The organism is Microcoleus sp. MON2_D5 (assembly GCF_036701905.1).
Taxonomy (GTDB): Bacteria; Cyanobacteriota; Cyanobacteriia; order Cyanobacteriales; family Microcoleaceae; genus Microcoleus.
Map to the genome: position 1 here is coordinate 57,672 of NZ_JAUBRM010000005.1, position 57,671 is coordinate 115,342.

The 57,671-nt window shown below is 45.6% G+C and carries 55 protein-coding genes, 1 tRNA gene and 2 riboswitches (2 of these 58 cut by a window edge); of the genes, 32 read left to right on the forward strand and 24 right to left on the reverse strand.

Going from position 1 to position 57,671, the window contains the following annotated elements:
• Together QUA47_RS03070 and QUA47_RS03075 are read left to right on the forward strand one after the other, a co-directional pair.
• On the forward strand, window positions 1-1,484 hold the 3' portion of the coding sequence (locus tag QUA47_RS03070) for a pentapeptide repeat-containing protein (RefSeq protein ID WP_333429671.1). It extends 649 nt beyond the left edge of the window; only the last 1,484 of its 2,133 coding nucleotides appear in the window; its start codon lies beyond the left edge, outside the window; it ends in the stop codon at window positions 1,482-1,484.
• 56 nt (window positions 1,485-1,540) lie between these two features.
• The gene (locus tag QUA47_RS03075) at window positions 1,541-1,873 is read left to right on the forward strand and encodes a DUF2834 domain-containing protein (RefSeq protein ID WP_333403543.1); all 333 of its coding nucleotides are present in this window, start codon (window positions 1,541-1,543) and stop codon (window positions 1,871-1,873) included.
• 428 nt (window positions 1,874-2,301) lie between these two features.
• Here QUA47_RS03075 and QUA47_RS03080 read toward each other — a convergent pair whose 3' ends face one another.
• Together QUA47_RS03080 and QUA47_RS03085 are read right to left on the reverse strand one after the other, a co-directional pair.
• Window positions 2,302-3,876: an FAD-dependent oxidoreductase gene (locus QUA47_RS03080; RefSeq protein ID WP_333429672.1), complete on the reverse strand. Its 1,575-nt coding sequence runs from the start codon at window positions 3,874-3,876 to the stop codon at window positions 2,302-2,304.
• Window positions 3,877-4,127: 251 nt separating this feature from the next.
• On the reverse strand, window positions 4,128-4,931 hold the full coding sequence (locus QUA47_RS03085) for a Uma2 family endonuclease (protein ID WP_333429673.1): 804 nt from the start codon (window positions 4,929-4,931) through the stop codon (window positions 4,128-4,130).
• Between the two features lie 174 nt (window positions 4,932-5,105).
• A riboswitch (cobalamin riboswitch) is annotated at window positions 5,106-5,252 on the forward strand.
• A 61-nt stretch (window positions 5,253-5,313) separates the two neighbouring features.
• Between QUA47_RS03085 and QUA47_RS03090 the strand changes: the two genes are divergently transcribed.
• The 16 genes from QUA47_RS03090 to QUA47_RS03165 all read left to right on the forward strand — a co-directional run bounded on the left by QUA47_RS03090 (window position 5,314) and on the right by QUA47_RS03165 (window position 21,479).
• Window positions 5,314-6,033, forward strand: a complete 720-nt coding sequence (locus QUA47_RS03090; RefSeq protein ID WP_333429725.1) for an energy-coupling factor ABC transporter permease — start codon at window positions 5,314-5,316, stop codon at window positions 6,031-6,033.
• 3 nt (window positions 6,034-6,036) lie between these two features.
• A complete protein-coding gene (locus tag QUA47_RS03095) occupies window positions 6,037-6,369 on the forward strand; it encodes an energy-coupling factor ABC transporter substrate-binding protein (protein WP_333429674.1) in 333 nt (110 codons plus the stop codon).
• The gene (gene cbiQ, locus QUA47_RS03100; protein ID WP_333429675.1) at window positions 6,366-7,166 is read left to right on the forward strand and encodes a cobalt ECF transporter T component CbiQ; all 801 of its coding nucleotides are present in this window, start codon (window positions 6,366-6,368) and stop codon (window positions 7,164-7,166) included. Before QUA47_RS03095 ends, cbiQ begins: the two co-directional genes overlap by 4 nt.
• 452 nt (window positions 7,167-7,618) lie before the next feature.
• A complete protein-coding gene (locus QUA47_RS03105; protein WP_333429676.1) occupies window positions 7,619-8,548 on the forward strand; it encodes a DUF2207 domain-containing protein in 930 nt (309 codons plus the stop codon).
• Window positions 8,549-9,102: 554 nt separating this feature from the next.
• A complete protein-coding gene (locus QUA47_RS03110; protein WP_333429677.1) occupies window positions 9,103-10,497 on the forward strand; it encodes an ABC transporter substrate-binding protein in 1,395 nt (464 codons plus the stop codon).
• A gap of 149 nt (window positions 10,498-10,646) precedes the next feature.
• Window positions 10,647-10,799, forward strand: a complete 153-nt coding sequence (locus tag QUA47_RS03115) for a hypothetical protein (protein WP_333429678.1) — start codon at window positions 10,647-10,649, stop codon at window positions 10,797-10,799.
• 307 nt (window positions 10,800-11,106) lie between these two features.
• Window positions 11,107-13,203, forward strand: coding sequence for an SPFH domain-containing protein (locus QUA47_RS03120; protein WP_333429679.1), 2,097 nt, complete (start codon window positions 11,107-11,109; stop codon window positions 13,201-13,203).
• Between the two features lie 102 nt (window positions 13,204-13,305).
• Window positions 13,306-14,175, forward strand: coding sequence for a leucine-rich repeat domain-containing protein (locus QUA47_RS03125; RefSeq protein ID WP_333429680.1), 870 nt, complete (start codon window positions 13,306-13,308; stop codon window positions 14,173-14,175).
• Window positions 14,151-14,402: a hypothetical protein gene (locus QUA47_RS03130; protein WP_333429681.1), complete on the forward strand. Its 252-nt coding sequence runs from the start codon at window positions 14,151-14,153 to the stop codon at window positions 14,400-14,402. The genes QUA47_RS03125 and QUA47_RS03130 overlap by 25 nt, the downstream gene beginning before the upstream one ends.
• Before the next feature lie 144 nt (window positions 14,403-14,546).
• Window positions 14,547-15,353 (forward strand): PspA/IM30 family protein, encoded by an 807-nt coding sequence (locus QUA47_RS03135; RefSeq protein ID WP_333429682.1) that lies wholly within the window; start codon window positions 14,547-14,549, stop codon window positions 15,351-15,353.
• A gap of 103 nt (window positions 15,354-15,456) precedes the next feature.
• On the forward strand, window positions 15,457-16,854 hold the full coding sequence (locus QUA47_RS03140) for an ABC transporter substrate-binding protein (RefSeq protein WP_333429683.1): 1,398 nt from the start codon (window positions 15,457-15,459) through the stop codon (window positions 16,852-16,854).
• A 107-nt stretch (window positions 16,855-16,961) separates the two neighbouring features.
• Complete coding sequence (locus tag QUA47_RS03145; protein WP_333429684.1) at window positions 16,962-18,377, forward strand: ABC transporter substrate-binding protein; 1,416 nt, start codon at window positions 16,962-16,964, stop codon at window positions 18,375-18,377.
• A 271-nt stretch (window positions 18,378-18,648) separates the two neighbouring features.
• On the forward strand, window positions 18,649-18,780 hold the full coding sequence (locus QUA47_RS03150) for a hypothetical protein (RefSeq protein ID WP_333429685.1): 132 nt from the start codon (window positions 18,649-18,651) through the stop codon (window positions 18,778-18,780).
• Between the two features lie 6 nt (window positions 18,781-18,786).
• A riboswitch (cobalamin riboswitch) is annotated at window positions 18,787-18,931 on the forward strand.
• Between the two features lie 156 nt (window positions 18,932-19,087).
• Window positions 19,088-19,528, forward strand: coding sequence for a hypothetical protein (locus QUA47_RS03155; RefSeq protein WP_333429686.1), 441 nt, complete (start codon window positions 19,088-19,090; stop codon window positions 19,526-19,528).
• Between the two features lie 19 nt (window positions 19,529-19,547).
• The gene (locus QUA47_RS03160) at window positions 19,548-20,414 is read left to right on the forward strand and encodes a methyltransferase domain-containing protein (RefSeq protein WP_333429687.1); all 867 of its coding nucleotides are present in this window, start codon (window positions 19,548-19,550) and stop codon (window positions 20,412-20,414) included.
• 216 nt (window positions 20,415-20,630) lie between these two features.
• Window positions 20,631-21,479 (forward strand): ABC transporter ATP-binding protein, encoded by an 849-nt coding sequence (locus QUA47_RS03165; RefSeq protein ID WP_333429688.1) that lies wholly within the window; start codon window positions 20,631-20,633, stop codon window positions 21,477-21,479.
• A 207-nt stretch (window positions 21,480-21,686) separates the two neighbouring features.
• Here the strand turns inward: QUA47_RS03165 and QUA47_RS03170 are convergent, their stop codons facing one another.
• Window positions 21,687-22,388 carry a diacylglycerol/polyprenol kinase family protein gene (locus QUA47_RS03170; RefSeq protein ID WP_445302478.1) on the reverse strand — a complete coding sequence of 234 codons (702 nt, stop codon included), beginning with the start codon at window positions 22,386-22,388 and terminating at the stop codon, window positions 21,687-21,689.
• 206 nt (window positions 22,389-22,594) lie between these two features.
• On the opposite strand from QUA47_RS03170, the gene QUA47_RS03175 reads away from it, so the two are divergent.
• Together QUA47_RS03175 and QUA47_RS03180 are read left to right on the forward strand one after the other, a co-directional pair.
• Window positions 22,595-22,876, forward strand: coding sequence for an antibiotic biosynthesis monooxygenase (locus QUA47_RS03175; RefSeq protein WP_190733824.1), 282 nt, complete (start codon window positions 22,595-22,597; stop codon window positions 22,874-22,876).
• Between the two features lie 53 nt (window positions 22,877-22,929).
• Entirely contained in the window at window positions 22,930-23,436 is a 507-nt protein-coding gene (locus QUA47_RS03180) for a DinB family protein (RefSeq protein WP_333429689.1), read from the forward strand.
• Window positions 23,437-23,668: 232 nt separating this feature from the next.
• Here QUA47_RS03180 and QUA47_RS03185 read toward each other — a convergent pair whose 3' ends face one another.
• Together QUA47_RS03185 and QUA47_RS03190 are read right to left on the reverse strand one after the other, a co-directional pair.
• Window positions 23,669-24,625, reverse strand: coding sequence for a glycosyltransferase family 2 protein (locus QUA47_RS03185; RefSeq protein WP_333429727.1), 957 nt, complete (start codon window positions 24,623-24,625; stop codon window positions 23,669-23,671).
• A 128-nt stretch (window positions 24,626-24,753) separates the two neighbouring features.
• Window positions 24,754-25,224, reverse strand: a complete 471-nt coding sequence (locus QUA47_RS03190; RefSeq protein ID WP_190656060.1) for a tetratricopeptide repeat protein — start codon at window positions 25,222-25,224, stop codon at window positions 24,754-24,756.
• A 76-nt stretch (window positions 25,225-25,300) separates the two neighbouring features.
• On the opposite strand from QUA47_RS03190, the gene QUA47_RS03195 reads away from it, so the two are divergent.
• Window positions 25,301-26,644: a glycosyltransferase family 4 protein gene (locus tag QUA47_RS03195; protein WP_333429690.1), complete on the forward strand. Its 1,344-nt coding sequence runs from the start codon at window positions 25,301-25,303 to the stop codon at window positions 26,642-26,644.
• A 34-nt stretch (window positions 26,645-26,678) separates the two neighbouring features.
• Complete coding sequence (locus tag QUA47_RS03200; protein WP_333218225.1) at window positions 26,679-28,601, forward strand: hypothetical protein; 1,923 nt, start codon at window positions 26,679-26,681, stop codon at window positions 28,599-28,601.
• Between the two features lie 304 nt (window positions 28,602-28,905).
• Here the strand turns inward: QUA47_RS03200 and QUA47_RS03205 are convergent, their stop codons facing one another.
• Both QUA47_RS03205 and upp read right to left on the reverse strand, forming a co-directional pair.
• Window positions 28,906-29,052, reverse strand: coding sequence for a hypothetical protein (locus tag QUA47_RS03205; RefSeq protein ID WP_006635359.1), 147 nt, complete (start codon window positions 29,050-29,052; stop codon window positions 28,906-28,908).
• 320 nt (window positions 29,053-29,372) lie between these two features.
• On the reverse strand, window positions 29,373-30,008 hold the full coding sequence (gene upp, locus QUA47_RS03210; RefSeq protein WP_333283289.1) for a uracil phosphoribosyltransferase: 636 nt from the start codon (window positions 30,006-30,008) through the stop codon (window positions 29,373-29,375).
• A gap of 600 nt (window positions 30,009-30,608) precedes the next feature.
• Here upp and QUA47_RS03215 point away from each other — a divergent pair.
• Window positions 30,609-31,181 (forward strand): DUF4360 domain-containing protein, encoded by a 573-nt coding sequence (locus tag QUA47_RS03215; protein WP_333283287.1) that lies wholly within the window; start codon window positions 30,609-30,611, stop codon window positions 31,179-31,181.
• Between the two features lie 241 nt (window positions 31,182-31,422).
• Here QUA47_RS03215 and QUA47_RS03220 read toward each other — a convergent pair whose 3' ends face one another.
• From QUA47_RS03220 to QUA47_RS03240, 5 genes are all read right to left on the reverse strand, one after another.
• The gene (locus tag QUA47_RS03220) at window positions 31,423-32,670 is read right to left on the reverse strand and encodes a URC4/urg3 family protein (RefSeq protein ID WP_333429691.1); all 1,248 of its coding nucleotides are present in this window, start codon (window positions 32,668-32,670) and stop codon (window positions 31,423-31,425) included.
• Complete coding sequence (locus QUA47_RS03225) at window positions 32,667-33,749, reverse strand: adenylate/guanylate cyclase domain-containing protein (protein WP_333048585.1); 1,083 nt, start codon at window positions 33,747-33,749, stop codon at window positions 32,667-32,669. The genes QUA47_RS03220 and QUA47_RS03225 overlap by 4 nt, the downstream gene beginning before the upstream one ends.
• Before the next feature lie 89 nt (window positions 33,750-33,838).
• Window positions 33,839-35,086: a GTP cyclohydrolase II gene (locus QUA47_RS03230; RefSeq protein WP_333218217.1), complete on the reverse strand. Its 1,248-nt coding sequence runs from the start codon at window positions 35,084-35,086 to the stop codon at window positions 33,839-33,841.
• A 361-nt stretch (window positions 35,087-35,447) separates the two neighbouring features.
• The gene (locus tag QUA47_RS03235) at window positions 35,448-36,356 is read right to left on the reverse strand and encodes a class I SAM-dependent methyltransferase (protein ID WP_333429692.1); all 909 of its coding nucleotides are present in this window, start codon (window positions 36,354-36,356) and stop codon (window positions 35,448-35,450) included.
• A gap of 256 nt (window positions 36,357-36,612) precedes the next feature.
• Window positions 36,613-37,536: a class I SAM-dependent methyltransferase gene (locus QUA47_RS03240; protein ID WP_333429693.1), complete on the reverse strand. Its 924-nt coding sequence runs from the start codon at window positions 37,534-37,536 to the stop codon at window positions 36,613-36,615.
• A gap of 318 nt (window positions 37,537-37,854) precedes the next feature.
• Here QUA47_RS03240 and QUA47_RS03245 point away from each other — a divergent pair, with 318 nt between their 5' ends.
• On the forward strand, window positions 37,855-39,189 hold the full coding sequence (locus QUA47_RS03245) for a cytosine deaminase (RefSeq protein WP_333429694.1): 1,335 nt from the start codon (window positions 37,855-37,857) through the stop codon (window positions 39,187-39,189).
• A gap of 366 nt (window positions 39,190-39,555) precedes the next feature.
• Complete coding sequence (gene queC, locus QUA47_RS03250; protein WP_333429695.1) at window positions 39,556-40,230, forward strand: 7-cyano-7-deazaguanine synthase QueC; 675 nt, start codon at window positions 39,556-39,558, stop codon at window positions 40,228-40,230.
• 140 nt (window positions 40,231-40,370) lie between these two features.
• Here the strand turns inward: queC and QUA47_RS03255 are convergent, their stop codons facing one another.
• Both QUA47_RS03255 and QUA47_RS03260 read right to left on the reverse strand, forming a co-directional pair.
• Window positions 40,371-41,849, reverse strand: coding sequence for a hemolysin family protein (locus QUA47_RS03255; protein ID WP_333429696.1), 1,479 nt, complete (start codon window positions 41,847-41,849; stop codon window positions 40,371-40,373).
• Between the two features lie 68 nt (window positions 41,850-41,917).
• A complete protein-coding gene (locus QUA47_RS03260; protein WP_333283272.1) occupies window positions 41,918-42,610 on the reverse strand; it encodes a hypothetical protein in 693 nt (230 codons plus the stop codon).
• 185 nt (window positions 42,611-42,795) lie between these two features.
• Here QUA47_RS03260 and QUA47_RS03265 point away from each other — a divergent pair.
• Window positions 42,796-42,868, forward strand: a tRNA-Ile gene (locus QUA47_RS03265).
• 384 nt (window positions 42,869-43,252) lie between these two features.
• Here the strand turns inward: QUA47_RS03265 and pyrR are convergent.
• The 4 genes from pyrR to QUA47_RS03285 form a co-directional block, all read right to left on the reverse strand.
• Window positions 43,253-43,786: a bifunctional pyr operon transcriptional regulator/uracil phosphoribosyltransferase PyrR gene (gene pyrR / locus QUA47_RS03270; RefSeq protein ID WP_190738316.1), complete on the reverse strand. Its 534-nt coding sequence runs from the start codon at window positions 43,784-43,786 to the stop codon at window positions 43,253-43,255.
• Window positions 43,787-44,053: 267 nt separating this feature from the next.
• Window positions 44,054-45,133: an adenosylcobinamide-phosphate synthase CbiB gene (cbiB, locus tag QUA47_RS03275; RefSeq protein WP_333429728.1), complete on the reverse strand. Its 1,080-nt coding sequence runs from the start codon at window positions 45,131-45,133 to the stop codon at window positions 44,054-44,056.
• A 108-nt stretch (window positions 45,134-45,241) separates the two neighbouring features.
• Window positions 45,242-45,643 carry a GFA family protein gene (locus tag QUA47_RS03280; protein ID WP_333429697.1) on the reverse strand — a complete coding sequence of 134 codons (402 nt, stop codon included), beginning with the start codon at window positions 45,641-45,643 and terminating at the stop codon, window positions 45,242-45,244.
• A 37-nt stretch (window positions 45,644-45,680) separates the two neighbouring features.
• Window positions 45,681-46,124, reverse strand: a complete 444-nt coding sequence (locus QUA47_RS03285; protein WP_190656033.1) for an Rrf2 family transcriptional regulator — start codon at window positions 46,122-46,124, stop codon at window positions 45,681-45,683.
• 265 nt (window positions 46,125-46,389) lie between these two features.
• Between QUA47_RS03285 and QUA47_RS03290 the strand changes: the two genes are divergently transcribed.
• The 5 genes from QUA47_RS03290 (at window position 46,390) to QUA47_RS03305 (ending at window position 48,902) form a co-directional block, all read left to right on the forward strand.
• Complete coding sequence (locus tag QUA47_RS03290; protein ID WP_333283270.1) at window positions 46,390-46,782, forward strand: AbrB family transcriptional regulator; 393 nt, start codon at window positions 46,390-46,392, stop codon at window positions 46,780-46,782.
• A gap of 1,164 nt (window positions 46,783-47,946) precedes the next feature.
• Window positions 47,947-48,129 carry a PDC sensor domain-containing protein gene (locus QUA47_RS03295; RefSeq protein ID WP_333429698.1) on the forward strand — a complete coding sequence of 61 codons (183 nt, stop codon included), beginning with the start codon at window positions 47,947-47,949 and terminating at the stop codon, window positions 48,127-48,129.
• Window positions 48,130-48,234: 105 nt separating this feature from the next.
• Window positions 48,235-48,666, forward strand: coding sequence for a hypothetical protein (locus tag QUA47_RS03300; protein ID WP_333429699.1), 432 nt, complete (start codon window positions 48,235-48,237; stop codon window positions 48,664-48,666).
• Window positions 48,621-48,734 carry a HAMP domain-containing protein gene (locus QUA47_RS30915; protein WP_190656026.1) on the forward strand — a complete coding sequence of 38 codons (114 nt, stop codon included), beginning with the start codon at window positions 48,621-48,623 and terminating at the stop codon, window positions 48,732-48,734. The genes QUA47_RS03300 and QUA47_RS30915 overlap by 46 nt, the downstream gene beginning before the upstream one ends.
• Before the next feature lie 24 nt (window positions 48,735-48,758).
• On the forward strand, window positions 48,759-48,902 hold the full coding sequence (locus QUA47_RS03305) for a hypothetical protein (protein WP_333429700.1): 144 nt from the start codon (window positions 48,759-48,761) through the stop codon (window positions 48,900-48,902).
• Between the two features lie 88 nt (window positions 48,903-48,990).
• Here QUA47_RS03305 and QUA47_RS03310 read toward each other — a convergent pair whose 3' ends face one another.
• Both QUA47_RS03310 and QUA47_RS03315 read right to left on the reverse strand, forming a co-directional pair.
• Window positions 48,991-50,382 (reverse strand): hypothetical protein, encoded by a 1,392-nt coding sequence (locus tag QUA47_RS03310; protein WP_333429701.1) that lies wholly within the window; start codon window positions 50,380-50,382, stop codon window positions 48,991-48,993.
• 172 nt (window positions 50,383-50,554) lie between these two features.
• Entirely contained in the window at window positions 50,555-51,658 is a 1,104-nt protein-coding gene (locus QUA47_RS03315) for a site-2 protease family protein (RefSeq protein ID WP_333429702.1), read from the reverse strand.
• 515 nt (window positions 51,659-52,173) lie between these two features.
• On the opposite strand from QUA47_RS03315, the gene QUA47_RS03320 reads away from it, so the two are divergent.
• Window positions 52,174-53,253 carry a DUF3616 domain-containing protein gene (locus QUA47_RS03320; protein WP_333429703.1) on the forward strand — a complete coding sequence of 360 codons (1,080 nt, stop codon included), beginning with the start codon at window positions 52,174-52,176 and terminating at the stop codon, window positions 53,251-53,253.
• Window positions 53,254-53,457: 204 nt separating this feature from the next.
• Here the strand turns inward: QUA47_RS03320 and QUA47_RS03325 are convergent, their stop codons facing one another.
• The 4 genes from QUA47_RS03325 to QUA47_RS03340 all read right to left on the reverse strand — a co-directional run.
• Window positions 53,458-55,095: an AAA family ATPase gene (locus QUA47_RS03325; protein WP_333429704.1), complete on the reverse strand. Its 1,638-nt coding sequence runs from the start codon at window positions 55,093-55,095 to the stop codon at window positions 53,458-53,460.
• Window positions 55,096-55,284: 189 nt separating this feature from the next.
• On the reverse strand, window positions 55,285-55,644 hold the full coding sequence (locus QUA47_RS03330) for a DUF2470 domain-containing protein (RefSeq protein WP_333429705.1): 360 nt from the start codon (window positions 55,642-55,644) through the stop codon (window positions 55,285-55,287).
• Between the two features lie 130 nt (window positions 55,645-55,774).
• Window positions 55,775-57,127 carry a WD40 repeat domain-containing protein gene (locus QUA47_RS03335; protein WP_333429706.1) on the reverse strand — a complete coding sequence of 451 codons (1,353 nt, stop codon included), beginning with the start codon at window positions 57,125-57,127 and terminating at the stop codon, window positions 55,775-55,777.
• A gap of 86 nt (window positions 57,128-57,213) precedes the next feature.
• Window positions 57,214-57,671: the 3' portion of a ferric reductase-like transmembrane domain-containing protein gene (locus QUA47_RS03340; RefSeq protein ID WP_333429707.1), read on the reverse strand. Its footprint extends 121 nt past the window's final position; 458 of the gene's 579 nt are visible here — the last part of the coding sequence; its start codon lies off the right edge, out of view; its stop codon occupies window positions 57,214-57,216.

A 57,671-nucleotide genomic window follows, 5' to 3' on the forward strand; every position in this document is an offset into this window, starting at 1 on the left:
TGTCTGCCGATCCTGTCAAGACTCAAGATTGGACTGAGGAAGACGCGCAGATTGCGGCTTTGGTTGTGACTCCACAAAGCGGCCTGAAAGCAAATGCCAGTTTGTGGAATTGGATGCGCCAACACCCAGGCACAACTTTAGTGATAGTTACCGTCGGCAGCGCGGGATTGATTTTAACTTTGTTTGTCGGCACTCTCATCTACACTCAAAGTCAAGCAAATATGCGGGATTCCCGGCAGCGGAACGACGAATTATTTGTAGCTTTAGTTAGCAAATTGTCTCCCACATCGGCTAGCGGGGCATCGGGCAGGCGATCGGCTATTTTGGCTTTGGGGGCGGTGGAAGACTCCCGCGCCGTACCCCTGCTAGCGGATTTGCTAGCTCAAGAAGACAACCGCGCCATGTTGGACGCGATCCAGCAAGCTTTAGTCAGTAGCGGGCCGAAAGCTTTGCCTGAGTTGCAGCGGTTGAATCAAGCCCTCAGCAACGACCTCGATTCCCTGCGCTTTGGCGGCAAGGCCCCGGAACGCGAGTTAGCGGCCGCCCGCCAGCGAACAGTACAAAGGGCGATCGGCAAAATTCTCACAGTGTATAGCAGCCAACTCAACGGCGCGGATCTGAGCCGCACGGATTTAGCTCAAAGTCCTGCCGGCCCATCTCAGTTTACTTTAGTTTTAAACAAAGTTGACTTGTCGGGAATTAAGTTGAGAAATGCCAATTTAACCAATGCCAGCTTGCAGGGAGCTCGCTTTTACGGCACCGGCGAAGACAGGCGTCCGGGTACATTTGACGATTGGATTTCTGACTTGAGCGGCGCTAATTTGGAAGGAGTAAATTTGACCGGGGCGTCTTTGAACAGTGCTGTAATGAACCGCACTACTTTTGTGCGCGCTGTCATGAACAAAGCTAATTTGTCAAACGGCAATTTGAATTCAGCTAATTTCAGCAGTGCTATTTTAATAGGAGCAAATTTACAGGAAGCGCAGTTAAAAAATGCCAGTTTTACCGGGGCAGATATAGGAAGCGCGAATTTGTCGGGAGCAGATTTGTCTGGTTCGCGTTTGGCCAAAGTGAAGGCTCAAGGCGCTCAGTTGTCCTTGACAAATTTGTCTAAATCGGAATGGCAAGGTGCTGATTTGTCCGGTGCTGATTTGGGCGGCGCAAACTTACAAAATGCCGATTTGACTTCGACTAAACTCGCCAACGTGAATTTAAAAGATGCTCGGTTGCAAGATGCGAATTTCCGGAATGCGGAGGTGAGTTCGGTTGATTTTAGGGGCGCGAATTTAGCTGGAGCGAATTTTAAAGGCGCTGTGTTTCTGGGGAAAACAGCGTCGGATCAATTTATTCAAAATCCGACTGGTAGTAAATCCGGTCGATTCCTAGGAGTTGATTTTGCGGAGGCTAAGAATTTAGATAAAAGTCAAATTGCTTACATTTGTTTGCAGGGGGGCATTCATCCGAACTGCCCCAAGAAGAAGTAAGGATTGGTTGTTAACGAGTAGGCTAATACAGTTGATGACGAACAGGTAGGGTAATTATGAGCGTTAAACGAATCATTTATCTCATCCTAGCCATTCTGGGGCTTGTGCTGCCTTGGTACTATAACTTGCAGTTTTTTAGCAATGCTGGCTTGCTCGACTTTGTAAACGAGAGTTCGGCTAATCTTGCTGCGAAATCGGTAAGTTTAGATTTGTTTATCGCAACTGTAGCAGGAAGCACTTGGATGTACGCTGAGTCGAAACGATTGGATATAAGTTTTGTAGGGCTGTACATAATTCTGGGTGTGCTTGTTTCGTTTTCATGTGCTTTCCCGCTTTTCTTGTTTGTGCGGGAAACCAACCTGGAAAAATCAAGCGAAGTCTCAAGTTGAAAAATTGTTTCCCCGGTTAGTGCCACGCAGCACAATAATTCGGTGCAGGCGATCGAGGTATTATATAATTTCCGGTAAAATCACCGTTATAGGTTTGTAGTGACGACGGAAGTGCTCAGAATTATATGAGGATTAAATTCCTCACTACAAACCAACGTGGTTGTTGCCGTTCGAGGGGACATAATGTTATATCGTTTCCGGTTGCAGGAGCGAGATAATATAGAGGACACGGCGCCGTGCCGTTTCCCTACCGGGATTAATTGTAGGGAAACGGCACGGCGCCGTCTCGAAAGCTGTGGATAATATTAATTACGATGCTACCGGATTTGATACTAATACCAATTTCCTTCATTTCTGGCTAAAAACTTTTGTGTAAGGTTTCGTTCCACTGGCCAAACCTACTATTGCATTGTTTATTGAAATGGATATTACGCAATAGCATCCGAACTGGCAAGAGTCTCGAATTGCGCCAATAGCATTGCCTCACCATTATTTGGAGTTCCAAAAATTTTAGGTAACTGACCTGTTTGGGCGAGAACTTGTCTCACTTCTCGGTTAGATACATCGGCTAGATTTTTGTTATTTAGAATGGCATTAACCGCAGCGATACCCACACCTTGACCAACTGCAGCGTTGAATTCCACAATTCTGCCGACAGAACAAGCAAACCCTTCAAATCCAGAACAGGGACTGACCACTGCCAGGTTAGGAACGTTTTTAATCAATGCGTGGCGGATGCCAATATTAAAGATAGGGTGTTTAAAACTCAGACTTTTAAACCATCCTAGACGGTTTGCTTTATCGCGAATACCCTGGATGCCTCCCCGTACATCAAAATGATAGCTAAATGTTGCCAGGGCTTCATTAGCAGGTACGCCACCTGACAGCATTTGTGCGCCAGTTAAAGGTTCTACAACTCCCGTCACATTGCCGGCGTGTCTGATATAAAGTTCTGAGGCATAAGTAACAGAAGTAGCGCCCAAACTCCTCAGCCAAGTTGTAACAAATAACATCTCTCTTTGCATATTAGCCGTGGGTTTGCTCCCGCTTCTAGCTAAGGCTTCCGCTTCGCTGGCGGTGACGGCAAATAAAAGTGCATTCCACGAAAGTCTATCATTTGGAAGTATGGCTATATTTCCCTCATCTAAAATTGTGCCGCTTTCAGAAAAAGATAGTTTTATTCCTCTAAAGGAGTGGTAAGCTACAGACAGAGCCGGCGAGCGTACATCGATGTAATCGTTACCCGCCCACAGAGTTTTGAGATTGCCTTGAGTGTCTTTCATTTCCCGCCGGAGTTCTTCTGCTAGTTTGGCATCCTTGTCGGCAGCGTACAGCAAAAATTTTTGACTCTCTGAATCGGCCAGGTTGGTGAAGCGTTTTAGATAAATATAATCGAATTCTTTCAGGGATCTTGCACTGAGTCCTTGGGTTTCAAAAACGAGGGTGACTGGAAGTTCTGAATTAGGCAGACCAAATGTTTCAAATCCCTTCAGCTTTCTCACACCGGCAGCTTGAGCTAATTCGGCATTGACAGTGGCATCAATAAATTGCTTGCCGGCATAAACTACGCCTTGAGAGGTGGTTATACTGGCAATTTTTTGACCTTCTTTACTGACTGATTTAATTTCTACTTTGCTGAGGAGATCTGCCCCAGCTTGTACCAGCATTTCTTTGAGGGCTGCACTGGCTTTGCGGGGGTCAAGTGCAATTGCCTTAACACCGGATTTTTGCAGGAACTCTTTATAGATTGTCGTCGGTGAACCAAAGGTATCTAACTTTAAAGATTGTTGAAGTTGTTCACTAATCTGACTTCTATCTAAATAAGCAAGGCCACCTCTTACCAAATGCCCGCCAATTCCTTCTTGCAAGCTTCCTTTAGACATCAGCAGAATTCGCGGATAACGCTTTGTGCGGCGAAGATATTCTCTGGAGGCAGAGACAACAGCTAGAACTCCTGGAACTTCATCACCAAAACAGATGACATCGTAAGAACGCAGATCCATGACCATTATTTAATAACCTCTCCTGATTTTCATGTTTTCGACCTAAATCTCAATGTTTGCCGTCAAACTCTCTGTTTTTCCCAAATATAACCCCATTTTTCCTGATTTTTGGGATAAATAATATTCACACATTCCTGGATGCAGAAACCGGGTTTTTTCCTGAAAATCTTTCGTTGAGGACGATCGATCTCGGTTGAAAAACCCGGTTTCTGAGCGTCCAGAGTCCGTCAGTCTGGTACTCTTGATTGTCATCAGCTCAAATTATCAGGATCTATCCCCAACTCCCGCAATCGCTGAGCTAGTCGATCGGCGCGCTGCGATTCCTGTTGGGCGCGCTGGGCTTCTTGTTGGGCGCGCTGGGCTTCTTGTTGGGCGCGCTGCGATTCCTGTTGGGCGCGCTGCGATTCCTGTTGGGCGCGCTGCGATTCCTGTTGGGCGCGCTGGGCTGATTCTTTCACCAGTTCTTCAGGAGTCAGATAACGTTTTCCATCGGCATCGTACCAATACAACCACTCCCTTGTCACCCCAGAATAACTTCCCCTTTCACAACCAATCCCCAAACTAATCTCTGGCATCCAAACTGGATTTCCTGACTGTAACTCGTACTTCCCATTGACTAACTTGTGTACTTCCAAATGAGGTTTACGACGGCGGCGGGAAGAATAAATGACGTAATAAAGTACGCCTAAAGCTTGATAAGTGTCTAATTTTGTGCTGTATTCCTTGCGATAAGTTGGGGAAACAACTTCTAGCACGAAAAGTGGCATGACATTTTCATCCCACAGCACGTAACTGGGGCGCAATTCTTCGTCGTAAAATCGTTCTACTCCTAAACTTAAGAAAGCATCGGGGACAATGGGTGGTTCGTCAGGGTGATGATAAATACCCATATCTATGCCAAAAAACCAGTCCATGCGTTCTGCCCAAAGTATGAGCAATATTGCTTTTAACAACCCTGGTATTAGCTCTTGCAGTTCGTTATCCACAGGCGTTTCATCCGAGTCGGGTAGTTCATCGGCGGAGGGCAAGTTCCTCGGCAAGTTGTACTGTAACATTGCGGCTTTCCTCAAAACTCACTAATATTATACCGTTGATTTGTTTAGCGATAGTATTTATTGAACGAACCGCGAAGACGCGAAGGAAGAGAAGAGAAGATGATAGGTAATTTTGACTTAGTTAATCTGAAGTAATTTTTGTAAAAGATTTGCTGAGACTTACACGATCGACTAAACTATGTCTAACGAGTCGGTTCTAATGGGGAGCAGCCGTTAGAGGAAACGGGGAAAGTTCGGTGCAAGTCCGGCGCTGTCCCGCAACTGTAATGAGAGTCTTGTCGCTTTCTGAGTCAGGATGCCCGCCGATGTGTTAGTTTACATAGTCTCATCTGCGAGGTTCAGCGTGAAGGCCAGAAATCGGAAATTGGTCAGCTTGGGATTGATGGCTGGCTTGAGTTGTTATATTGTCCTGGGTTCGGCAACGCCCGCCGCAGCTATGCACATTTCGGAAGGTTTTTTGCCGGTGCAATGGGCTGCATTTTGGTGGATGGTGGCGTTGCCTTTTTTTGCAGTAGGTTTGCGTTCAATTACTCGCATTACAAAAGAACATCCGGAACTTAAACTATTGCTTGCTTTGGCGGGTGCGTTTACTTTTGTGCTTTCTGCTTTAAAAATTCCCTCGGTAACGGGGAGTTGTTCTCACCCAACGGGTACAGGTTTGGGCGCAATTTTGTTCGGCCCTTCGGTGATGGCGGTACTGGGGGCTTTAGTTCTGCTTTTTCAAACGTTACTGTTAGCGCATGGTGGCTTGACAACGCTGGGAGCGAATATGTTTTCGATGGCAATTGTCGGCCCTTTCGCTGCGTATTTTATCTATCAATTGCTGTTGCGAACTGGCAGCCAGCGGGCGGCAATTTTTTGTGCGGGGGCTTTGGCAGATTTGCTGACTTATGTGACGACTTCGATTCAATTAGCGTTAGCTTTTCCGGCAGCGACTGGCGGTTTTATAGCTTCGTTTATCAAATTTGCGGGCATCTTTGCTATCACTCAAGTACCTCTGGCTATCAGTGAGGGATTACTGACTCTATTGGTCTGGAATTGGCTGCATTCTTACGGGAAGCCGGAGTTGGAAACTTTGAAATTATTGAGACAGGAGTCATAAGCCGTGAATCAAAAACCTACAAAAAATTACCAATCTACTTCGCGGCAAAATTGGCTTTTGGCTGGCGCTGTGATTGTTCTGGCAGCGTTTCCTCTCGTTTTTGTGCGGGGTGAATATGGGGGTTCCGATGACCAAGCTAAGAAAGCAATTACCGAAATTAAACCGGGTTATAAACCTTGGTTCAATCACTTGTTTGAGCCGGCTAGCGGAGAAATTTCAAGTCTATTGTTTGCGTCTCAAGCGGCGATGGGGGCTGGCGTAGTTGGATACGTCATTGGGTTGTATAAAGGCCGATCGCAATCTCGGCAGCAGTCTGATAATAAATCGTCGGAATGAACCATCAGATTGATAGTCTGGCTTATACAAATCGCTTGCGGGGGTTGCCGCCATCTCACAAGTTATCCTTTGCGATCGCCCTTTTAATTCTGTCTCTCGTTTCTGGGGCGATCGTCCAATTGTCGATCGCCCTTTGGTTGGCTGTCTGGATCGTCGTCTATGCGGGTATTCGGGGGAAACTGTATTTGCGGTTGCTGTCGCTACCGTTGATGTTTTTGCTGACAAGTTTGCCTGCTTTGGCGCTGGGTGCGGTTGCGGGCGATCGTATCCCTGCAATTCAGTGGGATATTTGGCAAGGTTGGGGCATTAGCATCGGCACTTTTTATCTGTATGTGAGCCGCACTGGAATATACCAAGTGAGCTTGCTATTTGCCCGCGCCTTCGCATCGACAAGTTGTATGTATTTCATCCTCTTGACGGTGCCATTTACCGAAATCTTGCAAATTCTCAGACAATTACGCTGTCCAGAGTTAGTCACAGAACTGCTATTACTAATGTATCGGTTTATTTTTAGCTTATTGGCGATCGCCGATGAACTTTGGATTGCTCAAAACTCGCGCTGTGGCTATCGCACTTGGAAGCGGGGAATGCACAGTTTAAGCATTTTAATCGGGCAATTGCTTCAGCGAACTTTGGAAAACTACCGTCAAGTTTCGTTGAGTTTAGCATCGCGCGGCTTTAATGGAGAACTGCGGGTTTGGCATTCTTCTCCTTACAAACCTTCGCGAAGATATACATTTGAGGCCGTGTTTGGTTGCACGGTTTTAACTTTGTTAAGCGCGGTATTTCAACATTAAATTACTCGTTCCCCGGCTCTGCCTATTAGTCCGCCAGGGGTTTCAACCCCTGGCTCAAAGCTAAAGTCCTCTGAAGAGGACTAATGAGTTCTGTCCAGAACTTACGGGGAGCGAAAAACCAGGTTTCTGCGTCAATACTTATCGAAAAAGTGACGATTTTTGGAAGAAACCGGTTTTTTTTGCGTAAGTCCTACTTTCTTCAGTCCTCTTCAGAGGACTTTAGCTTTGAGACAGGGAATTCATTCCCTGTCGGACTATGGAACTACTCGATTGTCCGAATACTGGACTAAACCTATGACTTTTATGAACTTAATTAATGAATTTAATGAATTGACCTTAAAAGAAACCTGTTGAATAATTGTAATCAACAGTTGTCCCGTACAAATTATATGATAAATCAACGACTACTCACGAAAATACTTTATTTCTTAATGATCTCCTTGACCGTATTTATGGTCACAGTTACTCATGCAGCGGCCCAACAATTACCGTTTTACTGGGATAACATCAACGTCATCATCGACGTTCAAACGAACGGAGATATGTTAGTTACCGAAACGCAAAAATATGTATTCACCGCAGACTACACCAATGAACGATATCGCTATATTCCTTTAGATAAGGTAGATGAAATTAAAGATGTCATCGTTCAAGAAAATAATCAAATAATTCCGAGTAGCACGGGGATTGAAAACAATGAACTTTGGATTCGTTGGCAACATCAATTAAAAGCGCCAGAATCACATACTTTTGTCATCAAATATCGCGTGGTAGGCGGATTGCAGGTAGATGGTGAGAATACTCTAGTTTATTGGAAAGCCATTGCAGCGGGTCGCAAAGCTCCGATTAATACGGGAAAAGTTACGGTGCAATTACCAGAAGCTTTGTCAGGGAAAGTTCTCTCGTTTACGAATTTTGGTGCAGCAGCAGTTGCGCGTCAAGTAGATCCTAAAACCTTTGAATTTGTGGCAAGTCAGGCTATTCCACCGGAACAGGAATTAGAAGTGCAGATTGCATTTCCCCAGGCCATTTTGAATATACCTCAACCTGGTTGGCAACAAACTGGCAATCAATCTCAATCTTCTTCTATAATTTGGCAACTGTTTTTCTCCGGCACAGCAATTAGCATATTCATTGCACGACGACGTTGCCCTGAGTGCAAAACGCTCAAGCTCAAACGGACTCATCAAGTTTTGATTCCTGCAACTACTGGCACTTCAGGAAAGCAGCAAGTTACCCATCACTGTCGAAACTGCTCTTACCATAAAGAGTACGAAGAAACAATTGCAGTCATTAGCACTAGCAGCGATGGTGGTGGTGGCGGTGGCGGCGGAGGTGGTGGCGGTGGCGGCGGCGGTGGTGGTGGCGGTGGTGGTGGTTGATATCAACGGGACTTACGCATCACAAGCAAAGAAACCGGGTTTTTACCGAATCTGTGGGCTGTAAAGAAGTATTGTCGCAAAAAACCCGGTTTCTGAGCACCCGTTGATATATTGATCTTACCCAAATTCAGGACACGGCAGTGCCGTTTCCCTACCAATAATCGGGCGGTGGTTACATTTTTCATGAAGTGCTCATGATTATTTTAGGGTAGGGAAACGGCATTGCCGTGTCCTCTTTTCAACATTTGGTAAAACTTTGAGTCCCTCATTTTGGGGGACAACCGATCGCACTTCCTGCAAAATCATATCATCAATATGACTTTTATGAACATAATGAATGACTTTTATGAATTGACTTTAACAGAAATCTGTTGAATACTTGTTGTAGTAAACGAATTCTCTGTATATTGCAAGAGTAGATTGAAATATACAGCATATTCTAAGTTTATTAAATACAGTAGTAAGTATTGCTAATTCAGCTATATATATCACGCGACCGTGTGTGTTCCAAACACATGAAATATGCTGTTATTCCACACTAGGAGAAACAACTCATGACATCTGATTCCACCAACGGAAAATTTTCCCCGCCCCCGATCTTCTACATAATTGCAGCACTACTCTTAATTGGAGGAGTTAGCTTGGGCGGTAAAATCCTTAATTCATTGCCTAGCAACTCGATCAAAATCAATACTGATACTGTTAAAGATTCCATGAGCCAAGGGGAGACTCTATTCTTTCCAAAAGACGGCACTCCTACTAAACTCCAAGCGGTCGAAGCGTTTACAAGTGGCAACTATGCAAGTGCACAAGCATTATTCGATCTATCGTTGCAACAAAAGCCTAACGATCCCGAAGCTTTGATTTACAGCAACAATGCCAAAGCATTCTCGCGCAACCCACTTAAAATTGCGGTTTCTATTCCAGGGAGTACCGATATCAATGGCTCCCGTGAAATTCTGAGAGGCGTGGCTCAAGCTCAACAGGAAATTAATGCGGCTGGCGGTATCAAGGGTCGGTTACTCATGGTTGAAATTGCCAATGACAACAACGATAGTAAAACCGCACAAAAAATAGCTGAATCATTAGTCAATGAGTCAAGTATTCTTGGTGTTGTTGGACACTATGCCAGTAGTGTGACGCTAGCCACTGCCGATATCTATAACCAGGGCAAGCTGGTCGCAATTTCTCCAATTAGTACAGCGGTTCAACTGTCAAATAAAAGCCCCTATGTGTTGCGGACAGTACCAAGCGACTATGTTTCAGCTAGGGCGCTGACTGACTATATGCTGCAAACATTGAAGCTGAAAAAAGCGGTTGTTTATTTCAATTCCCAAAGTGAATACAGTAAATCTCTTAAGGGGGAATTTAGCACTGCGATCGCCCTCCAAGGCGGCCAAGTTGTCGGCGAATACGATCTGTCCGATTCGAGCCTCAGCCTCAAAAAAAGTTTAGAAGAAGCTAAACAGCTTGGAGCAGAAGTGATTATGCTAGCCAGCAATACGGATTCGCTCGATCGCGCTTTCCAGGTTGTCCAGGCCAATAATAATCGCTTACCTGTGCTCGGTGGGGATGATGTTTACAGCCCCAAAACCCTAGATGTGACCCGCGAGCAAGGACGCGGCATGGTCATAGCAGTGCCTTGGCACATTCTGGCTGCGGGGTCGGAGAACTTCGCAAAACGATCGCGCAAACTCTGGGGCGGCGATGTTAACTGGCGCACCGCAACTGCCTATGATGCGACTCAAGCTCTCGGCACAGCTTTGCAACCAAATCCCACTCGTGAAGGTGTTTCGGCAACCTTGCACAGTCCATTGTTTACTGCATCGGGAGCTTCTGGCACGATCTCATTTCTGCCATCGGGCGATCGTAATGCTCCTGTGCAGTTGGTGAAAGTGGTCGAAGGTAGTCGTTCCACCTACGGCTATGATTTCACCCCCATTCCCTAGTTTCTCACTGATATTTATTCGACATTTGGTGAATTACCATCTGACAATGTTTGAGTTAATCTGTGCAATTTATAGAGAGGACGATCGTTCTCTCTTAAAGCTTTTCGTTAATGCTAAAACTTGACATTCTAGACAATGGGATGTACCAGATGATGACACTTAGAGTTGGACAAAAATACATGAATTTACCCAAGTTTATCGCAATTATTTGTAGTGCAGTCATCGCTGTAGCATTATCTGGAAATGGACTTTCAGTTTTAGCAGCAGAAACCCAACCCACCAACAAAACATTTGGTGATTGATGTCGCGAGTATGCTTCTTTGAATCCAGAAGCTAGACATACTGTGGAAGCCCTTTTGGAAAAAGCAGGGACTACTGAATGCGATGTGGCTAATCAGAAAATATCAACGAGAGTTACGCATCACAACCTTCATAAACCGGGTTTTTACTGACTCTGTGGAGCGCACTCCCTACAAAATTATATTCCAAATATGACTTTTATGAACTTAATTAATGAATTTAATGAATTGACCTTCAATGAAATTTCTTGAATACTGATTCTAGTTAACAACTTTTCAGTACATTTGAGCTTAAAGCAGGTTGAAAACTATGAGTAAATTACGTTGGCTTCGCAAACTTCTACCCCTAGCAGTATCTGTAGCAACTACGATCGCAGCAGCAGGAGCGATCGCGCCACCAACTTCTGCTCAAACCAATCCGCCGCCACCCCAATCCCAAGAAGTTCAACCAGCCCAAGAAGAAGGAATTAGCATCCCGACGTGGATCTATCCCGTAGGAGGAATTGTACTAATTTTCATCTTCCTACCTAAGATTGGCTGGATTTTGGGACTGATCGCGATCGGCGAACGAGAAGTGGGAATTGTTACCAAGAAATTTTCTCGCAAAAATTTGCCATCCAGTAGATTAATTGCTCTCGATGGCGAAGGAGGTTTGCAAGCAGATACCCTTCCTCCCGGCTGGCATTTTGGTTATTTTCCCTGGCAATATAGCATTCGCAAAGAACCAGTTGTTGTCGTTCCTCAAGATGAAATCGGTTTAATTATTGCCAATGACGGAGCCAGGATTCCTCCCGATCGCATTTTAGGCAAAGTCGTCGATTGCGACAATTTTCAAAATGCTCGAAAGTTTCTCACCGACGGTGGAGAAAAAGGACGGCAACTAGCCATCATCACCACTGGTACTTATCGGATTAATACGGCCGTATTTGAGGTGATTACTTCTGCCAATGCCACTGCAAAGGGTATGCAGCCGTCGCAACTTCAACTATACAAACTTGCTCCCGATCGCGTGGGAATTGCGAACGTGCTAGACGGGATTCCGATTGATGAAGGTGAAATTGCCGGACCGATAATTCCCGGTCACGACAATTTCCAAAAAGCGCAATCTTTCATCAAAGGTAAGGGGCGCAGGGGCTTGCAAGAACAGGTGATTTTATCCGGTTCTTGGAACCTCAATCCCTGGTTTGTGCAAGTTGAACAGGTAAAAATGACGGAAGTGCCGATCGGCTATGTAGGCGTCGTAATTTCCTATGTGGGAAAATCGCACCAAGATGTAAGCGGCGTGGCTTTTACCCACGGCAATCTCGTCAACAAAGGCGATAAAGGTGTGTGGGTCGAACCGCTTTACCCCGGCAAACATCCCATCAATACAAAAGTGATGAAAGTCGAACTTGTCCCCACTACGGATGTAGTTTTAAACTTCACATCGCGGTTCAGCGGAGAACACGGCTACGACTCCAAGTTAAGTGCTTTGAAATTGCTTTCTTTTGACGGATTCACCTTTGAGTTAGAAGTTTTTCAGATCATTCATGTCGGTACTTTGGATGCACCGAGAGTCATTTCGCGCCAAGGTTCGATGCAAAATCTCATCGACCAAGTGCTGCGTCCAATTGTGGGCAATTATTTTCGCAATTCTTCTCAAGAATATACAATACTCGATTTTCTGATCGCGCGCAGCGAACGCCAAGCAGAGGCGGCAGAACACGTTCGTCAAGCGCTGCGGGCCTATGATGTGCAAGCTGTGGACACCCTGATCGGTTTGATTTCGCCGCCAGGAGAGTTAATGCAAACATTGACCGATCGCAAAATTGCTCAGGAACAAGAAAAAACTTACCAAGTGCAGCGGATTTCCGAGTCGCAGCGTCAAGAATTGGTGCGCGCAACTGCGATCGCCAACATTCAAAATCAGGTGGTGGCGGCAGAACAAGGGGTGAAAATTGCTCAACTGAGCGCAACTGCTGCGATCGAACACGCAAGCGGTGAAGCAGAAGGGATTCGGCTGATGGGACAAGCAAAAGCGGATGCTTATCAAGTTGGTGTGAACGCTCTCGGTACCCAGAGTTACACGCTGTTGCAACTGATGCAGGCGGTTTCGGATGGTAGCGTTCGCGTCGTTCCCGATGTCACAGTCAATGGTAATGGCGGTAGTGGGGGTTTGCTGGACGGTTTGATGGCAATGTTGCTGCGGAATGAAACCAGTAAGAATGGAGAAAATGGAGCACAATCACCTGTAATTAATGTCAAAAAATCTAAGTCTGTTGTTGTGGAACCTGTGGCAAAATCACCAGTAGTAAATGTGCATTCGGTGGAGCCGCCGGAGTCTCCTAATCATTCACCAGTTGCTCAGTCTGTGGCTGTTGCGGAGATTGATATTGATTCGGCTTTTGGTGAATTGTTAGATATTTGAGTTAATTTGTGCACTTTGTAGAGAGGACGGTTGTCCTCTCTGAAAGCTTTTTGTCTAAGATTTTACTGTTCAGAGAATTAGAGGTGCAAAATTATGACGTTTATGGTTATACAGAAATACGTGAATTTGTCAAGGTTGATGGTGGTAGTTGCTTTTAGTGCGATCGGTTTAGGATCGTGTAGAAATGGACTTTCGGTTTTAGCAGCAGAAACGCAAAGCGCAAACAAAACATTTGGTGATTGGTGTCGCGAAAAAGCTTCTCTGAGTCCTGAAGCTAAACATACTGTTGAAGTGTTGTTGCGGAAATCTAAGACTACTGAGTGCGATGCGGCTAATCAGAAACTTTCCCGTCTCACAAAACTTGACCTTGATAACAATGACATCAGCGACATAAAACCCTTGGAATCTTTGACTAAACTGACTGAACTAGACCTCAGCCGAAATGAAATCAACGATATTCAATCCTTGCAATCTTTGACTAACCTGACTGAACTCTCCCTCGACAACAATCAAATTAGTGACATTAAACCATTGCAATCTTTGACTAACCTGAATTTGCTGGTCATTAGGGACAATAAAATCAGTGACATTAAACCCTTGCAGCCCTTGACTAACCTGTTTTATCTCTGCCTCAGCAACAATAAAATCAGCGACATCAAACCCTTACAATCCTTGACTGAACTGGATTATCTCGAACTCATAAACAATCAAATCAGCAACATCCAACCCTTAGAATCCTTGACTAGCCTGACTTTTCTCGAACTCAACACCAATCTAATCAGCGACATTAAACCATTGCAATCCTTGACTTACCTGACTTTACTAAATCTCAGCAACAATAAAATCAGCGACATTAAACCATTGCAATCTTTGACTAAACTTAAGGATCTCGGACTCAGCGGAAATCCGATCGCCCCCAAAACTTGTCCTCTCAAGCCAGAGTCTATATGCAACTGGGAACTCAGCAATTAAATGCTGCAACTTTACAGTTAAGACAATTAGAGGTACAAGACTATGCCATTTATAGTTGCACAAAAACAGATGAATTTACCATAGCAGTATCGCAACAGGCTGTTGTAGAAGTACAAGGGTTAAGTGCAACATTTTTTTTGAATATGACTTTTATGAGATCAATTAATGAATTATATGAATTGACTTTCAGCGTAGCTTGTTTGATTATGTTAACAGTATTCAATTGAAATTGATTCAATTTGGTGTCAGTGTTCTCTGATTATCACTCCAAACACAAACATGAGGCTGCTGGATAACTATATTTTTCGCCGACATAACTTGCTCGATTCACACCAAAAATTGCCGAGTAAACTCATCAAGGAGAATGCAAAATGACTCAACAAAAACCACAGAAAAATAATCCCAACCCGACGGCTTTTATTGTGTTGGGTATAGCGGCGCTGGCCGCACTGAAATTAATTCACGGGCTGTTGGGAAATCGCGCTAGTTACAAACTTAAAGCCGTGTGGAATTGGATGTGGGGATTGCCCATTGAAGCTGACAACAAAATTGCGGTGCAAGTTGCCCAAGAATCGCTGAAATTCATGCAGCAGTCGGTGCTTCAGCTAACTGAATCTGTTGCAAAAATTTCTGCAAGTTATCAACAAGCAAAACAGAAATATGACAGCAAAAAGCAAGAATTTATGCAACTAGAACAGCAGGCAACTCTAGCTAATTATCACGGTAATGAAGCAGCCGCACGTTTAGCGATGGGAAAAGCGATCGCCCTTGAAAAATTGCTGCCAACATTAGCAGGACAAGTTGCTCAATCCGAACAAATTTTGATAGCAAATAAGGATAAATTGAATCGCGAACGCCAGCGTTTAGAAACTTACAAAATGGAACTGCAAAACCTCAAAGATTTGTCAGAAGTAAATGAGGCATTAGCGGATATTGCCAAAGTGAACGGCAGCATCAGTACCGATTCAGCGCAATCGCAATTTGAAGAGGCACAGTCATCTATCCACAAGCGCTACTTGCAAACCAATGCCTTAGTCGAATTATCGGAAAATCCGGCTGAAAAACTGACGGCAGACCTCGACAACATGATGCTGGACGACGAGATTTCTCGCCGACTGCTAGAACTTAATTTGTACAATCACTCGCACGTTTTACCAGTTGAGGAGAATAGGAATTGATCGAGAGTTGTAGGTTCTTTTTATCGTTCCCAGGCTCTGCCTGGGAATACCCGGAGGCTCTGCATCCAAACACCAAACAATATCGCAATAAGAAGAACAAATTATGTCTCAAGATACTAACAAAACAAAAAGTCCGCCGCCTATTGTTTTTATTATTCTCGGCTTAATTGCGTTTGGCGCATACAAGTTCGTTCCCGGTTTATTCAAGGGAAAAAGCTCAGATACATCGGGAGCGATCGCAAATCGCATCAGTTTAGGAAATCAGATATTGCTGGCATCCCAAACAACAGCAGAAAAAAAAGCCGGCGTTGAAGCTTTTGTCAAGGGAGATTACCAAGCAGCCGTCAAAAATTTTCAGGATTCGCTGCAACAAAATCGCAACGATCCCGAAACCATTATTTATTTGAATAATGCCATTATTTATTTGAATAAGGCTACAGCCAGCAATGGTTCTTCCTTAAAAATTGCTGTCAGCGTTCCCATTGGTAGCAACCCTAATGTCGCCCAAGAAATTCTCCGGGGTGTCGCCCAAGCTCAGGATGAAATCAATACTATCGGTGGCATCAACGGCGCCAAACTGCAAGTAGAAATTGTCAACGATGACAATAGTCCCGAAGTGGTCAGAGAAGTTGCAAAGACATTGACAAAAGATCAGAATATACTAGCAGTAATTGGACACAATGCTAGCAATGCGTCTCTCGAAGCGGCTCCGATATATCAGCAAGAAAAACTGGTAATGGTGACACCGACGAGCTTTGCCAATAATCTCTCAGGATTTGGCAGCTACATCTTTCGGACAGTCCCCAATATTAGCGTCATGGCGGCTCCCTTAGCAGAATATGTAGTTAAAACAGAACGCCAAACTAATATTGCGGTGTGTTATGACTCCCAAGCACCCGATAACATATCATTTAAAGATGAATTTGTTGCCTCTCTTACTGCTGCTGGTGGCAGATTAGTTCCCACTGTTTGCGACTTTTCTTTACCCTCTTTTAATCCCGACAATGCCCTCGCCGATGCTGTCAGCAAAGGTGCACAAGGATTGATGCTAGCACCCCACATCGATCGCATTGACCGTGCCATCTCTCTGGCTCGCAGCAATCGAGGCAAATTGCCACTCTACGGCAGCACTACGCTCTACACCTTTCAAACTTTAAAAGACGGACAACAAGACGTTAACGGCTTAGTATTGCCCGTTCCCTGGCATCCAGAAACTAATCCCGGTAGCCGTTTCCCAGAAAATGCCCGTCGGCAGTGGGCAGGAATTGTGAATTGGCGAACCGCAACGAGTTTTGACGCGACTCAAGCTGTCATCGCTGGCTTGCGACAAAGCACTACGCGGGAAGGATTGCAACAAGCACTCAGAAATGCGAGTTTTTCGGCAGCAGGATCAAGCGAGGATGTGAAGTTTTTGCCCACGGGCGATCGGGCTGGTAAGCCGATTTTAGTGGAAGTTAAACAAGGAGGAAGCACTGGCTATAACTTTGTCCCGCTGCGGTAAGTTTGTTAAGTGCGATCAAACTAATTATTCTTGTTCCCAGGCTCTGCCAGGGAATGCGTATTCGGAGGAAGAGCCTCCAAACAATATCAAAATAAGGAGAACAAATCATGTATCAAGATACTAACAAAAGAAAAAGTCCGCCACCCATTGTTTTTATAATCATTTTTGGCTTAATTGGGTTTGGCGCATACAAGTTCCTTCCCGGTTTATTGGCATCCAAAAGTTCAGATACACCTACATCGGCAACGAGTTCATCGAGATCGAGTTTATCGGGTGCGATCGCAACTCGCATGAGTTTAGGAAATCAGATATTGCTGACATCGCAAACAACAGCCGAAAAACAAGCAGGCGTTACAGCTTTTGCCAAAGGAGATTACAAAGAAGCTGTTCAAAAATTTCAGGCTTCGCTGCAACAAAATCGCAACGATCCGGAAACGGTAATCTATTTGAATAATGCCAGAGTAAGCGATCGCACTTCTCTTAAAATTGCCGTCAGCGTGCCGAGCGGCAGCAACCCCAACATCGCCCAAGAAATCCTCCGAGGTGTCGCCCAAGCTCAAGATGAAATCAACGCTAGGGGAGGAATTAACGGTGCCGGTTTGCAAGTTGAAATTGTCAATGACAATAACCGTCCAGAAGTTGCAAAAGAAGTTGCAGCAGCATTAGCAAATGACCAGAAAATTCTAGCGGTAATCGGACACAATGACAGCACTGCGTCTTTAGCTGCCGCTCCAATTTATCAGGAAAAGAAACTGGTGATGATCACACCTACCAGCAGTACGAATAATTTGTCAGGTTTTGGCAGCTATATTTTTCGGACTGTGCTAAATAGTGCCTCGACGACTGCTCCTTTAGCAGAGTATATCGTTAAACAAGTCGGCAAAACCAATATTGCCTTCTGCTACGACTCTCAAGCTGCGGGCAAAGCTTCGTTTAAGGATGAATTTATTGCTTCTCTTTCAGCATCAGGTGGCAGATTAGTTCCTATTGTCTGCGACTTGTCAGCCCCGACATTTAATCCTAACACTGCGATCGCGGATGCTGTTAGCCAAGGTGCACAAGGATTGATGGTAGCATCCCACGTCGATCGCATCGATCGCGCGATCGATCTAGCGCGTGCAAATCAAGGCAAATTAGCGCTTTACAGCAGTTCAACTCTTTACACCTTTCAAACGCTAAAAGACGGGCAAAAAGACTTTGACGGGCTTGTTTTGCCTGTTCCGTGGCATCCTGGAACTAATCCCAACAATCCATTTCCTAAAAATGCCAGTCAGCGCTGGGGAGGAGTAGTAAATTGGCGAACCGCAACGAGTTTTGACGCGACTCAAGCTGTCATCGCTGGCTTGGGGCAAAGCAATACGCGGGAAGGGTTGCAACAAGCACTCAGAAATCCGAATTTCTCGGCAGCAGGATCGAGCGAGGATGTGAAGTTTTTGCCCACGGGCGATCGGGCTGGTAAGCCGATTTTAGTGGAAGTTAAACAAGGAGGAAGCACTGGCTATAACTTTGTCCCGCTGCGGTAAGTTTGTTAAGTGCGATCGGGCAGGATGCCCACTTCCCAATCAAATTAACTCTTTGTGGAACAGGTATATTGCCTGTTTTTTAGCATGATTAAACTCGACTTTTATGTTTAATTAACATGATTATTAAGACAAAATGAAACGGGGAAATTAAAGGAGAGCGTTGTATATAATCGCGCCCGTTGAAACCCCAACCTACACGGCAGAAAAATATCTATAAGCTGAAGTAAATTCTCAGGATAGGCATGAATTTATCCAGGGAAAAATTGTTCCGATGACTGGCGACACACCGAATCACAATATAGACTTGAAAAGGAAGTCTTGGGCCGGCAGGATGCCTAACCCCTACTCCCCACAAGAATTGTTGCAGATGTCCGATCGCTTTTTTGTCAAATATCCCAAATAGTGGTAATATCCCCGTATATCGATCGGCTCTGATGGAGAACAGCCATCAGACGCAAGGGGGAAAGTTCGGTGCGAATCCGGCGCTGTCCCGCAACTGTAATGAGATCGTTGGAACTCTGAGTCAGGATGCCCGCCGATTTGTTTACCTGTTGTTTTTCATCTGCGAGGTATGGATGATGGTGAGTTTATTATTTTTTTAATTATTGGATTGGGCTTTTTTGACCGCAGATATCAGCAGATAAACACAGATGAACGCTGATGTAATTCGCTCTGGGTTCTGAAGCGTATATTATTTTAATGGAAAAGAAATGCGAATTGAAGATAGTGTTTGGCAGGGTAGTTTTGGCTACTGGCAAAACTTGTTTATTCACCAGAATATTTTGCCGATCGGACATACTGCTTGGAATGGCTTTTTGAATCGAGGACGGGGCTTGGTTGCTTGCAAAATCAATACTCCCATTAACGGCTATGTGAATTGGAGCGTAGATACTATCAAGTACGATCTGCAATTTATTTCCGACTTGGAGGCAACCGTTTATTTGCAACAACTAGAAATAGAGGAAAACACTGTTTCAAATTTGCTCCCAATCATTGCGGGCTACGAACCCAAGGAAGCAATTATATTTTTGTCGATCGCCAACGGTCAGATTGATATCAATTTGTTGCAAAGCTTGGCAATTTCTCCTGTTGAGTGCTATGAACAAGTATGCAAGCGCTGGGAAGAATTTCAACTCTGCCCGAAATCCTAAAACTTACTAAATTTTCCGAATGTCGCAGCCAAAATCCATCGCAATTTCCAAGGTAACTCGCTACCAAAATGCAGCGCTTAATTACTATTTGGGCCTGACAGATTCGCCCTACCTTCACTACGGCTATTGGGAAACCCTACCTGTGCCCGCTGACGAACTAACGATCGCACGATTGCGCCTCGCTCAGCAAGCTTATACTGTAAAACTGTTGGATGCAATCCCCAAAGGCACTCATACGATACTGGATGTGGGCTGTGGGATTGGCGGAAATGCGGCTTATTTGCTCGATCGAGGTTTTGCAGTCGAAGGGCTCGCACCCGATCCGTTCCAACAGCAGCGCTTTCTCCAGTGTACTGGCGATCGGGCAATCTTCCACCTCACGAGGTTTGAAGACTTCAAAGCAACCCATTTCTACGATCTTATTCTCTTTAGCGAAAGTAGCCAGTATATGTCGGCTGTTGATATTGCTAACGGTGCCGCCAAAATCCTCAATCAGGGCGGTTACGTTTTGCTGGCTGATATGCTGCGCTCTGATGCTAATTATAAAGAGGGAATGTTCTCTAATTGTCATGTTGTTACGGAACTTCATGCAGCCTTAAAGCAGGCTGGATTCACTTTAGTAAAAAGTGAGGATATTTCCGCCCATATTTTGCCGACTATCGATTTGTATGTCGATACTTTCCGCCGATATGGACTAAATACAATGATCTATGTTGCCGATTTGATTGCGATCACAGTTCCCCCCGTCCACAAATTCCTGCGCTGGATATTTCGCCGCTGGTTCAAGAAGTTGGTGGTTGAAGGATTGGAAGCGGGCAAACTTTTTGAGCAACATCTCTGTTATGAAATGCAACTTTGGCAGTTGTCAAAATCAGATCAAGGCTGACACAAATATAGCAATCCTAAATCATTTGTGAATTTCTTACTCCCTCCCCTTGATAAGGGGAGGGTTGGGGTGGGGTAAAAAGTTTACGACTTCTGCAAGGATTGCTATACAATGGAAATCGGTAATCAGTAATTGGTAATTGGAGGCATAGCCTCCGGGTATTTATTCCCAGGGAGAGTCTGGGAACAAGGCTATAAAAAGTAAAAAATAACGAATATGTCTGAATGGATTCTCGAATTCGCTGGCACTTCCTACTCCTATCCCTGCGGTTCGCGATCGGCAATTCATGATTTAAACCTCACAGTCCCCGCCGGGAAACGGTGCGGGCTGATCGGTCAAAATGGCTGTGGCAAAACTACCTTTTTTCTGTTAGCAAATGGCTTATATCAACCCCAACAGGGAATCATTAGCTGGCAAGGTGAACCCTTTCGCTACGATCGCAAATCTTTGATGCAACTGCGCCAACAAATCGGACTCGTCTTTCAAAATCCCGAACATCAATTAGTAGCTTCGACGGTAGAAGAAGATATTTCCTATGGATTGTACAATTTAGGCTTAAGAGAATCCGAAATTGCTCAACAGGTGCAGCAGGCGATCGAGCAATTCGATCTAAGCGAACTCGCCCGCGAACCAATTCACAATCTCAGTTTGGGCCAGAAAAAGCGGGTTTCCATCGCCGATATCATGGTTCTCAAGCCCAAACTGCTGCTGCTAGATGAACCTACCGCCTATCTCGACCCGCGTCACACCCGACAACTGATCGGTTTACTTCAACAAATTCACAGCACCGGAACCACCATTCTTTTAGCAAGTCACGACCTCGATTTCATCTACCGCTGGGCTGATTGGGTGTTTGTAATGGATCGGGGAAAACTGATTTTAGAAGGAACACCGGAAACCGTTTTTGCTCAGCGGGATGTCTTGGAACAATTGCAGCTTGGCGTACCGCTGGCGATCGAGCTTATGGAGCAAATAAGGGCGATGTTTCCAACAGACGAGCGCTCAAAAATCCCCGCTTTCGAGCAATGGCAACAACAAATTTTACAAGCACGTCGGCTGCTTTAACGAGACTTAGACAATTGATAATTGGCGTTGCTGATTCACGGTATGAATTACCTTTTCGCTTGAAGTTACAAAACTCACCAGACTTGGCTTATAGCAATTGGGAAATCTGGAATTCATACCTCTATTCAGCCACGCCGTTTATAGCAATTGAGAAATCTTGAATTCATATCTCTATCCAGCAACGCCGCCCGTGGGGGTAAGTTCAGATTACACATTACCCATTATCAAAAATTGATTTAGGAAAAAGGCGATCGCCCCACTGCCGATCGGCACAGTCAGATTGTCAATTCCCAGCTTGGAAACCGACTCCAAAGTAGCAGCCGCCAAAGCTACAACAGCAGACACAGCCCAAGTTTGCCAAATATTGCCTTGAACCGTCAGCAAAATCAAACTGCTAACAGCAAAACTCACCAAATACATAGTTGCAGAACCTTCCCAACTCTTCTGTATTCCCCAAACTCGATAAATATGTTTGCCGTATTTCTGGCCGATGACAGCAGCCAATCCGTCGCCCCAAGTCATCACTAAAATGCCCAAAGCAGCGTACTCCTGATGCTGTAGCGGCCAAAACCAAGCTACGAGAACGCTGATACTAACAGCATAGAAAAAAGTCCCCAAACTCTTCCGGTTGATACTGTTAAGACTGGGCAAAATCGGAACTTGGTAAGAAATGAGGGCGATCGCACCTGCTAAAACCCCCGCCGAAATCCCCACCCAACCGGGTATTTCCAGCCCCCACGCCAGCAAAATCACATTTCCAGTACCGATGTGCACCACCTTCCGCGATACTTCAGGATCGACAGAAGTAAAGCGATTTAACCCTTCAGCTACCAGTAAAATCAAACCCAACCAGACTCCCACGAGGGAAATTTGCAACCACACAGTCGGAATTTCAGAAAATATAGACACGATATTTAGGAAAAACTTATTTACATCAGGCACTCTTTACTACTTTAGTGGAAAGCGCGATCGCTCTGTTCGGTGTTGGGAGGATTTTCAACCGTCGCTACGGTATAATTTACTCGCTCTCCTGTGGTCGGCTTCGGAGACAAGGTGAGTTAGTCTAATAAAATTATTCGTTTGAAGTTTTGAGAGGCTCAGAGAATCTGATTACTATGCAGTATGTCTTAATTATTCATGAAGTAGAAAATTATGAAGCTTGGAAACAGGTATTCGATCGTGCTGAAAGCATCCGAAAAGAAGCTGGCGAGCGCTCCTATCAGGTCTTGAAGTATGACAATGAACCCAACAAAATAGTTCATTTCTCCGCGTGGACATCAATCGCAGATGCTAGGGCGTTTTTTGAGTCGCCTAGACTGGTTAAAATTAGAGAAGAAGCCGGAGTTAAAGCTCCTGAGTTTATTTATCTAGACCAATTAGAGTCAGGAGTATTGTGAAAGACCTATTTGTATAATGTAAGTTGTTCAAACTATGTGATTGTGTTTTGAGTATGTACGACGGTAGCTACTACCAGCTAAGGGCTGAGTACAATTGCTGGATGAATCAAAATTTATATTCTGTCTGCTCGGCTATTCCTGATGAACAGCGCAAACAGGATATGGGTGCCTTTTTTAAGTCTATTCATGGCAGTTTGAATCACTTACTGTATGGTGACAAAGCATGGATGGGTCGTTTCACTCTTCACCCATTTTCGGGTACCGTTATCGGTCAAGAACTGTATGCTGAATTTGAGGTTTTGAGAGCAGAACGGGAGACAACGGATCGGCAAATTATAGAATGGTCTAGACACCTTAATTCTGACTGGTTGAGCCAACCGTTTGAGTACACAAGCAATGTAGATGGTAAATGCCGCGTGCTACCGACTTGGGTTCTGGTGACACATATGTTCAATCATCAAACTCACCATAGAGGGCAAATTACCACACTACTCACACAACTTGGCTACGACCCAGGCGTTACAGATATTCCGTGGCTACCCGCTATATCAATCGGATAATTTCTGGTTGTATAGCTACACGCCTGAAGACTCGGCGGTTAAAACCTCCTCTACACTTGCCTCTCGTCCCAGCAGAGGGGGACTCAAGAAAATCCAGAATTTAAACTTGTTTCGGTGAGTTTTGTCTGTATAAACGTGATTTTAACCCCCGACTTTTTAACCGTTGCCTTATGAGTTTTGTGTGTATAGACGCGGTTTCAACCGCCGGTTATTCTGTCGAAATCCTACGCCTTCACAACTCCCCTTTTACCAACTCCCGCACCGCAGCAAAAGCCCTCCTCCGCCACTCGACGGGCAGCAGCGACAATCCCAAACCAACCCACATTTTCGCCTCAGAAACAGACTTTCCAGCCCGCACCATCAGGCGCCCTTTTGCAGTTTCACCCACCTCAATCAGCCGCAAACCTAGCGCTAATTGAGTTTCTGCAATCCTTTTGAGCCTGACTGTTTCTAACTTCTCGGAATCAAATTCGTAGCCTGTCAAATAGCGCAATTTATCACTTAAATACGGAATTGCCCGATCGACTCCTTGCTGTCCTGTATGGACTCGATACTCCATCAACAGCTCCGGCAAGTAATAGCATTTTTTGCCCGCAATCGCAAGTCTCACAAACAAATCGTTATCTTCGCAATTTTGCAAATTCGGCCGCAGAAATCCTACTTCTTCCAGCGCGCGGCGGCGAAACAAAGTTGCCCCTATTTGCAAACTTTGTCTCAGAAAAACTGTAGAAAGCAAATCTTCAATAATTCCAGCCGACAACTCGGTGCGGCCCCAGCGCTGCGAATTGAGTTTCGTCTGGCTTTCGTCAATATAATTGTGAATGTCGATCACCCAGTGATCTGTACTGACAAAATCGATGCTGGGGTCTTTATCTAAAATAGCCGATGTCCGCTCTAGAAATTGTGCGCTCAGGCGATCATCATCGTCAAACTTGATAAAATATTCGCCCCTTGCCGCCGCAAAGCCCGATCGCATATTATTACTCTTGCCGATATTCTGCGGGTGGCGAATGTAGCGAATCCCGTGATCGACAAATTCCGACATCAACAGAGGAGTGCTGTCAGTGGAACCGTCATCACAGATAATTAATTCAAAATCTGTATAAGTTTGATCTAGCACGCTGGCGATCGCACAAGCCAGCAGATGCACTCGATTGCAAGTAGGAATGCAAACGCTAATTTTCGGCACTAACTTAGACAATTTGAGATTTGAGATTTGAGATTACGAAAAAATTCTGAAACCATTGATTTTCTTTCTTCTTCCTTCTTCCTTCTTCTTTCTTCCTTCTTCTTTCTTCCTTCACTCCCTAGTTAATTTTAACTCAAACGAGCCGTACATTCGAGAATTAACTTTTGATTCACCAAAGCAAAAGGTTGAATTTCCAAAGCGCGACGAAAAGCTTGAATAGCATTTATGTATTCTCCCAAGGCAGCGTAGCACAAACCTAGACCATGCAACGCCCCAAAATGTACCGGGTTCAGTTTGAGGACGATTTCGCAGTCGTCGATCGACTTTTTATAATTTCCTTGGGTATAGTGAAGTACGGCGCGTCGGTTCCAAGCTTCAGCAAAATCCGGCGCTTCCGCAATCAGTTTCGTCAGTAAATCCAAAGCGTGGTGAACATCGCCTGCATCCAGCGAAACTTGCGATCGCCTGAGAATTTGCATCCCATACTCACCCTTTTGGTTAAACCAAGTGCGCCAGAGTTCTGTAGTTGCGCGATCGCGCACGCTTTCGTCGGACTTTTTCAAGTCTTCGAGCAGCGCCTTAACAGATAATTCGTCCATAGGTGCGAAGATTGTTAAAAAGATTTTATCAATCAATTTTATCGCGCAAGCGGCAACTTTATTTATTCCACATCCCATGAAGATTTTGATGCTTTCCTCGACTTTTCCCTATCCGCCAAGCCGCGGAGGAACTCAGGTAAGGACGTTTAATTTATTACAATACTTGAGCCAGCGACATGAGGTAATTCTCGGCACTGTACGATCGCCCGATGTCACCGACGCACAAATCGACGCATTGCGCCAGCAAGTTGCAGAACTGGCAGTTTTTCCCCATCCGCAGACACCCCCCCAACCCCCCCTTGCTAAGGGGGGGCTAAGACTCCACCAGGAGACTGAGGAAGGATTTTTACCTCCCCCCCTTAATAAGGGGGGGACTGAGGGGGGGTTCTCTAAAATAATAGGAAAATTCCACAGATTCAGTCGATTTTTGCAGTCGGGTACACCTCCCAACGTACTGTCAAGCTACTCCCAAGCAATGCAGAATTGGGCAGACGAATTGGTAACAGCAGGCAAATGCGATGCTGTTACCTGCGAGCACAGCGTTAATGAGATTTACGTGCGTCCAGAATGGCGGCAAAAACTGCTGACAGTGGCAAACATTCACAGTTCCGTTTGGGGAACTTGCAGGGAAATGTTAGCAACCGGCACGTCGGAAAAACCCCTGCGCGATCGACTAAATTTACCGCTACTCGCCCGCTACGAAAAACGCTACTGTTCCAAATTCTCTCGCATTGTTGCGACAACATCCACAGACAGAGAGCAACTCCTAGAATTACTGTTGCCTCCGGTTCAGGTGCGAGGAAAACAAGATTTTTTTGTACCTTCCATAGATGTAATTCCTAACGGCGTGGATTTAACCCAATTTCCGTACCGGTCGATCGATCCGGGAGGACACACCTTAATTTTTGCAGGCGCAATGAACAATTTGCCCAATATTGACGCGGCGCGGTTTCTCAGTTTGCAAATACTGCCGCCTTTGCAGCAGCGGTATCCTGATGTCACCCTCACCCTAGTCGGGGCTTCGCCAGTCTCGGAAGTGCTCGCCTTGGGGAAACTCCCCGGAATTCAAGTAGTAGGTCGGGTGCAAAGGGTGGCAGAATATTTGCATCAAGCTGCTGTTTGTGTGGTGCCGATGCGGATAGGTTTTGGGATTAAAAATAAAACTTTGGAGGCGATGGCTGCGGGAACCCCCGTCGTTGCCAGCGATCGAGGTTTGGAGGGTTTAGCCGTCGATGGCGGCCCACAACCGAGAAGGGCCTTGCGGGCGAACAAAGTTCACGAGTATGTTGAGGCGATTACCAGTTTGTTTGAAAATCAGCAGCTAAGACAGGATCTTTCTGTCAGCGCGCGATCGCTCGTTGAAAGCCAATACACTTGGGATATCATAGGTCGGCAGTACGATCGGCTATTGCAATTTTAAACCCTAAATTCTAAAATCTAAATTCTAAAATGGGATGATGGAACACAAAATTAACCCCTCAAAAAATCGAGCCTTACCCCCAGAAAATCGAAAAGTTGCTCCTCCTCCGACAAGGCGCCGTCGCCAAACCCGACGCGCGAAAAATCTTCAAGAGTCCCAGCTTCCAATACCTACTCCCCGAACTCGCGCCAGATATCCCTGGAAAAGACTGGTAGCTAATCTGACAGCCCTCAGCGTCTTGGCTGGCTGTGCAGCTTTGATGGGAGGCGGCGCTTGGCTGAGTTATCAGCTAATTGTCGATCCCAATGGCAACAGGTTGATCTCTCAGTTTGTGCCGGAATGGTCGCGCCTGCCTACAGGTAGCAGAGATTCGATCCAAACTCTCGATCAAATCAAAGCCAGCATCCGCAAATTGGGATTCGTAACCGGAGAACCCCTCCCGCTTCCCGTCGATCAATCCCGCGATAATTCTATTTCCGATTTGCTATTGCCGGTGATGGTAGAAAGAACTGTTAAGGCTTCTACTGTTTGCAAAAATCCTTGCCGTCAAATTGTCGAACTTCGGGTGTACAAGCGAGTACAGTTGCCCGATCGCAGTTCCGATAAAGAGCAGTATTTTCAGTTAGCAAGTTCTGTGAACGTAGAAGGCCCGGCGGAATCTTTTGTCATTGCTTCTTTACCTGACTCTACATCTGACAATCAAGCCTCGAATCAGTCCCTACCCCTAACAGAACTGCGCCGCTTTGACGGAAAGCCCCCCGCCTCAGGCATTTGGTTTAATGTCAGCGGTCAACTAAAGCGGGGCGACAGGAAAATTCCCTACGGACAAGTCGTTCGCTACAACCCCAGCCAAAATCATTTAATGCCGCTGTTGGAGTGGGCGAGTGCGGCCGGACAACCGCCGAATTGGCAGCAAATTGTTAAGGGGGAAAACCCGCAGTTGGCGATCGACCAAACAGTTGGTTTAGAGCCGCAATTTACCCTTTATCAAATTGGCCCGCGCAAATTTTTGCCGAACCCCGTTCAGTTAACGGCGATTTCTTTAGAAGAAATTGCTTTCAATGACGAGACTTACAAAAATGGGCTGCGGCTGGCGAAAAGCGGGCTGTGGTCTCCAGCATTAAATGTTATGCGTGTGGCGAAGGGGAAAGCTGGCAAAAATTGGCCTGCTGTCGCGCAAGCTCAGCTAGAAACGATCGAATTTCACGCTAAAATTACTCGGGCGCAGGCGATCGCATCTTGGGCCAGTCCCGGTCAACAAGTTCTCGCAGAATTGATCGACGGCCGCTGGGCCGAAGCTTTGCAAGTATTTGAAGCCGATCCGAGCAACAGTAACGAAATAGCCACAACCCTCAAAAATGACAGCGGGCGGATCTGGAACCGCATAGACGCCGCCTTGAGAGTGAATGCCGCTGACGCCGATGTCAAGGCTTGGGGTGCTCTGATTGTAGCTTCTCAAGACGGAGCTCGCGAGGCGATGAATTGGCTCGACCAGCAATCAGATACTGACAGCGAAACAAGAAGTCGAATTCGGAATTTAGTCAACAAACTTCAGGAAGCAGTTTCTCAGGCTGAAAGTTTAGAAGCCCACAAAAGTCAAATTATGGGTTCTGCTACTTTAATTAGCAGTGTCAATCCCGCTGAGTGGCTGGAACCCGAACCGAACAACGAGTTAAAATTGGCCGGAGAACAAGTTTGGTATCAGGTGCAAGTAGCGAGTTTTTACGACGGTAGCCGCTGGGTTAATTCGCCCTTTTCAGATGTAGAAGTGCGCTCTTTTCCTGCTACTCAAGTTAAGTGGCTCTGGGGGCGGCTGGGATTACTGGCTGACCCCAAGATTAAGATTGAGGTAGCGATGGCTAACGGTCAACAAAGAGTTGCTGTGGGAACGGTGAAAGCAGTGCAGGTTCAAGACGGAAGTCTGCGCTTGCTGGCGGCGGTTGACAAGCGATCGTAATCTGGCAGAAAGCATTCGGCAGATAGAACAGTCCCGGAGGCACTCTTGATACAAAGAAACCGGGTTTTTTTACCATTTCTGCCGATTGCAACAGAAGTATTTTCGTAAAAAAACCCGGTTTCCTGCGACCCATGCGTCCAAAACTAGGAAAAAGGAAAATGCTCTCTTCTCCCCCTCCCGCAACTCCGAAAGAGGCGCAATCTCAAAACTCTTCCCCTAGCCACTTATCGCTCTTGGACAACCATGCAGACAAAAATTTTGTTAATTTAATTAACACAAGTTGCACACAAAAAACCCGGAGATGTCAAATCGCGCCCTTTTTAGAGAGTGCTGCAATCATCTGCCGTTTCACCGCTTTAGCCCAAAGCTCAAACTCCAAACTGTTGATATTGTTGATTTTCACTTCCTCAACAGGCTGAGTTGGGGCTTCTTTCTGTGCTGTAGTCTCCATTGTTTTTTTCCTCGTCCAAAAAATGTTAGTAGTCGATCGCAAACGGTTAGCATCATACATCTATCTTATGAAGTAATTCCTCCGATTAATTACACTAAAGGCAGAGATTTTACCCATAAGATGCAGTAAATACATCTAGATAATGCAATTTACGAATTTAATGTAAGAAAATCCTACAACCCTTGCTCTATATAGGCTTTTCCTGACATTAAAATCTTACAATTTACATTGTATGGCACTATCAAACCACTACTTATGTTAGTAAAATTATTTTTTAATGAATGTATTGGCATATACAGCCCAAAATCATTTTATTGAATTCAGAGAGTGCCGTAAAGCCGATCGCCCGCATCTCCGAGGCCGGGTACAATATAGCCGTGCTCGTCCAAACACTCGTCAACTGCCGCCGTATAAATCTGCACATCAGGGTGTTGTTCGTGAAAGTGCTTAAGTCCCTCCGGTGCCGCCAGCAAGCACAAAAATTTAATAGACTTCGGATTAACTTCTTTAAGCCTATCCACTGCCGCCACCGCTGAATTACCAGTAGCGAGCATCGGATCGACAATTAAAACATCTCGCTGTTCGATATCCTGGGGAACTTTGAAATAATATTCGATCGCCATCCGAGTTGTCGGATCGCGGTACAAACCAATATGTCCCACCCTCGCAGACGGAATCAGCTCTAAAATACTATCTAACAGTCCCTGACCGGCGCGCATAATCGAAATAATAACAATTTTCTTTTCTGCAGCCAGCACAGGTGCATTCATTTGGGCGATCGGCGTTTCTATTAGTTCGTATTTGAGCGGCAAATCTCGCGTCACTTCATAGGCTAGCAGCATCCCAATCTCTTTCAACAGTTGGCGAAATTTCGCCGTGCTCGTTTGAGTTTGCCGCATTAGAGTTAACTTGTGCTGTATCAAAGGATGGTCGATGACAGTAACTTTAGCACTCATTTTTTTGAAGAATTAATTTGCTTTATTCTAACTTATCAGCCATCAAGGCATTCTTGACGCAAAAAAACCAGGTTTCTGCCGCCCCGGCGTCCTGAACTACTTATATCAAACCCCTATTGAAAACACAAATACCGCGCGAATAAAATTACTTCTACACTTGCCTTTCATCCGCCCAGCGCGACACTAAGTATGCGAGGTTGGAAAATAGACAAATATGTCATTATGTCGTTTCTCTCCTTCCCGCACTCTTCCTAAGAACGCAGATCCGGGCCCAAAAGCCTCCCCACTGGTTTCGCTGTCTCGCGCTCCATCCAAGCCCAATAACACAGAGCCGGAGTTTCGCCCCGAAATCTTCCGGAACTTTTACCAACAGATATGAATCTTAAGAAGTATCAACAGAAAACCTATTTTTTCGATTAATTCACTAATCGAAAAAACCTGAATAGGAACTGCCCATGAGGTCATAAGCTTGGCGTGACTGGCTTTTCATCTTTCAACATGAAGGCGGCAATATCCAACTTTAAAACGCATTACCGAAATTCAGTTCCATTTTTTTAGGGTGCTCCTAACACACAACTGAACTTATTAAGGAGAACATCCATGAAGTTTGTAAAACTATTGCTAGCTACGGCATTAATGACTGCTTCTATCAGCCCCGCCTTGGCTAATCCGCTGGTTCAAATTTTAGGTGCAAGCTACGGTGGTAGCGGTTGCCCCGATCGCTCCGCCAGCGTCAGCGTCAGCCCCGACGGTCAAGAACTCACCATCCTATTTGATAAGTTTGCAGCCCAGGGAAATGTCTCAACAGAAAGCCGGAAAAGCTGCAATCTGAGCATTCCCATCAAAGTACCCCAAGGCTACCAAATTTCTATCTACGATGCTGATTACCGCGGCTACGTGGCTCCCAAAACCACAGCCAACCTGCGAGCAGAATACTTTTTCGCGGGAGCCCGCGGCCCAGTTTTTAATCGGAATCTCAGCGGCGAAACTAACTACAATGTTCGAGATAGCTTAGCCACTGTAGCTAATGTTTGGTCTCGCTGCGGCGACAGTGTAAATATGAGAGTAAATGCTGCAATGACAGCCCGCGGTGCCGGCATGGCCACCGTTGACTCCTTCGATTTGGCTCATCGCGGTTTAGTTTATCACGTCAAATATCGCACTTGTCGCTAAGCAGCTTGTTGGGAGTGTAGTGTGAGGTATAGTTTTCAGGTTTGAATTTTGAATTTTAAGTTGGAAGAGGGGATAATTTTCCCTCTTCCTTCTTGCTTCTTCCCTCTTCCTTCTTCCCTCTTCCCTTTTCCTTCTTCCTGGCATCCGTTACATCCGTTACATCCGTTATAGAATCCGTTGCCGAACTTCCTTCTTCCTTCTTCCTTCTTCCTTCTTCCTTCTTCCTTCTTCCTTCTTCCTTCTAAAACACAGTACCGTCACTTTCAATCTGAATTGGTGGCCCTCCACCAGCCCTCAATTCGCCCGCAATTTTCCGCCCCGCCGCCCAAGTTCCTCCTTGCAAAATCTTCACCAGCGGCAATTCTGTCGCATTCAAATGCAGCTTTTCTCGAATAGCTGCGGCAATTTTATCTAAAAGATTCACAGTCAGCGATCGCCATTCTACTATAACTTCCGAACCCGGCAAATAACTCTGCTCAAAAATAGCCGAATCTTTTGCCCGCAGCAGCCCGATATCCAAACACAAACCGCCGTTGCGGTACTCCGGCAATCCCGTTAACTCATCCAATCCCGCGACTTCTAAACCAAGTTCTTGCAGCGGTTCCAACAGCGAATAAGTCAACCACTGCGAGAGTTTGTGAAACGGCACGAATTCATCTCCCAGATTTTCTCCTTGTAATGCCCGATGCCGCCACACATCGCCTAAATTAACGCCACCAATTGCATATCTTCCCGGCCAAATTTCCCCAAAACCTGTCAAAACAGCGTTCAATACTTCAGTAGCATTCACAGTTTTGACTCCAGAAACCCGATTGTCTAGCAAGTATTTTGCCAAATTGCCGGGACGCGGGTTTTCGCTGCCAAATAATAATGGATGCTGACAAATCGCCTTTCCCAAACGCTGCAATAATTCTAATCTGCCTGTTAAACCAACTAGCGGATTGTCTCGACTTACCTGAAATCCCGCAGCTAAGGTTTCTAGTTTTAATTGAGAAAGTCCGCGAGAATCAGCTTGCCAAGGAAAATCGGGATGGCTGGAAAAAACACCTTGACAAAACATCCGCAAGCTGGCTATTGCTAACCCTTCAGAACGGCGGTAAACCTGTCCGGTTTCAGGTTCGCAATACTCCCAATCGGCACCAGCACCGGCATCGAGCAAAACGCTGATAATTGCTAAATCAAATTTGATCTTAGCTTTTTCAACCGGTGCAAATTCTGCTAAAGCTGCATCCAATTCGGCGAGTCGCGACAGGTTGCCAGCTTCAAAATGTCGCCAGCGACTGTGAAAGGGAATGTTAAAATCGGGATACTGTTGGCGCGTTGTGTCAATTACATAATTTGCTGCGTTGTCGAGTTGGGATAAATCGACTCGGAAGTAGCGGAGTTTGTCTAGGCGGGCTAAATCAAAAAGCCGATCGCACTTTTGGCGAATAGCAACCGGTGTTCTCAGATATTCTACAGTCTCAAGTTCAATATTTTTCAACTTCATACCACCAAACAACGGTAAACATCGTTTTCTTGAAAAAAGTCAAACTGACTGTAATCTAAAAGATTATCTAAAATCACATTTTTATCTAGTTTGATCAGCTTATATTCCCACTTCGAGCCGCTGACTTCGCGTTTTATTTGATCGGAAACTATCACCGAGTTTTTTTCTGTCCTCGGGGATACTATTTTACTTAAATCTTCCAGTCTGTCGGCTATGTTAATATCTTTTCCGTAAGTGCAAGACCTAAATATATATAAATTTCCCTTAGCAACTCCCACGGACAAGCCGCAAGGTATTTGATTGGCGTCAATAAAAAGTTTCCAATTCTCGCACAAACTTTCCATTGCCGCTAAGGCTGAGTGAGCTTCCGGGAAAGTCAACAAATGCGAATCCCCAACAATACTGCGAATTGTGCCACCGTATTCTTCGCAAATGGTTTTTTCAAAAGTATCAAAGTTGGTGAGCAAATATTCAACGTCTTTGATAGAATTAGATTCTTGATAAGCAATAAAACCTCTCAAATCTGCTTTAATTATTGCTTGATTTTTGATGATTCGCGTTTTATAACTTTGGTCAACTTTGTAGACTTTTTCAGGTTCGCTCATCCCTTTCAAAGAAAACTCGTTGACAAAAGACGTTTGCACTTCTGCTTTGTTGAGCGCCAACCATGCTGCTTGGGACAAATATATTTCATCCGGCGGAGTTACTGATTCTATGCGCGCTGTTAAATTCACAGTATCGCCAAAGATATCTTTATCTTGATGCAAGACATCTCCTAATGTAATCGACACGCGAATAGCCAATCGTTCGTCGTTCGCCTTGCTAGATTGTTGCGCTCTCAATTCTTGCTGCATTTCTATGGCTGCTACTGCCGCTGCTGTGACGCTGGGAAAAATTATCCAAAATGAATCACCTTCCCCTTTAATCACGCTACCTTCATTTCTGGCGCTAATATCTGAAACAAAATTTTTATGCTCGTTTAACAAACTACTCAAGTCCGACTGAGATAATTTTTTGACTCTGGCGGTATATCCGCAAATATCTGTTTTTACGATCACACTAGAACGCAAATTAGCCATAACCTACCCTGACTGATCAAAAACCAGCAATAAATTTTGTTTAGCAAAGACGCGATTGTTCGCGTCCCATCGGTCGCGTCTTTGCCCTCTTAATCTCCTAAATCGCGTCCGATCGCTTCTGCAAGAATTGTAGCATCTGGCACCGGGTCTGGCGTGTAGTAGCCCGCGGCTTTTTTGGCGACGATTTCGACTTGTGCGTCTGCGGGAATCCAATCTTCAGGAATGGGGATGCGATCGACCACCTGAATGCCCGAATTGATAATCGCATTGTATTTCATATCGCTCATAGACACTAAACTGTCAATTCGAGAGATACCCAACCAGTGCAGCACGTCTGGCATTAGTTCTTGAAACCGCATATCTTGAACTCCCGCAACACATTCAGTGCGCGTAAAATAGGCATCAGCGCGATCGCCGCCTTCCTGCCGTTTTCTGGCATTGTACACCAAAAACTTAGTCACTTCCCCCAAAGCTCTCCCTTCCTTGCGGAAGTAAACTATTACCCCAGAACCGCCTGATTGTGCCGTTTGGATGCAAATTTCCATCCCGTGTACCAAATAAGGGCGACAAGTGCAGATATCGGAACTGAAGACATCTGAACCGTTGCATTCATCATGTACCCGTACCGCCAACTGCTTATCCGGGTCAGAAATATTCGCGACATCGCCAATAATATAAACCGTAGTTCCGCCAATTGGCGGCAAGAAAACGTGTAAGTCCGGCCGCGTCACTAAATCCGAGAACATTCCGCCTGTTTGCTCAAACAGGACACGGCGGAGAACGCTTTCTTGAGCCCCAATCCGCCGAGCAATTCCCGGCAAATACCAAACCGGGTCGATCGCAATTTTAGTTACTGCTAAATTGCCACCTGCTTTGACTATTTTGCCATCAATTTGCACTCGCCCCTTAGCGATAGCATCTTGCAATTCCGGCATATTAATGTGAGCTTTAGTGACCGCAATTGTCGGTCGAATATCGTATCCCTGCTGGAGAAATGAAGTATAAACTTCGCTGACCAAACCCCCAAAGGGATCGAGAGAAACAATTAAATTGCGATCGCCCCAACTCGGGTGCGGCCCGATGTGTGCGGCCGGAGAGGTGTTGGTAAAATCGGGGCGGTGATCTGCTTGGAGTGCGCCGGAAGCAACTGCTAGCGCGCGATAAACAGAGTAGGAACCCGAATGAGTGCCGATCGCATTCCGGTGAGACGATTTGGTGAGGCTACCAATCACAGGCCCCCGTTTCAAGGGATCGATTTCTCCCCAGTAAATGGGATGAGGTTTGGTGCCGGATCTGTCGGGATGGGATGTTAAAACTATATGCTTGGGTTTTGACACAGTTTTTTTTCTCTTGCTATAGATGCTGCTGTTGGTTGTAAGCCGAATCGCCATCTGAAACAGTGAGCGATCATACCGACAGTACACACCTCCCTGGTTGAAACAATCGCGCTATCCACACACAACCCTTTCTCGGCTTGGGTTTCAGGATAACAGGAGGTTTTACTCGGATTTGATATAAGTCCAAAGTTTAATCTTTTCCAGTATAGCCAACACCAAAGACAGCACAACGGTCAAACGCCAATGTTGAAGTTTTAACAGATGCGAAAAAAAAAGATTTGAGATTCTCAGCAGCCGAGGTGCAGTCAATCTCAAATCTCAAATCTCAAATCTCAAATCGAATATTTTTGCTCGCAACGCCTTAATCTAGGCTTTGTGGGTGACAGAATTCCATTAAAATTGCTTCGCCTTCGCCGCGCGAGTCCAATTCCTGCGCTGCCCGCTTGAGATAGTTTTCTGACAGCAAGCGGCTGGAAATTTTGTGCGGTATAAACCAGCGATGGCGCCACCGCAAACACAGCGAAAAACCCACGGCTCCTGGGAAAGAATAAGTGGACTGCCGCCGAATTTCCAAACCAGCAACTTCTCCAGCTTTACTCAGAGTTTTGGGAGTGAATTGTATGATGTTGCGAGGGAAATAAGCGCTGTGCCACCGCCAGCCCAGCAGGCGCGCTGATTCGCAATCAGCATTCGGTACAGCCACCCAAATATAACCGTTTGGTGCCAGCAACTGCCTCATGCAGTTGAGTGTTTGCGTGGGCGAAGGTGTTGCCATCAAAACATGAGAACAGGTGATGACATCAAACTTTTCGTCCGTACCCTTTTGTGCGATATATTCTTCCAAAGTGCCTGTAAAAACATCGAGTCCGCTATCACGGGCGGCCGCCGTAGCCGATACCCCAGGATCGACGCCTTTAACTTCAACTCCCAGCTTTTTTAAGACTTGAAGAAAAGAACCGCCACCGCATCCCACGTCCAACAACCGCTTGCCTACAGGGATAGGAATGTGCCGGTACTCGCCCCGTCGCTTTGCTTCTTCAACTACTTGTTCCTCATCCTCAACGCGAGTGTTGTAGCACAGATAATCTGGGGGATAATATGGAATCAATTCCTCCCATGTAGGTTGGGGGTTGAGAAATCCTAGCCCGCAATCGTCACAGCCAAAAAGCGACCATTTCAGTGGTTCTTTAGGGGCATCGGAAGTGCCAGCTTTGTTGCGGAAACGGATATTTTGTGAATTGCAAACAGGGCAATTTGTCAGTTCTTGCATGGTAACTCTTTCTAGTTGTTGGGCACTCTCATGAAGTAGATGCAGACAGACACATACAAGCAGGACTTAGGCTCAGAAACCCGGTTTCTCCGAAAAATTGCGTGAAAAGTCACCAAATTTTCTGCTCAAAAACCTGGTGGTCAAGGTTTCCGTCCTGATAAAAATTACGCACTGATATCAACAAAACCGGAGTTTTGAAGTTTGAGCTCATCTCAAATCGAATATTCTCCAATCGAATATTCTTGCTCCAAACCTCTTAATCCCGGCTTTGAGGGTGACAGAATTCCATTAAAATTGCCTCGCCTTCGCCGCGCGAGTCCAATTCCTTCGCCATGCGCTCAACACGTTCGTCCGAAAGGAACAAGCGGCTAACTTTGTGCGGTACAAACCACCGATAGCGCTGCCACAAACAGATAGACTGACGAAGGGCATCCGGCAAAGAGTAAGTGTAATTGCGCTGAATTGCCAAACCTGCCTTTTCGCCGGCTAGAGCTAATGTTTTTGGAGTGTAACCGATCAGATTGTAAAGATAATCGGTGCTGTGCCAGCGCCAGCCCAGTTGCCGCGCGTATGGGCTGTCTGCGTTCGGTACAGCCACCCAAATGTAACCGTTTGGAGCCAGCAATTGCCTCATGCAATCGAGTGTTTCTGCAGGCAAAGGCGTTGCTCCCAAAACGTGGGAACAGAGTATGACATCAAACTTTTCGTCAGTACCTTTTTCTGCAACGTATTCTTCTACAGTGCCGGTGAAAACATCGACACCGCATTCGCGGGCCGCTGCTGCTGCTGCTGCTGCTGCTGCTGAGGAGCTAGGTTCAACTCCTGCTACCTCAACTCCGAGTTTTTTGAAGACTTGAAGAAAGGAACCTCCGCCGCATCCTACGTCTAACAACCGCTTGCCTACAGGGATAGGAATGTGTCGGAATTCATTAAGTTTTTTGGCTTGTTTTACTACATCTTCTTCGTCTGGTACGTATGTGTTGTAGCACTGCCAGCCCTCTGGGTAATAATCGCTCAGTTTATCCCATGTCGGGCGGGGATTTACGAATACTAAGCCACAATCTTCGCATCCGTAAACTGACCATTTAGGAGGCTCTTTTGGTTGGCGGGCTGTCCCCGCTGTGTACAGGAAGCTGATTTTTTGGGAGCTGCAAACTGGGCAATTTGTAAATTTTTGCATGGTTCAGTTTCACGATTTGTACAGTTGCTAATGGCAGTGGAACGACCACAATTTATTACCATTAGCTGGGCTGGTAGAGTGCACCACTGCAAACAGATCGAAAACTAGGTTTATTTGCAAATCAGTATTTGTAGATGCTCGGTTTGTTGGCGCTCGACCCCCGATCGATCGGCGCTGTACAATTTTATGTCTAAATGGTTAGACTAAGAAGGTAGCATTTGTTACCGATAATACAACCGACGCTCAACCGACAATGATTTTCGGTAGCGTTTTTGCGGTAGCGCTAAATTCTTAGGAAAATACTAACTCACAAAATTAATGTTGCCAAGTACATCTAATTATTTGCTCAAAAATGCTCGCGTGCCCGCGTCTCTTCTAGACATGAAATCGATCGCCCCGTCAGCTTCTACTGTGGCGACAGCGGGGAGTGAGAACAATTTTTGTTTGGTGGATTTGGAAATTGCAGCAGGGGCGATCGCCCAAATTATCCCAGCAGGTACAAAACCTGTATCCTCCTATGGAGATATCTCAGTTATAGATTTGCAGGGCGGCTTAGTTTGGCCTTGTTTTGTGGATATGCACACCCATTTAGACAAAGGCCACATTTGGGAACGATCGCCCAATCCCGATGGAACTTTTGCCAGCGCGATCGAAGCGGTAGGCGCTGATGCCCAAAAAAACTGGAATGCAGAGGATGTTTACCGGCGGATGCAGTTCGGCCTCAAGTGCAGCTACGCCCACGGAACCAAGGCAATCCGCACTCATATAGACAGCGCAGGCGAACAGGGAACCGTTAGTTTGGGAGTATTTGAAGCGCTGCAAGCCGAATGGGGCGATCGGCTGATCTTGCAAGCAGTTTCCCTGGTTTCCCTCGACTATTTCCTCACACCCGCCGGCGAAAAATTAGCCGATCGCATTGCCCAAATCGGTGGCATTCTCGGTGGCGTCGCCTATATCAACCCCGACTTAGACAAACAACTCGATCGAGTTTTTGCCTTAGCGAAAGAACGAAATTTAAACCTCGACTTCCACACCGACGAAAACGACGATCCAGATTCAGTAACATTGCGGGAAGTCGCAAAAACCGCCATCCGCCATGAATTTGAGGGTCAAATAATCTGCGGACACTGCTGTAGTTTAGCCGTACAACCGTCAGATTTAGTAACAGAAACTCTGGAATTAGTCAAGGAAGCAAATATTGGCATTGTCAGCTTGCCGATGTGCAACCTTTACCTGCAAGACCGAGACTCTCAGCATACACCGCGCTGGCGGGGAGTGACACTGCTGCACGAACTCAAAGCAGCCGGAATTCCCGTTGCAGTTGCTAGCGACAATTGTCGCGATCCGTTTTACGGATTTGGCGACCATGATGTTTTGGAAGTTTTTAATATGGCAGTCCGCATCGCTCATTTAGATAGGCCTTATGGAGACTGGCCCTGTGCAGTTACAAAGACTCCAGCCGATTTAATCGGATTGCCGAATTTAGGGCGAATTGCAGTGGGTTTACCTGCTGATTTGATTTTGTTTAAGGCGCGGAATTTCAGCGAATTGTTATCTAGAGCGCAGGGCGATCGCACAGTTTTACGGGAGGGCATTAAAATTGATACAACTTTGCCCGATTACCGCGAACTCGATGACTTGTTACGAATTTAAATCTGACATTTTGCACCAATATCAAGAACAGGCAAGATGCCTGTTCCACAAAAGATGAATTTTCTTTGTACTCGTTACTAGGCTCTGCCTGGTAACGTATATCTGGAGGCTCTGCCTCCAGTTTTCCTGGCCCTAATGCGAGGCCGACCCTCTAAATCTCGGTTCCTAGGCTCTGCCTGGGAACCAGTTAAACAGGCACTATAAATTATCAACAAACGTCCCTTCTCTTTTCTTCCTTCGCGTCCTTCGCGTCTTCGCGGTTCGTTTAAAAAAATATCTTTCACCAAGCATTTCGCATTGCTATCTTGTCAATTTGCCACTAATTTGATATAAATATAAAAGTTAATTTTAGTGAGGATGTTGTAAGTGAAAGCAGTTATTTTATTGTCGGGAGGGCTGGATTCCTCAACAGTTTTGTATCAAGCCAAAGCCGACGGCTGCGAGTGTTACGCTATTTCCTTTGACTACAAGCAAAGACATCGGCGGGAGTTGGAATCAGCAAGGGCGATCGCACTTTCGGCAGCGGTTAAGGCACATCAAATAGTAAACTTTGACCTGACGCTTTGGGGCGGTTCGGCTTTGACGGATAATGAGATGGAATTACCGATCGATCGCAATCTTGCAGAAATGTCCCAAAACATCCCCATTACCTACGTTCCAGCTAGAAATACAATCTTTCTCAGCTTTGCCCTCGCCTACGCAGAAACTCTCGAAGCCGATCGCATTTACATCGGTGTCAACGCTTTAGATTATTCTGGATATCCCGACTGCCGCCTCGATTACATCCAAGCCATGCAGGAAGTATTTCGGTTAGGAACAAAGCAGGGCCGAGAAGGAAATGCTATTAATATTATCACACCTTTAATCGAACTTAAAAAGACAGAAATTATTCAATTAGGCAACCAATTAGGAGTACCTTGGGATCAAACTTGGTCTTGCTACGCAGGCGGGGAAAATGCCTGCGGCGTTTGCGATTCTTGTCGGTTGCGACTGGCGGCTTTTGAGGAATTGGGCCTGAAAGATCCGGTGCCTTATGCTTAAACAGTATTCCGACTCGGCGGTTGAAAGCGTTCCTCCATAAACTCTCGTCCCTCTCTAAGAGACTAAAGAATAAACGGGGTTGCTAACTCAGATTTGGTATAAAAAGTTGCGCTATTTCGATCGCCCTTTTCATCAAAATCTTAATGAGACAATTTTGCCACACTACTCAACCCGCTATTCTTTCGCCCTTTCCCCACAATTTCCTCATCGGCTGCTGCAACTTCATCTAAAGCTCGATCGCCCGCAGCCCCTTCCAACAAGTGAATTTGAAGTTGCTCCAACCGCGGCCCGGATACAGAAACAACCGTAAGTTCCACATTTTCACAGCGCCAAACTTCCCCCACAGCCGGCATTCTTTGCAACTGATAGCTTAAAAAACCTCCGATTGTCTGATATTCGTCAGTTACTGGCAACTCCAAATTCAATATTTGATTCACATCATCTAAATTTAACTGCGCTTGCACTAAATAAGTGCGATCGTCCAATACTTGCAAAGCAATTTCTTTGCTGTCGGGTGACTCGGAGCTGCGACCGATAATTTCGGCTATCAAATCCCGCAATGTCACTAACCCGGAAATGCCACCAAATTCATCGACTACGATCGCAATTTCTTCCGACGAACTCTGCATCAAAGGCAGCAGTTCCCCCAGCAGCATCATCTCCGGCACAAACCTCACCGAACCCATCCAAGTTACAATTGGCGTGTCGGGAGATAGCAAACCTTCAGCTAGGGGTTTTGCCAGTTGTTTGAAGCCAATAATGCCGATAATGTCGTCTAAAGAATCTCCCGTTACAGGATAGCGGGAATGGTTAGAAATCGCCATTTCGTCGAGCAAAGTTTGAAAGGTGGCTGTCTTGGGAAGTGCGACAATGCTAGGCCTCGGCACCATTACTTCTTCTACCCAAACTTCGCCAAATTCAAACACGTTGTTGAGCAATTCTCGCTTTTCTGCTTCCAAGCCGCTGGATTCGCTGGAAGTAGCTATAATTAATTGCAGTTCTTCGGGAGTAACCGGCCGATGCCTTAGATCGTATTCGATGCCCGCAAACCGCAAAAGCGATCGAGTAGATTGATTGAGAAACGACACAAAGGGCTTGAACAAACGGGCAATCAATAAACTCGGAGGCCCTAAAGTTCTGGCTAGCTGTTCGGAATACAGCAACGCTACAGATTTGGGAAAGAGTTCGCCGAGTACGATTTGCAGGTAAGCTAGCAACAAAAAAGTTACTATTGATATGCTAAAAGAATGGGCGATCGCAGACTTGAGGTAAATTGGCAGCGGCAAATAGCCGATCAACATTCGGACTAGCACGGCGATCGTACTTTCCCCAATCCAGCCCAGAGCTAAACTAGAAAGAGTGATTCCCAACTGCATTGTCGAGAGCAATCGCTCAATACTTTGCTGCAAAGATTGCACAGTTAAAGCTGCAACGTCGCCAGCTTCCACTAACTGATTGATGCGCGATCGGCGTACCGTCACCATCGAAAACTCAGCCGCGACAAAAAAGGCATTAATCGCAATCAGCAACAGCACTGACAGCAACCGCGACAGCACCTCTGTCGAACTCATCGCGGGTAAATCAGATATCTCCTGCACTCTCGCCCCTAAAAGTGACACAATGCTCCCTAAAAAAACTTTCTCGATCAAACCTGAGAATCTGTCTGCAGGTTTGGTCTTCTTTTATTTTACTTCGCCACTGGAATGCCAGATATTTGCAACTGAAGTTTTTGACCTGGATAATCTGTCAGCGTCAGCGAAACTTCTTTAGCATTTTCCAGCAAAGCTGTGGGAATACTCACCGTACCGTAAAACACCTGCCCGTTGGGGGGCAGTTCCGACGGCAAATCCTCGGCAGTCGCGCTCAGGGCCCGACCGCGATCGTCAGTAACGTTCAAGAAACTGTAGAGAAACCTCACAGGTTGGGAGCCTTCATTTTTCATGCTCACGTCTAGCAGCATGGAATTGTTGCGCTGACTGGCCGCGCTCACTTCCAGGGTTATTCCCCCGTCGCGACTGTTCAGGGGAAACTTGGCGCTGGCATTTTGTGCAGCCGGTTTTTTTGCCGCGGCTGGTTTAGAGCTTGCCTTGTCTGTTTTAGTATTTGCTTGAGCCGTTGTTTTTTCTGGATCGCGACCTTCTACCCGTGCTTTGACGGTTGTGAGAATGTCTTTTTCTTTCAAAATGCTCACTTGGTCTTTGCTAGCCGTCTTTCCAGGCTTGCCGCTGCCAGCATTGTTGCTGGGACGAACATCGGGTTGAGTCGTTCCTTGCAAGGCTTCGCGACCTATAGTAAATCCCCAAACAGAACTCGTCACGCCTGCTCCAAACATCAGAGCCAGCAGAATTAGAGTCAGCACTACCGTCGAATTCACTGCCATTGCCTATAAGTTTATGCCGAGTCCTAGACACTGCTTTGTCCGGTCGATCGGCTCCAGCACATTGGCTAACAGGCGATCGGGGAATCAGCAGATCTAAAGATTTTGATTTTTGTTCTCTAGTTCTAGCACGGACTGGGAAATTATGTTATACTTCATTTTCAGTTAGGTCGAACAAATCGACTTAACGGCAGTTGGCCGAGCGGTTTAGGCAGCGAACTCATAATTCGCCCCAGGCAGGTTCAACTCCTGCACTGCCGATTTAAAATCAATCACGACGCTCCGCGCTCTGGCTAAAAACCAGGTTTCTTCCCAGATACCAGTCCTGGACGGATGGGCGGCTAGAAACCGGGTTTCTACGAAAATTTTGCGATCGGTAACGAAAAATATACCAAGAAACCTCATTTCTGAGGTCGCAAGTGCGATCGCCAACTAGAAATTTGGTCGCTCAACTCGCTCGTGAGATCGATCGCGATCTCAAGATCTCGCACTGCACTCGGAAAATTATTATTCTGATGCAAAGGTCAACGATATCAAGCCTTAATCAATTCCACATATCTGCTCGCTTCTGAGATGGCGGGCGCTGCGCGGGGACGATCGTACAGCACTCCAAAAATTATTATTCCGATGCAAAAGTCAACGATATCAACCCTTAATTAACTCCACTCCGTCGCGCCCGTCGAGTTCTTGAACGTAAACCTTAACTTGTTCTTCCTTTGCAGTGGGCAACTTTTTACCCGTAAAATCCGGCTGAATCGGTACTTCTCGGTGACCGCGATCGACTAATACCGCCAACCAAATTTTCTCCGGCCGCCCGTAATCGTTGACCGCATTCAAAGCCGCTCGACTCGTTCTGCCTTTATATATAACGTCATCTACCAACACCACAGTTTTGCCCGTCAAATCGAAAGGAATTTCTGTTTTAGCCGGTGTCCGCATCGCCACTCGATCCAAGTCATCTCGGTAAAAGGTAATATCTAAAGCGCCCACGGGTACTTTGACTTGTTCGAGAACTTCTATTTGATCTGCCAAAATTTGAGCTAAAGGCACTCCTCTACTATGAATGCCCAACAGCACTAACTCCGAGGGATTCCCTGATTTTTCGACAATCTGGGAAGCGACGCGGGTGAGAGTGCGCCTCACTTCATCAGGGGATAAAATTTCGATAATTTTAGTCATTGGTTGCTGCGAGCTAATTGTTGGCTGTTGGCGGATCGAACAATTTTAGATTTTAGATTTTAGATTTTAGATTGACTTTACAGATGAATTTGGGGGTTTGAACAAAGGTCAAAACTTTTTTTTGCTTCTGTCGGTGGCCGATCTGTGTCTTCTGCAGGACTTACCCCGAACGGATGAAAAGGATATGCTGCGATTGCTTGGCTGAGCGCGAACAATGACAGAAATACGTTATTTATGCCTCCTGGACTGTTCGGGTGAGGTCATCAGTTAGCAGCTCAAACATAATAAGGTATAAAAAAGCAATGATAGTCCCAACCAAATCAGAAAGCAATACCGAGTTAATTGCAATGCTTGGCAAATTAGGGGCGCTGCGATCGGGTGAATCGGCTCGCCTAACAGCGGTTTGTGTTTGAGAACTCCGCGATAGGAATTGGTACCTCCTAGTTGTACTCCCAAGATGGCGGCGTAAACGCACTCGCTCCAACCGGAATTGGGGCTGGCATCTTTAACAGCATCTCTCTGACAAATTTGCCAAATGTAAATCGGTTTGCCCGATATAAGGGCTAAAGTAATGACTGTTAGGCGGCAAGGAATCCACGTCAGCACGTCTTCTAGTTTGGCGCTAAACCATCCTAAATCAGTGTATGGTGCTTCTTTGTAGCCGATCGTAGAATCTAATGTGCTGGCTGCTTTGTAAGCGATCGCCAAGGGGACTATAGCACTCGCCCACATCGAGTTAGGATCGATCGGCCCAGCGGTAACACTTAATAATAGATGCGGCAGAGCGAACCCAAGTAAGGCATAAAATAGCGGTGCTGTCACACCATCGACTGCATTCTCTGTTACAGTTTCTAACAATGCTCGCAGAATTTCTGGCTCGGATAAGTTTTCGGTATCCCGGCCGACGTAAAGGCTCAACCTTTCTCGCGCCTTGACTAAATCTCCAACATTTAAAGGTGCTAGCACATCCTCTGCAGCCGCCCTCAAACTGCGACCTGCAAAACAGCTTGCCAGCAAAATGGTGTCTAGGGCAATACCTAAAAGAGGATGCACCCAACTACCAGCTTGGACGATCGACCAACTGACAGTATAACTGCCTAGAATCAGCCCGATCGCTAGTATTGTACCAGCACATCGTAGCAGCAGTTTGTGCTGCTCGCCAGGGGGACGATCCGCTGCTTCAGGCATTTTGCCTGCGGGATTATTCCATATATTAAAGACAAGTCTAGTATAGCGGTCGATCGCCCAACCCATCGCCTGCACGGGATGCGGCCAACCCCAAGGATCGCCGATCGAATAATCCAACACCGCAGCTAAAATCAAAACAGGAAATTCATCCGGCATCATTATATATTGTGTCAAACTTGATAGTCCGTCCGAGCAAGAGCGCTCGCAATGGTAGCGCAGGTTTTAACTACTCCTACCCTTGCGGACTTTGATTTTTGAGCTGCAATTTTAACTGCTGAGATTACTTTCGTCGCGGAGCAAGTGTACGTTCTGCTCCCAATTAACACCGTCAAAGGGTAGGATCTGAAAGTGTTCGATGGCATCTGAGTCAAGGCAGCGGACGTTGACATCGAAATGATCGGGATGCGATCGGGGGCGATAGAACGAGTGAATGCCGCAAATTCGGCAGAAAGTATGTTGAGCAGTTCCTGTATTAAATGTATAGGTGGTCAAAACATCTTCGCCACTGAGCAAGGTAAAACGTTCCGGCGGCACAATGAGGTGCAAAAATCCCTTCTTTTTACAGATAGAGCAGTTGCAATCAGATGCTTCGTGTTTGTCAACGGCTACACGGAAGCGGACAGCTCCGCAGTGACAGCCGCCAAAGTAGGTAACAAGTGTTGCGTCCATGTGTGATTGCTGGCGATCGAATGAATGAACTTACCATTTAAATGATAAAGCTAGTTTCTTCCCCAAGAGCCGCTTGCCAACTGCGGACATCATAGTATAAGTCTTCGAGGGAAATACTGTACAGCGCTTCGGCAAGTTTTTTGTGCAATCGGTTCCACAAACTGAATGTTACCCAGTCCTCTGCTTGCGTCGCATCGGGAAAATGTCGAGGTAAAGGTTCAATAGTTTCACCTACAGCCTCTAAGATTTGTCCTAAAGAGATTTGAGCTGGCTGGCGGGCTAATTGATATCCTCCTTGGGCACCCCGAACAGATTGGACTAAACCGGCTCGTCGCATTTCAATCAGCAATTTTTCTAGATACGGAGCAGGTAACTCCTGTCGCTTCGCTATCGATTTCACCGATGTCGGGCCAAAGCGAGGTTGCAAACTTAGATCCAGTAATGCTTTGACACTGTAGTGTCCGCGTGTGGTTAACTTCATGGGATTTTAAGAGCGGGGCAAATATTCAGCTAGCTGATAGCTGATAGCTTATGCTACCGACTTTAGAGATTGCTCGCACCGGCTGCAGCTACTCCTCAAGAAAGACTACAGGTTGTTAAAAATATTTAGATAATAGTGGTTAACAATTGAGCCGATCGGTGTAATATGGTTTTACGACCAGCTATAAAGCTAAAGTTTCTTGGCCAAACAAAAAACCAACCGAGAAAAAATCCGTACACCAGTTGAATATTTCAGGACTCAGTAAATGGCTAAAAGGAAAAATATCGAACCCCTTGAAGGTGAAGGTCTGATCAAAAAGGTCAAAGACCTAGAGAACCTTACCAAGGAAGAAAAAGCTAGAGCCTGTGGCTACTACACCGTTACCAAAAACGGCGTAGAACGGGTCAACATGATGAAATTCCTGAATGCGCTGATTGATGCAGAAGGCATTCAGCTAGACGGGAAGCAAAACGGCAACGGACGCGGCGGACGCTCGGCCAGCTATCGGATTAGCGTTCAATCTAACGGCAACTTACTGATTGGAGCCGCCTACACCAAACAAATGGAACTCCAGCCGGGAGATGAATTTGAAATCTCTCTGGGACGCAAGCACATTCACTTGCGCCAAATCGATCGAGAAGAAGAAGAAGAATCCTAGGCTTTTACGACTTGCTTTGACTTCTTGCTTGAACTGGTGGGTTTGACTTCAAGCATTGACTGCAAGCAGAGAGTTGGCTCTGAAATCTTTCTGTGAGCCTAAAAAGTATGGCTTCTATAGATGGCAATGGCTCGACAAAAGCCAGTGCCACCACTTTATATTTTCCGAGAATACCTATTCTCGCCCCTCGCTATATCCGTGTGGACAAGCGGGGGATTTTCCGCGTAGCTGTTGAAGAGAAGTTCTGCAGCCAATTGTGTACGGGATTTAACGGATGTAATTGATGAACCGAAGAGGTTTGAAGGAAGAATTAGGTTTGGTTGAGCTAGGAAACCCACTAAAGCAAGAAAATGGCAGAGGTATTCTCCGCTAACACTGCGTCATACCAGTTAAAAAAAAGAATGCAACTTTAGCGAAGCTCGAAAGCACGAGCTTCATGATTCATTCCCAATTATTTAACCTAAAATCTAAAATCTAAAATCTAAAATTGTATAAGTCTCGTGCTTGCTCCTGATTTGTGTCTGTGTGGGAGGGGTTTTGAGGGCAAGGAAACACCTCGATCGCCCCTAAGTGAAATTACAGGCAGGAACAGTTAAAGTGTTAGGGAGCAATTAGTCACCAGCCTATGCCGTTGCCCCGATTCGCGAGTAAAACTTCTCAACACCAAACAAAAATCTCCCTGCGTCGCCTTCTAGTGGCCTCTTTTGTGCTGCAAATCGTCGCAGCAGTCGAGATTGTCGGGTATCTGTCCTTTCGCCCTTTCGCAACGGAGACAAAGCAGTCGAAGAGCTCGCCGAGAAATTGATTGCCCAGACGGGGAAGAGAGTTGAAGAAAAGCTGATTTCTTTTCTCGAACCTACGCAGTGGGTAAATAAACTTAACGCTGAAGCGATCGACCGCGGTGAATTAAACTTACAGTTAGAAAGGCCCTAGCCTCGGGGAGAGAAGTTCCTCTGGCAGCAAATGCGATGTTTTAAAAGCATTCAATGGATATCCTTCGGTGCTGAAAAATCAGGAGAATATCTCGGCATTTGGCGCAACCCACGGATAACAGCTTGCAAATTGTCGCCGCTAACAAGTCTACCAACTCTGACAACATATACTAAGCTACAGACAGCCTAGGCACGCGCACCGCTAAATTAAAGGCAGAACCAGCAACCTACGATGCCCGCCTGCGCCCCTGGTACCAAGAAGCTGTCGCAGCGAACAAACAAAGCGATTTGGACGAGTATTTATCCTGGTTTTACTCGCGGGACTGTTTTTATTGCTGCCAGCCAACCGATGCGCGATCGAAATGGTAAATTGCTGGGAGGTAGTGCCGTAGAATTTTCGCTTTCGGGGCTTTAGCAATATCTCCATCGCATCAAGCTTAGCAAAACGGGACAAATTTTCGCGATCGAACGATCGGGCTTGCTGGTTGCCAGTTCAAGTCAAGAATCACCCTTTAGAAAGATGCCAAGAAAGCAGCAACGGCAGCGGGTGAATCTTTTAGACAGCCAAACTCCTGTCATTCGCACCGCAGCTAAATATTTGTACGAACACTTCGGGGGCTTTGGCGACATTAAGCAGCGGCAGCAACTGAAATTTAGGGGAGACGGGCAGGAAGATTTTGTGGAAGTGCTGCGGTTTTCTGATAGTTACGGTTTGAACTGGCTGATTGCGATCGCAGTTCCCGAATCCGATTTCATGGGGCAAATTAACAAAAATACGCGCACTACAATTTTACTTTGTTCGGCGGCGCTGCTGCTATCGACAATTGGTGGAGTGCTGACAGCTAGGTGGGTAACGCTGCCGCTGCAGCAGCTCAACGAAGCAGCTAAAGATATCGCCGCCAGAAAGTGCGTGCTGTTACTGTCAGTAGGCTTGATGAAGTCGGCGAATTAGCGCAGTCTTTCAACGAGATGGCAGCTCAACTGAAAAAGTTTTTTCCAGCTTTGGCACAAAGTGAATAAAAATTTGTCCAACTGGTAGAAAATTTGCCTGTTGGAGTCTCGACGATAACTCCGGGCGGCGCAGTTATTTTCATCAATTCGGCGCGAGAGCAAATATTGGGTAGGGGAGAAATGCCCGATGCTAGCGCCGAAGAGCTACCACAAGCTTATCAAGCTTATATAAATTAGCGAACACTGTTCCCGGAAAACTTTATCCTATAAACTTGCTGTCGGGCACGCAAGGCGCAGCTAATGACTGATGAATGATGACTGATAACTATTCTTGATATTTTGTAATTTGTTTGTGTTGAGAAAATATTCTACAGTTATTGATATCAATCAACAACTGCTCTTCTTCAGGCTTGTCTGACATATTCACTAAATTATACTGAACATTGTCTCCATAAATAGTTAGAGCTATCTGGCTCAATTCTAAAAAATTAATGAGCCACTCACATTCAGTAGCCGAGTCATCTTGATAGTATTGAATTAATCTGGCACAACAAAGTTCTAAGTAGGTTCTAGAATGGGGTGAAATTAAAATAAATTTGAGAATTAGAATTGCTAGTGTTAAAGGATTTAGTTGAGTGGCGAACAGTAGAAATAAGGCTGTTGGTTTCCCGGAATTTTCCACAGTCAAACATTTGATTAGATAATTGCAAGTTCTGAGCTGCAGGCCAGTGCTCAAAGTGTCTCCGTCATTTTCTGGATGAAAAGTCTCTAAAATATTAATTATTCTCACTTGGTAAATATCAGTACGTAAAAGTTTAGATTGGTAATTAAATAAATACTTAATTAGATAGTCCTTAAACTGCTTGTAAGTAATATTTTGAGTTTCTCTAAGAAAAATATTTGCTAAGCTGCGATAGCTTAAGGAGCCGCGGTTGACCAAAATTATTTTGATTAAACGCAGGGCTTCATCTCCTAAAAGTGTGGGATTATGATAATTATTTAATTGGGATGTAGCAGACTGAGAGCGAGAGGTATACATTGCTAGGTCAAACTTGTATTTTTCTTTGAGCTGCTGCGACAATAGTCTGGCAGCTTGGCGTTCTTCGGGGGTGTTGTTAGCATCTAGATATTGAGCGGCTAGCAAATAAGGCTGATAGCGAGAAGTCCAGTGATTTTGTAGTGGCTGGTAGTCATCGTACTTTAATACAAATAACTTTAGCTCTTCATAGTCTTTGCTGCTGAGAAAGTTGCTCAGCCACACTCTCAGTATTTTGAGACAATTGTCGGGGTGGGGTTCCCTAAGGGTTCTATCGCTAATAATGTTAATTAAGTCGCGAGCCAGTTGGTATTGTTTCTGAGTGACCCAGTTATTTAATAAGATGTAAATGCAGCGTGTAAATAAGTAGTTAAATTCGAGTTGAGAGTCAAATTTAATTATTGTGTCTAAAGCTTGAATTAATGTGGGGTTAGCTGGAGGAATTAATTGGATAAATATGTTTTGAAATTGTTGCCAAACTACTTCGGAAGCCGAGTTTTTGATGTGATATATAAAAAATTTGTAAATGATATCTTGAGCTGCGGAAACCGTCAGCGCTGATTTTTGTAATTGAGCTGTTGGCTGAGGGGCGAGATCCTCTGGTAATACATTGTTTGTCAGAGCAGGCAGAACTTTTGACTCTGTTGTTTCGGATTGAGAGGAAAAGTGCTGAGATGGCATAGCGTCCTCGCTCAGATGATCAATACACTATTATAGTTATCATCCTTGATTTGCAGCTAATAATTTAGTGTTTCACTTGGCTTTTGTCCAGCTACAGTTAACCCCCCCGATCGCCTTTTTGGTAAGCGGAAATCGAGGGGGTTAACTGTTATTTGTCAAGTATCTGAGAAGATCAAGCAGGGTTCGCTTCGGCTCGTCTTTGTAGCAGGCGGGCAATTTCAGCTTTTTCTACAAGTCCTACGAGGACGCCGTTTTCGCGAATGACGGGGAGTTCTTGTACTTTTAGCTGTTCCAGGAGGGTGACTACTTCGAGGAGAGATAATTCTGGTTTGACGGTTGTGGAAAACTCGATCGGCTTCAGGAGCTCTTTAACTAAAACTTGGGGCCAGGTTCCGGTAGGAATGGTTTTGAGGTCATCAAGGTCGATCGCCCCTACCAATTGTCCGGCATCATCTGTTGCCAGGAACCTGCGCCAGGTTTGAGTGCTACCGATCACGTAGTTGTTGGCAAATTCTCTGAGGGACAAGTCTTGGGAGACGATCGGACTTTCGGGGGTCACAGCATCTGCGGCTGTCAGCCCTGCCAGTTTATTTTGGACTGTGGCATATTGGGCAGATTGACCGGCATTTTGCAGTAAGAACCAACCGATTACTAGATTCCAAATATTGCCGAATACGCCTGTAGCAATGGCAATCCAACCAATTATTTGACCGACGCGGCTAGCAAAAATTACACCTTTGTAAGGGTTGCCAGTAATTTTCCAGACGATCGCTTTGAGGATGTTGCCGCCGTCGAGGGGCAAACCGGGAATTAAGTTAAATAAGGCTAAAACTAAGTTGATGGAAGCTAAAAGTCCGACGATGGCGCCTGCGGGGCCTGTGAGACCAGCACCGATGCCGATCGCTGTTAACAAACCGGATAACAATAAGCTCACCAACGGGCCTGCAATCGCTACCCAAAATGCTTCGGCTGGGGTTTTAGATTCTCTTTCTAAATTAGCCAGTCCGCCAAACAGAAATAGCGAAATCGATTTCACGCCAATTCCCTGTTTAATGGCTACCCAACTGTGTCCTAATTCGTGGGCTAAGACGGAAGCAAATAACAGTAACGCTGTGAATAATCCCAGCATCCAGGGCGCTACGGGGCCCAATGTGGGAAACAGGGCAGCTAGTGCGCCGCCGTACTGCCAGGTTACTAAACCCAGAACTAAAAACCAAGATGCGTTGACAAAGAAGGGAATCCCAAACAGGTTGCCGACGCGAAATGTACCGTTCATAATGGCTACCTCTGATTTTACGAATGAGAGGTTTTTCTCTCTGTCTCCTTATCGTAACGAAACGTAACGGGGATGTTAATGCTTCAATTAGGGTGTTATCCGTCTGTGGAGGTTCGGTTTGCGGAATAATCACCGCCGACTGCGGTTTGGCCCGCTAGGGGTTAAAAATCTTTATCTCAAAACGGAAGTTCTCGCTATGAGACTTGAGGAGGATATTTGTTTTAGTTTTCTGTTTTAATTTTCAATGGGTTTTAACTCACATCTTGCACCTCTGTCATGAACAGGCAAGATGCCTGTTCCACAACAGATGAATTTTCTTTCTTGTGGGCCGTTGCTCCTAGCCCGCCCATAAAAGCCTTATTGAGAATGGTGCAACATCTAACTTTTAACCGAATGCCAGCTTTGAGAGGGGGAATAAATCCCCCGGCTGACTATTACAACTGTGGCAAGATATCAGTTTCAAGCAACTTTAGCTATAATGACTTACCCTAAGAATAGTTTTGGTGCTAATAATTATGCCAGAATCTTTTTTGCTCGGCCGGCTGCTGCTGCAATTCAACAGCGAAGCGGCTGATATTATTACAGACTTATCCGCTGTTGCTTTAACTCCCGATGGTCATTTGTGGCTGGGTTCCGATGAAACGACTTCGATCGAGCGTTTGTCGCCTGTCGGGCCTCATATTTTTGGAGAACATCAAAGATTTGCGATCGCCGATTTTATCGATTTTTCCGAACAAGCTGGTGAAATCGATATTGAAGGAATTGATTTCAACAGCGATTATCTTTGGTTTGTGGCTTCTCACAGCACCAAACGCAAGAAAGCTAAAGGCCAAGACCCGAATAAAGACATTCAAAATTTAGCCAAAATAGAAACGGAGGTCAACCGTTATTTGCTGGCACGAATTCCTGTAAAAAACGGGAGTTTGTGCAAGTCAATTTCCCATCCGGAAAATCCCAAAAACCAACTGAAAGCGGGATACCTTCAGCCGACAAAAACGGGGAATTTGCTGACTGATGCGCTGAAAGATGACAGCCATCTCGGTCTATTTTTATCTGTGCCGATTCCTAGTAAAGAAAATGGTTTTGATATTGAAGGATTGGCGGTGCGCGGCAATCGGATTTTTCTTGGTTTACGGGGACCTGTACTGCGGGGTTGGGCGATAATTTTAGAAATAGAAGTGCAAGAGTCTAAACAGGGGGTTTTAAAGCTAAAGGCTATTGGTGAAGCCGGCAAGTTTTACAAGAAACATTTTGTTGATTTGAACGGTTTGGGGGTGCGAGAATTGTGCTGGAACGGGGAAGATTTGATTGTTTTAGCCGGGCCGACGATGACTTTATCGGGGGCGATGAGGGTTTTTCGGTTAAAGGGGATATTAGGGCGATCGGGCGACAGTATTACTGGACAAGATGGGGGAGATTTGGAGGTATTGTTTGACTTGCCTTTTAAGGTTGGTACGGACAATGCTGAGGGGTTGAGCCTGTTTCCATATTTGGGGGAGCAGAATTCGCTGTTAGTGGTTTATGATTCGCCGGATGCGGGGAGAATGGTTGAGAAAAATGGTATTCTTGCGGATATTTTTAGGTTAGGTTTGTAGTGGCGCTGTCTTCGCTAAAAAGGTTTAAGATAACTGTCCATAAACTATTGTAGGCTACTAGCAGTAGTAGGGTGCGTCAGAAGGGGAGATACTTGGGAGAATTAATCTGCCATGAAATGACGCACCATGCGATTAGGAAGGTGCGTGTGATGGGATTTTTGGGAGAATTAATTAGACCTTAACTGACGCACCCTACAAGTGGGGTCAATTGTCGATCGCATCCCTCCGCCGCTGGCTGTAGCGTTTCAATTCATCAATTAAGTGAGTATCGTTAGATGCTGTTCTCGCGCCCGCTTCCGCCGCCCAGCGCTTCAAATCTTCAATTTGCGATCGCGCGATCGCAGCTAAAGGTACAGTATCCTCGATCGACCTCAAAATATCCTCGGTCATCAAATCCCGGCGCTGTCCGTTTACAAAAGTTCCAAACGCCCGATACAACCCATCTATTACCACTTGTTCAATTTCTGCACCGCTAAAATTCTCAGCGCGTTTCGCCAAAACCCCCAAATCAAACTCGCGCAATCTAGTCGGCCGCAAACGCTGCAAATGCACTTTAAAAATATCTTGCCGTTCCGATTCAGAGGGCAAATTTAAAAAGAAAATTTCATCAAACCTGCCTTTTCTGAGCAACTCAGCCGGCAAAATCCTGACGTTATTTGCAGTTGCGACAATAAACACCGGACTGGTTTTTTCCTGCATCCAAGTAATCAAACTGCCGAATACCCGGCGCGAAGTTCCCGAATCGCCGTCGCTACCGCTGATAATGTTGCCGAAGGCTTTATCTATTTCATCGATCCACAAAACGCAAGGTGCGATCGCCTCTGCTAATTGTATCATTTGCCTGACGCGACTTTCGCTTTCCCCGACCACGCCGCCAAACAATCTCCCAGTATCCAATCGCAACAGTGGCAAACGCCATTCTGAGGCGATTGTTTTCGCAGATAAAGATTTGCCTGTGCCTTGAATTCCTACTAACAAAACTCCTTTCGGATTCGGTATGCCGTAGCGACGCGCTTCGTCAGTAAAAGCATCTTGCCGCATCTTTACCCATTGCTTCAAATTCTCCAATCCGCCCACACTTTTTAGGGATTCTCGGGAGTTGAAAAACTCCAAAATGCCCGTTTGGCGAATTGCTTGCTGTTTTTCCTCCAAAACTCCGTCAATATCTGACTCGTTAATTTGCTGTTTGGCGGCCAAAGCTTTAGCCAAAACCCGCCCGATTCTAGCGCGGCTCAAACCCTGACAAGCTTTAACCAACTGTTCCCTTGCTAAACCGCTAACTTGCAACTGTTGCGGCTTTTCCACAACGTGGGAAATTAAACTGTCGATTTCTTGGACGTTGGGCAAAGGAAAATCAATTACTGTTACTTCTTCTTTCAATTCCTCCGGCAATTCCAGCGTGTGAGAAGTAAGAACTATAGTTTTTTTGCTGCGCTTCAATTCCCGCGTTAAATTCCGCAATTCCCGCACTACCGCCGCATTTTTTTCGCTGTATGGATATTTCAAAACAGGGTGCAAATCCCGCAGTACAAATATGGTATATTCTTCAACAGCAGTTTTGCTGACGCGATCGAGCGCCGCCATTACCGAACCTTTCCCAGAAGCATTATCTTCCCAGCCGCGGACGAGATCCCAGAACAACACCCGGCGCGCGGGAGTTACTTGCAGCGCTACTTGGGCAATTACAGCCTCGATCGGTTCCTCCTCGACGCCGACAATGTACAGCAGCGAATAGCGGGCGCGAATCATCAAATCTATTCGCTTTACCAGGGCGTCGAAGTGGTTATTTTTACTGCCCTTGACGGTATCTAATTCTCGGGATTGAGGGTAATTTTCGGTCATTTTATTTGATATTTTAGATGTATATTCAACTTTATTAAATATTTTGTTGGCAGTCAGGACTTTAGCCCTTAAAAAGGATTTAACCGGAGTCAAGGTTTGTAGTAAGGACTTGAGTCCTTAACAACTATTTAAGCGGACTAAAGTCTGTACTGCGAACGTTAAAATTATAACAGGATAGTCCGCAAGTGACTACTTAGCAACTTTTCGAGCTTGTTTCACCATTTCAATGAGAGTGTGGTGAGCATCTTCGGCGTCTTTTAAAGTGCGATCGAACTTAACTCTGACAGGCACTGTTTCGTCCTTGACTTTAGCGGTTAAATCCATACCGTTGGCATCAATAGCGAGCATTTGAGCTTCTGTTGCCTCTGGTTGGTCGCCTAATGCTTGAGCGTATAGCACGACAGCACTAGCGTGGTCTTCGTTCATGTGAGTGCAGATGCGATCGCTAATCTCAGTAGAAAACGGTTCTGACATGGGAGATTCCTCAGATGCAATATCGATCGATTGTACTGCGATCGGTACAAAGTTCTCAAGAGCGATGAATTGCATCAAGAGTTATGAGTGATAGAAAAGGAGGAATAAGGAAGAACCAGAAGACAATAATATCGAGCGCGTCATTAATTTTAAAAAATTTAATTTTACATAATTTGTGAAAAAATTAGTATGAGTAATTTCACCCTTACCACGGGCTGACCTCAAGCACCCCAGAGGGTTTTAACACTACCTTAAATTGATAAAAATGCTGATGTTTCCCAGCCTGGCGAAAGGAAGAAAGAGAAACTTCTCGAATAAAATCAGCCGCTGCTTGGTTCAGCGGCTGACAATCTATAATTACCCCTTTTTCATTCACGGCAACCCGATAAACTAATGAAGTTTTGAAGGTGGGAGTCGAGCGCCAACTCTTGTCAATTTGGTCGTAAACTTTCCGGTTCAACTGTGCAATTTCACCGGGGGAGAGAATTTCAGAAGGTGCTGCCTCTACCTCTGGTGCTGGAGAATTAACCTGAGTCGCACTCGGGACAGGTACAGGCCAAAGCTTAATAGTTTCATCTCCGCTACCGCTGGCTAAAACAGGATTTTGAGAGCTAAAAGCAACTGACCAAACAGGCTTAGAATGATCCGCAAAATTTGTCATCAGTTCGCCTGTTTTCAAGTTCCACAGCTTGATAGTTTTGTCGTAGCTGCCACTAGCTAAAGCCTGTCCATCCTGGCTAAAAGCAACTGACTGCACCGGGCCGGAATGCCCTGTTAATGTATGCAGAACTTTGCCATTTGTAAACTGCCACAGCTTAACAGTTTTATCCGCACTGCCACTCGCTAAAGTTTTGCCGTCAGGACTAAAAGCAACTGAGTTCGCCGACCCAGAATGCCCAGTGAGGGTGTAATTGCCGCCATCATCAAGCCACCAAATCTTAATAGTTCCATTCTCGCTGCCGCTTGCTAAAATTTTACTGTCCGGGCTAAAAGCGACAGATTTAATCCAGTCTGTATCTGGAAGTGTGCTGAGTAGTTTCCCATCGGAAAAATTCCACACTTTTACAGTTTTGTCGGTACTTCCAGAAGCGAGTAACCTTCCATCAGGACTGATACTTATTGCCTTGACATCATCCGCATGACCTTTCAAGGTATTGATGAGTATGCCAGTTTTGAGATTCCACAATTTAATCCGGTTATCCCAACTCCCGCTAGCCAAAACATTGCCATCAGGACTAATGGCGAGGGATTCAATTGCATCGGTATGTGCTTTTAAGGTGTAAAGTAATTTGCCGGTTTCCAAGTTCCAGATTTTGATAATGCCGCCATAACTCCCGCTGGCTAAAGTTTTGCCGTCGGGACTGAGTGCGATCGCGTAAATCCACCCAGAATTATCTTTAAAACTGCGAGAATATTGAGTTAACAGCCCCGATTTAAACTGCGATACAGTTGTTTCCAATTCCGGAAGCGACCTAGACCAGCCGATGCCCGCCGCAGTTACAACCGCTGTTAGTGTCCAGGCTGCTGAAACTTTCCATTTAACTGCTTTTGATATCATAAATATGGCCTCCACCACTCACTTTATGTAAAATAAATTTCCAGATTTCAAGCCCAGAAATTGATAGAAGATTTTTCGGCTGCATTCTACCTTTGAGAAATACTATCCAAGACTCTTGTTAGCACTGTTACTTTGCCTTCTGTTGGCTGATGTTTTTGTGGTCTAGATTGCCGCTCAATCAAAATTCGACCGAGAAATAAAACTATTGTGGCGGTTATAGCTGCAATTCCAACAGGCGTTAAATATGTCCAGTGACCGGCCATTTTATCCCAGATATGCCCGGTTACTAAGAACATAGCAAGGTAAGTGAGACTCTGCAATTTTTTCCAATTTTTCTTAAGTCTTTTCACGCTCCAATCGTTAGAGGTGATAGCCAAAAGAGTAAAAATAATGAATGTTGATACTCCCTGGAAGTAAACAAAATAAGTTTTGATATCAAAAATATCAAAGTTTCTTTGTTTGAAAAAGATGAATCCGTGAAGTACAGCTAAAAAGAAAGAGATCAGACCAATGAAACGGCGATATTTCAGCAGCCATTGGGGAA

Bases quoted from the DNA above. Each gene is read 5' to 3' on its own strand.
- QUA47_RS03075 (WP_333403543.1), top strand. From the start codon at position 1,541: ATGAGCGTTAAACGAATCATTTATCTCATCCTAGCCATTCTGGGGCTT.
- QUA47_RS03080 (WP_333429672.1), bottom strand. From the start codon at position 3,876: ATGGATCTGCGTTCTTACGATGTCATCTGTTTTGGTGATGAAGTTCCA.
- QUA47_RS03085 (WP_333429673.1), bottom strand. From the start codon at position 4,931: ATGTTACAGTACAACTTGCCGAGGAACTTGCCCTCCGCCGATGAACTA.
- QUA47_RS03090 (WP_333429725.1), top strand. From the start codon at position 5,314: ATGGCTGGCTTGAGTTGTTATATTGTCCTGGGTTCGGCAACGCCCGCC.
- cbiQ (WP_333429675.1), top strand. From the start codon at position 6,366: ATGAACCATCAGATTGATAGTCTGGCTTATACAAATCGCTTGCGGGGG.
- QUA47_RS03105 (WP_333429676.1), top strand. From the start codon at position 7,619: ATGGTCACAGTTACTCATGCAGCGGCCCAACAATTACCGTTTTACTGG.
- QUA47_RS03110 (WP_333429677.1), top strand. From the start codon at position 9,103: ATGACATCTGATTCCACCAACGGAAAATTTTCCCCGCCCCCGATCTTC.
- QUA47_RS03115 (WP_333429678.1), top strand. From the start codon at position 10,647: ATGATGACACTTAGAGTTGGACAAAAATACATGAATTTACCCAAGTTT.
- QUA47_RS03120 (WP_333429679.1), top strand. From the start codon at position 11,107: ATGAGTAAATTACGTTGGCTTCGCAAACTTCTACCCCTAGCAGTATCT.
- QUA47_RS03125 (WP_333429680.1), top strand. From the start codon at position 13,306: ATGGTTATACAGAAATACGTGAATTTGTCAAGGTTGATGGTGGTAGTT.
- QUA47_RS03130 (WP_333429681.1), top strand. From the start codon at position 14,151: ATGCAACTGGGAACTCAGCAATTAAATGCTGCAACTTTACAGTTAAGA.
- QUA47_RS03135 (WP_333429682.1), top strand. From the start codon at position 14,547: ATGACTCAACAAAAACCACAGAAAAATAATCCCAACCCGACGGCTTTT.
- QUA47_RS03140 (WP_333429683.1), top strand. From the start codon at position 15,457: ATGTCTCAAGATACTAACAAAACAAAAAGTCCGCCGCCTATTGTTTTT.
- QUA47_RS03145 (WP_333429684.1), top strand. From the start codon at position 16,962: ATGTATCAAGATACTAACAAAAGAAAAAGTCCGCCACCCATTGTTTTT.
- QUA47_RS03150 (WP_333429685.1), top strand. From the start codon at position 18,649: ATGACTGGCGACACACCGAATCACAATATAGACTTGAAAAGGAAGTCT.
- QUA47_RS03155 (WP_333429686.1), top strand. From the start codon at position 19,088: ATGCGAATTGAAGATAGTGTTTGGCAGGGTAGTTTTGGCTACTGGCAA.
- QUA47_RS03160 (WP_333429687.1), top strand. From the start codon at position 19,548: ATGTCGCAGCCAAAATCCATCGCAATTTCCAAGGTAACTCGCTACCAA.
- QUA47_RS03165 (WP_333429688.1), top strand. From the start codon at position 20,631: ATGTCTGAATGGATTCTCGAATTCGCTGGCACTTCCTACTCCTATCCC.
- QUA47_RS03175 (WP_190733824.1), top strand. From the start codon at position 22,595: ATGCAGTATGTCTTAATTATTCATGAAGTAGAAAATTATGAAGCTTGG.
- QUA47_RS03180 (WP_333429689.1), top strand. From the start codon at position 22,930: ATGTACGACGGTAGCTACTACCAGCTAAGGGCTGAGTACAATTGCTGG.
- QUA47_RS03190 (WP_190656060.1), bottom strand. From the start codon at position 25,224: ATGGACGAATTATCTGTTAAGGCGCTGCTCGAAGACTTGAAAAAGTCC.
- QUA47_RS03195 (WP_333429690.1), top strand. From the start codon at position 25,301: ATGAAGATTTTGATGCTTTCCTCGACTTTTCCCTATCCGCCAAGCCGC.
- QUA47_RS03200 (WP_333218225.1), top strand. From the start codon at position 26,679: ATGATGGAACACAAAATTAACCCCTCAAAAAATCGAGCCTTACCCCCA.
- QUA47_RS03205 (WP_006635359.1), bottom strand. From the start codon at position 29,052: ATGGAGACTACAGCACAGAAAGAAGCCCCAACTCAGCCTGTTGAGGAA.
- upp (WP_333283289.1), bottom strand. From the start codon at position 30,008: ATGAGTGCTAAAGTTACTGTCATCGACCATCCTTTGATACAGCACAAG.
- QUA47_RS03215 (WP_333283287.1), top strand. From the start codon at position 30,609: ATGAAGTTTGTAAAACTATTGCTAGCTACGGCATTAATGACTGCTTCT.
- QUA47_RS03220 (WP_333429691.1), bottom strand. From the start codon at position 32,670: ATGAAGTTGAAAAATATTGAACTTGAGACTGTAGAATATCTGAGAACA.
- QUA47_RS03225 (WP_333048585.1), bottom strand. From the start codon at position 33,749: ATGGCTAATTTGCGTTCTAGTGTGATCGTAAAAACAGATATTTGCGGA.
- QUA47_RS03235 (WP_333429692.1), bottom strand. From the start codon at position 36,356: ATGCAAGAACTGACAAATTGCCCTGTTTGCAATTCACAAAATATCCGT.
- QUA47_RS03240 (WP_333429693.1), bottom strand. From the start codon at position 37,536: ATGCAAAAATTTACAAATTGCCCAGTTTGCAGCTCCCAAAAAATCAGC.
- QUA47_RS03245 (WP_333429694.1), top strand. From the start codon at position 37,855: ATGTTGCCAAGTACATCTAATTATTTGCTCAAAAATGCTCGCGTGCCC.
- QUA47_RS03260 (WP_333283272.1), bottom strand. From the start codon at position 42,610: ATGGCAGTGAATTCGACGGTAGTGCTGACTCTAATTCTGCTGGCTCTG.
- pyrR (WP_190738316.1), bottom strand. From the start codon at position 43,786: ATGACTAAAATTATCGAAATTTTATCCCCTGATGAAGTGAGGCGCACT.
- cbiB (WP_333429728.1), bottom strand. From the start codon at position 45,133: ATGATGCCGGATGAATTTCCTGTTTTGATTTTAGCTGCGGTGTTGGAT.
- QUA47_RS03280 (WP_333429697.1), bottom strand. From the start codon at position 45,643: ATGGACGCAACACTTGTTACCTACTTTGGCGGCTGTCACTGCGGAGCT.
- QUA47_RS03285 (WP_190656033.1), bottom strand. From the start codon at position 46,124: ATGAAGTTAACCACACGCGGACACTACAGTGTCAAAGCATTACTGGAT.
- QUA47_RS03290 (WP_333283270.1), top strand. From the start codon at position 46,390: ATGGCTAAAAGGAAAAATATCGAACCCCTTGAAGGTGAAGGTCTGATC.
- QUA47_RS03295 (WP_333429698.1), top strand. From the start codon at position 47,947: ATGCCCGCCTGCGCCCCTGGTACCAAGAAGCTGTCGCAGCGAACAAAC.
- QUA47_RS03300 (WP_333429699.1), top strand. From the start codon at position 48,235: ATGCCAAGAAAGCAGCAACGGCAGCGGGTGAATCTTTTAGACAGCCAA.
- QUA47_RS03310 (WP_333429701.1), bottom strand. From the start codon at position 50,382: ATGCCATCTCAGCACTTTTCCTCTCAATCCGAAACAACAGAGTCAAAA.
- QUA47_RS03315 (WP_333429702.1), bottom strand. From the start codon at position 51,658: ATGAACGGTACATTTCGCGTCGGCAACCTGTTTGGGATTCCCTTCTTT.
- QUA47_RS03320 (WP_333429703.1), top strand. From the start codon at position 52,174: ATGCCAGAATCTTTTTTGCTCGGCCGGCTGCTGCTGCAATTCAACAGC.
- QUA47_RS03325 (WP_333429704.1), bottom strand. From the start codon at position 55,095: ATGACCGAAAATTACCCTCAATCCCGAGAATTAGATACCGTCAAGGGC.
- QUA47_RS03330 (WP_333429705.1), bottom strand. From the start codon at position 55,644: ATGCAATTCATCGCTCTTGAGAACTTTGTACCGATCGCAGTACAATCG.
- QUA47_RS03335 (WP_333429706.1), bottom strand. From the start codon at position 57,127: ATGATATCAAAAGCAGTTAAATGGAAAGTTTCAGCAGCCTGGACACTA.